Annotated in this window: 42 protein-coding genes, 2 tRNA genes and 1 pseudogene (1 of these 45 running past the window's edge); 27 read left to right on the top strand and 18 right to left on the bottom strand. The window is 62.7% G+C overall.

Annotated features, from left to right (window positions below):
* Both J5J06_18870 and J5J06_18865 read left to right on the top strand, forming a co-directional pair.
* On the top strand, positions 1-548 hold the 3' portion of the coding sequence (locus J5J06_18870) for a hypothetical protein (GenBank protein MCO6439158.1). Its footprint begins 19 nt before the window's first position; only the last 548 of its 567 coding nucleotides appear in the window; its start codon lies off the left edge, out of view; the stop codon is at positions 546-548.
* Positions 545-1,369, top strand: coding sequence for a hypothetical protein (locus J5J06_18865; protein ID MCO6439157.1), 825 nt, complete (start codon positions 545-547; stop codon positions 1,367-1,369). Before J5J06_18870 ends, J5J06_18865 begins: the two co-directional genes overlap by 4 nt.
* Here J5J06_18865 and J5J06_18860 read toward each other — a convergent pair.
* Complete coding sequence (locus tag J5J06_18860) at positions 1,359-2,312, bottom strand: TIGR01777 family oxidoreductase (protein ID MCO6439156.1); 954 nt, start codon at positions 2,310-2,312, stop codon at positions 1,359-1,361. The genes J5J06_18865 and J5J06_18860 overlap by 11 nt on opposite strands.
* 187 nt (positions 2,313-2,499) lie before the next feature.
* Between J5J06_18860 and J5J06_18855 the strand changes: the two genes are divergently transcribed.
* Together J5J06_18855 and J5J06_18850 are read left to right on the top strand one after the other, a co-directional pair.
* Complete coding sequence (locus tag J5J06_18855) at positions 2,500-3,315, top strand: PEP-CTERM sorting domain-containing protein (GenBank protein MCO6439155.1); 816 nt, start codon at positions 2,500-2,502, stop codon at positions 3,313-3,315.
* Between the two features lie 208 nt (positions 3,316-3,523).
* Positions 3,524-4,126, top strand: coding sequence for a CHRD domain-containing protein (locus J5J06_18850; GenBank protein MCO6439154.1), 603 nt, complete (start codon positions 3,524-3,526; stop codon positions 4,124-4,126).
* Positions 4,127-4,202: 76 nt separating this feature from the next.
* On the opposite strand, the gene J5J06_18845 is transcribed toward J5J06_18850, so the two are convergent.
* Positions 4,203-5,597 (bottom strand): hypothetical protein, encoded by a 1,395-nt coding sequence (locus J5J06_18845; GenBank protein MCO6439153.1) that lies wholly within the window; start codon positions 5,595-5,597, stop codon positions 4,203-4,205.
* Between the two features lie 241 nt (positions 5,598-5,838).
* On the opposite strand from J5J06_18845, the gene rnpA reads away from it, so the two are divergent.
* Positions 5,839-6,210 carry a ribonuclease P protein component gene (gene rnpA, locus J5J06_18840; GenBank protein ID MCO6439152.1) on the top strand — a complete coding sequence of 124 codons (372 nt, stop codon included), beginning with the start codon at positions 5,839-5,841 and terminating at the stop codon, positions 6,208-6,210.
* Positions 6,211-6,249: 39 nt separating this feature from the next.
* Here rnpA and J5J06_18835 read toward each other — a convergent pair whose 3' ends face one another.
* Positions 6,250-6,603, bottom strand: coding sequence for an HTH domain-containing protein (locus tag J5J06_18835; GenBank protein MCO6439151.1), 354 nt, complete (start codon positions 6,601-6,603; stop codon positions 6,250-6,252).
* 204 nt (positions 6,604-6,807) lie between these two features.
* Here J5J06_18835 and J5J06_18830 point away from each other — a divergent pair, with 204 nt between their 5' ends.
* The gene (locus tag J5J06_18830; protein ID MCO6439150.1) at positions 6,808-7,899 is read left to right on the top strand and encodes a pyridoxal phosphate-dependent aminotransferase; all 1,092 of its coding nucleotides are present in this window, start codon (positions 6,808-6,810) and stop codon (positions 7,897-7,899) included.
* 32 nt (positions 7,900-7,931) lie between these two features.
* Here J5J06_18830 and J5J06_18825 read toward each other — a convergent pair whose 3' ends face one another.
* From J5J06_18825 to J5J06_18815, 3 genes are all read right to left on the bottom strand, one after another.
* On the bottom strand, positions 7,932-8,969 hold the full coding sequence (locus tag J5J06_18825; protein MCO6439149.1) for an LD-carboxypeptidase: 1,038 nt from the start codon (positions 8,967-8,969) through the stop codon (positions 7,932-7,934).
* Between the two features lie 84 nt (positions 8,970-9,053).
* Positions 9,054-10,100 carry an EamA family transporter gene (locus J5J06_18820; protein ID MCO6439148.1) on the bottom strand — a complete coding sequence of 349 codons (1,047 nt, stop codon included), beginning with the start codon at positions 10,098-10,100 and terminating at the stop codon, positions 9,054-9,056.
* A complete protein-coding gene (locus J5J06_18815; GenBank protein ID MCO6439147.1) occupies positions 10,093-11,010 on the bottom strand; it encodes a methylated-DNA--[protein]-cysteine S-methyltransferase in 918 nt (305 codons plus the stop codon). Before J5J06_18815 ends, J5J06_18820 begins: the two co-directional genes overlap by 8 nt.
* A gap of 113 nt (positions 11,011-11,123) precedes the next feature.
* Here J5J06_18815 and ligA point away from each other — a divergent pair, with 113 nt between their 5' ends.
* From ligA to J5J06_18800, 3 genes are all read left to right on the top strand, one after another.
* Positions 11,124-13,196 carry an NAD-dependent DNA ligase LigA gene (gene ligA, locus J5J06_18810; GenBank protein ID MCO6439146.1) on the top strand — a complete coding sequence of 691 codons (2,073 nt, stop codon included), beginning with the start codon at positions 11,124-11,126 and terminating at the stop codon, positions 13,194-13,196.
* A gap of 111 nt (positions 13,197-13,307) precedes the next feature.
* Positions 13,308-14,489, top strand: a complete 1,182-nt coding sequence (locus J5J06_18805) for a hypothetical protein (protein MCO6439145.1) — start codon at positions 13,308-13,310, stop codon at positions 14,487-14,489.
* Between the two features lie 564 nt (positions 14,490-15,053).
* Complete coding sequence (locus J5J06_18800) at positions 15,054-15,677, top strand: transposase (protein ID MCO6439144.1); 624 nt, start codon at positions 15,054-15,056, stop codon at positions 15,675-15,677.
* 54 nt (positions 15,678-15,731) lie between these two features.
* Here J5J06_18800 and J5J06_18795 read toward each other — a convergent pair whose 3' ends face one another.
* Positions 15,732-16,799 (bottom strand): acyltransferase, encoded by a 1,068-nt coding sequence (locus tag J5J06_18795; protein ID MCO6439143.1) that lies wholly within the window; start codon positions 16,797-16,799, stop codon positions 15,732-15,734.
* 354 nt (positions 16,800-17,153) lie between these two features.
* On the opposite strand from J5J06_18795, the gene sucD reads away from it, so the two are divergent.
* The 4 genes from sucD (at position 17,154) to J5J06_18775 (ending at position 25,734) form a co-directional block, all read left to right on the top strand.
* The gene (sucD, locus tag J5J06_18790) at positions 17,154-18,041 is read left to right on the top strand and encodes a succinate--CoA ligase subunit alpha (protein ID MCO6439142.1); all 888 of its coding nucleotides are present in this window, start codon (positions 17,154-17,156) and stop codon (positions 18,039-18,041) included.
* Positions 18,042-18,294: 253 nt separating this feature from the next.
* Positions 18,295-18,708: an EVE domain-containing protein gene (locus J5J06_18785; protein ID MCO6439141.1), complete on the top strand. Its 414-nt coding sequence runs from the start codon at positions 18,295-18,297 to the stop codon at positions 18,706-18,708.
* Positions 18,709-19,798: 1,090 nt separating this feature from the next.
* Positions 19,799-25,078 carry an ATP-binding cassette domain-containing protein gene (locus tag J5J06_18780; protein ID MCO6439140.1) on the top strand — a complete coding sequence of 1,760 codons (5,280 nt, stop codon included), beginning with the start codon at positions 19,799-19,801 and terminating at the stop codon, positions 25,076-25,078.
* Positions 25,075-25,734 (top strand): hypothetical protein, encoded by a 660-nt coding sequence (locus J5J06_18775; GenBank protein ID MCO6439139.1) that lies wholly within the window; start codon positions 25,075-25,077, stop codon positions 25,732-25,734. The genes J5J06_18780 and J5J06_18775 overlap by 4 nt, the downstream gene beginning before the upstream one ends.
* A 27-nt stretch (positions 25,735-25,761) precedes the next feature.
* On the opposite strand, the gene J5J06_18770 is transcribed toward J5J06_18775, so the two are convergent.
* Both J5J06_18770 and trxB read right to left on the bottom strand, forming a co-directional pair.
* The gene (locus J5J06_18770; GenBank protein MCO6439138.1) at positions 25,762-26,535 is read right to left on the bottom strand and encodes a hypothetical protein; all 774 of its coding nucleotides are present in this window, start codon (positions 26,533-26,535) and stop codon (positions 25,762-25,764) included.
* A complete protein-coding gene (trxB, locus tag J5J06_18765) occupies positions 26,535-27,572 on the bottom strand; it encodes a thioredoxin-disulfide reductase (GenBank protein ID MCO6439137.1) in 1,038 nt (345 codons plus the stop codon). Before trxB ends, J5J06_18770 begins: the two co-directional genes overlap by 1 nt.
* Positions 27,573-27,802: 230 nt before the next feature.
* Between trxB and J5J06_18760 the strand changes: the two genes are divergently transcribed.
* The 6 genes from J5J06_18760 to J5J06_18735 all read left to right on the top strand — a co-directional run bounded on the left by J5J06_18760 (position 27,803) and on the right by J5J06_18735 (position 33,493).
* On the top strand, positions 27,803-28,843 hold the full coding sequence (locus tag J5J06_18760) for a DUF1570 domain-containing protein (GenBank protein ID MCO6439136.1): 1,041 nt from the start codon (positions 27,803-27,805) through the stop codon (positions 28,841-28,843).
* A 13-nt stretch (positions 28,844-28,856) separates the two neighbouring features.
* A complete protein-coding gene (locus tag J5J06_18755) occupies positions 28,857-30,149 on the top strand; it encodes an insulinase family protein (protein ID MCO6439135.1) in 1,293 nt (430 codons plus the stop codon).
* A gap of 5 nt (positions 30,150-30,154) precedes the next feature.
* Entirely contained in the window at positions 30,155-30,514 is a 360-nt protein-coding gene (locus J5J06_18750) for a 6-carboxytetrahydropterin synthase (GenBank protein MCO6439134.1), read from the top strand.
* Between the two features lie 233 nt (positions 30,515-30,747).
* Positions 30,748-31,251 carry a UvrB/UvrC motif-containing protein gene (locus J5J06_18745; GenBank protein MCO6439133.1) on the top strand — a complete coding sequence of 168 codons (504 nt, stop codon included), beginning with the start codon at positions 30,748-30,750 and terminating at the stop codon, positions 31,249-31,251.
* On the top strand, positions 31,248-32,297 hold the full coding sequence (locus tag J5J06_18740) for a protein arginine kinase (protein ID MCO6439132.1): 1,050 nt from the start codon (positions 31,248-31,250) through the stop codon (positions 32,295-32,297). The genes J5J06_18745 and J5J06_18740 overlap by 4 nt, the downstream gene beginning before the upstream one ends.
* 125 nt (positions 32,298-32,422) lie before the next feature.
* Positions 32,423-33,493, top strand: a complete 1,071-nt coding sequence (locus tag J5J06_18735) for an NADH:flavin oxidoreductase/NADH oxidase (GenBank protein ID MCO6439131.1) — start codon at positions 32,423-32,425, stop codon at positions 33,491-33,493.
* Between the two features lie 45 nt (positions 33,494-33,538).
* On the opposite strand, the gene J5J06_18730 is transcribed toward J5J06_18735, so the two are convergent.
* The 7 genes and pseudogenes from J5J06_18730 to J5J06_18700 form a co-directional block, all read right to left on the bottom strand.
* A complete protein-coding gene (locus tag J5J06_18730) occupies positions 33,539-34,174 on the bottom strand; it encodes a class I SAM-dependent methyltransferase (protein ID MCO6439130.1) in 636 nt (211 codons plus the stop codon).
* Positions 34,175-34,268: 94 nt separating this feature from the next.
* On the bottom strand, positions 34,269-34,706 hold the full coding sequence (locus tag J5J06_18725) for a zinc ribbon domain-containing protein (GenBank protein MCO6439129.1): 438 nt from the start codon (positions 34,704-34,706) through the stop codon (positions 34,269-34,271).
* Positions 34,707-35,039: 333 nt separating this feature from the next.
* Complete coding sequence (locus J5J06_18720; protein MCO6439128.1) at positions 35,040-35,420, bottom strand: VOC family protein; 381 nt, start codon at positions 35,418-35,420, stop codon at positions 35,040-35,042.
* Between the two features lie 73 nt (positions 35,421-35,493).
* Positions 35,494-35,856, bottom strand: a pseudogene (locus J5J06_18715) (four helix bundle protein).
* Positions 35,857-36,017: 161 nt separating this feature from the next.
* Positions 36,018-36,092 (bottom strand) — tRNA-Pro (locus J5J06_18710).
* A gap of 218 nt (positions 36,093-36,310) precedes the next feature.
* Positions 36,311-37,870, bottom strand: a complete 1,560-nt coding sequence (locus J5J06_18705) for a DUF4139 domain-containing protein (protein MCO6439127.1) — start codon at positions 37,868-37,870, stop codon at positions 36,311-36,313.
* Between the two features lie 371 nt (positions 37,871-38,241).
* The gene (locus tag J5J06_18700; GenBank protein MCO6439126.1) at positions 38,242-38,961 is read right to left on the bottom strand and encodes a cobalamin-dependent protein; all 720 of its coding nucleotides are present in this window, start codon (positions 38,959-38,961) and stop codon (positions 38,242-38,244) included.
* Positions 38,962-39,405: 444 nt separating this feature from the next.
* Here J5J06_18700 and rnr point away from each other — a divergent pair, with 444 nt between their 5' ends.
* From rnr to J5J06_18685, 3 genes are all read left to right on the top strand, one after another.
* Positions 39,406-41,721, top strand: a complete 2,316-nt coding sequence (gene rnr / locus J5J06_18695; protein MCO6439125.1) for a ribonuclease R — start codon at positions 39,406-39,408, stop codon at positions 41,719-41,721.
* Positions 41,722-41,818: 97 nt separating this feature from the next.
* On the top strand, positions 41,819-43,114 hold the full coding sequence (locus J5J06_18690; protein ID MCO6439124.1) for a DegT/DnrJ/EryC1/StrS family aminotransferase: 1,296 nt from the start codon (positions 41,819-41,821) through the stop codon (positions 43,112-43,114).
* Positions 43,115-43,173: 59 nt separating this feature from the next.
* On the top strand, positions 43,174-44,790 hold the full coding sequence (locus tag J5J06_18685) for a glycerol-3-phosphate dehydrogenase/oxidase (GenBank protein ID MCO6439123.1): 1,617 nt from the start codon (positions 43,174-43,176) through the stop codon (positions 44,788-44,790).
* A 71-nt stretch (positions 44,791-44,861) separates the two neighbouring features.
* Here the strand turns inward: J5J06_18685 and J5J06_18680 are convergent, their stop codons facing one another.
* Positions 44,862-46,139 carry an amidohydrolase family protein gene (locus J5J06_18680; GenBank protein MCO6439122.1) on the bottom strand — a complete coding sequence of 426 codons (1,278 nt, stop codon included), beginning with the start codon at positions 46,137-46,139 and terminating at the stop codon, positions 44,862-44,864.
* 155 nt (positions 46,140-46,294) lie between these two features.
* Here J5J06_18680 and J5J06_18675 point away from each other — a divergent pair, with 155 nt between their 5' ends.
* The 4 genes from J5J06_18675 (at position 46,295) to J5J06_18660 (ending at position 55,317) form a co-directional block, all read left to right on the top strand.
* On the top strand, positions 46,295-47,209 hold the full coding sequence (locus J5J06_18675; GenBank protein ID MCO6439121.1) for an electron transfer flavoprotein subunit beta/FixA family protein: 915 nt from the start codon (positions 46,295-46,297) through the stop codon (positions 47,207-47,209).
* Between the two features lie 47 nt (positions 47,210-47,256).
* Positions 47,257-48,285: an electron transfer flavoprotein subunit alpha/FixB family protein gene (locus J5J06_18670; protein MCO6439120.1), complete on the top strand. Its 1,029-nt coding sequence runs from the start codon at positions 47,257-47,259 to the stop codon at positions 48,283-48,285.
* Between the two features lie 6 nt (positions 48,286-48,291).
* A complete protein-coding gene (locus tag J5J06_18665) occupies positions 48,292-50,031 on the top strand; it encodes an acyl-CoA dehydrogenase family protein (protein ID MCO6439119.1) in 1,740 nt (579 codons plus the stop codon).
* Positions 50,032-50,733: 702 nt separating this feature from the next.
* On the top strand, positions 50,734-55,317 hold the full coding sequence (locus J5J06_18660) for a hypothetical protein (GenBank protein ID MCO6439118.1): 4,584 nt from the start codon (positions 50,734-50,736) through the stop codon (positions 55,315-55,317).
* A 757-nt stretch (positions 55,318-56,074) separates the two neighbouring features.
* Here J5J06_18660 and J5J06_18655 read toward each other — a convergent pair.
* A tRNA-Arg gene (locus tag J5J06_18655) sits at positions 56,075-56,148 on the bottom strand.
* A 475-nt stretch (positions 56,149-56,623) separates the two neighbouring features.
* Here J5J06_18655 and J5J06_18650 point away from each other — a divergent pair.
* Positions 56,624-56,896, top strand: a complete 273-nt coding sequence (locus J5J06_18650) for a hypothetical protein (GenBank protein ID MCO6439117.1) — start codon at positions 56,624-56,626, stop codon at positions 56,894-56,896.
* The last annotated feature ends 775 nt before the right edge of the window (positions 56,897-57,671 follow it).

The following is a 57,671-nucleotide window of genomic DNA, read 5'->3' as shown; positions in this document are numbered from 1 at the left end:
AGAGATCATGGTTTATACCCGCAGGCTTGTTGCTGCTGAGTGGTTGTCAGACGGGCATCAATCCGAATGCGGCGGAAGCGCTGCGCCGCGATCTGGGGAACACAACCGTAACCGTGTTTCCCGCCTACTGGCGCGGGCCGGAAACCTACGACGATGCATCGGCCGCGAAAATCGCCGAGTTTCTGAACGCCACCGACTTGGCCAAGGCGACAGCCTCGGATCGCCATGTGCCGATCACGGGCCCGTGGCGACATAACCAAGCGAGAATGCTCAGGACGTCGGCGAAGGAGTTCGGGGAATATGTACGGACGCATCCGATTGGCACAAGCTATGCGCTGTTGCCCGAGTACCTGGGAGGCAAAACAGAAGCGGTGGGCATTCATGCCTACATCGTCGACGCCAAGGGCGCAGTGGCGTTCCAGGTATTGCTAAACTCCCACTGGGCGGAATTCTCCAAAGCTCGGCCGGTGACGTCCGATGATTGTACAGCCGTGCTGATCGACGTGCTGAGAGAACGGTTGAAACCTGAAACAGGTTCCACGCCATGAAGTCGCAATCGCAACGAACCCTTTTGTTCGGCTTCGTCGGCTCGATCGCCGCTTGCGGACTGGTCGGGGTCTACTGCCTGCTCGAGGGAAACTTCGGGGCCCTCCAGGCCCGCATCATGGGCACGACCGCGTCCGTTGCCGCGGCGGCCATCCTCGGCATGGCCAGCGCCATCCCCTGGGAGCGCGATCGCTGGCATCCCGTCGGTCCACTCGGGGCGCTGTCCGTGTCGATCGCCCTGGGCCTTGTTCTCTTCGCCATATGGGCTTCCGACTGGATCGACAACAGGCGCTGGTTCGAAGATTTCCTGAGGGTCATGGGCACGGCCTGCGTGGCCGGCGTCGCCCTGCCTCACGTGGGGCTGCTCTCCCTGGCCCGGCTGCGGGGATCGTACGAGTGGGTTCGCCGCTGGACGGTCATCGCCAACGCCATCTTGTCTCTTCAAATCATCGAGAGCATTTGGGAACCGCCGCAAGGAGACCTGTGGCCACGGGCCATTGGCATCGTCGCCATCGTGGTGGCATGCGGGACGGTGGCCGTGCCGATCCTGCACCGCATTACGGGAATCCAGCGGCGCGAGGCTGTCCGCACCGTCGAGCTCTTCGTCGACCTGACCTGCCCGCGATGCACTTCCACCCAGCACCTTCCCGCCGGCCGGTCCAGGTGCGGTTCGTGCGGGCTGCGCTTCCTGATCGAGATCGAGGAGGAGACCTGCGAAAACTGCGGATACCCACTCTACCAGTTGACGTCGGCCAATTGCCCCGAGTGCGGAACGCCCATCATGGCGCCGAATACGACACCGGCATCGAGCTTCAACGCATAGCCCATTCCCGCCACCTGCGGCAAAGATCACACGCCGCTTCGGGCCAGGTGGGTTGATGAAAATCGAAGCCCAATTCGAGAAGTCGGCCGGGCACTACGCGGCGGCTCTTGAGGATCAGTTCCGTCTCGGTCCGCAGGAACACGGCCCCGACTTCCAGCATCCAGCGCGTCGCGGGCAGTCCGAGCCGAGTACCCCAGGCATTGCGAATCGCGCGCATGAACTCCGCATTGGCCAGCGGGTGCGGGGAGGCGATATTGACCACGCCGTCGACGTCATCCCGATCGATCAGCCAGTAAATCGCTCGGATGAAATCTTCGTAATGGACCCACGAGACGAACTGGCGGCCGTCGCCGGATTTCCCCCCGAGCCCCTTCCGGACCAGACCGAGGAGCGTGTCGAAAATGCCGCCACGGTCGGGGCTCATGACCATGGCCGACCGGAGCTTCACGCGGCGCGTGTGAGGGACGTCGGCCTCGTCGACCGTACGCTCCCATGCCTTGGCTACTTCGATGCTGAAATCCCACGACGGACTGGCACCGTGCTCGCCGCCGCCGATGATTCCGCTCGCTTCATCATTGGGGGCGTCGTATCGATGGGCGTAAATGGTGGCCGTGCTCGCCTGTAGCCAGACGCGCGGCGGGCGGGCGGCTTGGTGAATTGCCTCGCCGACGACGCGCGTGGAGTCGACGCGCGAACGGAGGATCTGATCTCGATTGGTCTTGTTGTAACGACAGTTGACGTTACGACCCGCAAGGTTGATGACCACGTCGGCCCCGTCCAGCACCTCGGCCCACGGACCGATGGTCCTGCCGTCCCAGTACACGAATCCGTCCCGCCCTCGTAGATCCCGGGCGAGCACGATCACTTCGTGACCGTCGGTGCGCAGCGCTCGAACGAGAATCGAGCCGACCTGCCCTGAACCTCCGGGAATGACGACTTTCATGATGCCTGCTAGCCGCTCCTGACCTTCGTTTGGTGCCACTGACGCCACCCGGACGCCCGCCACGAGGGGAAAGTCCTCGGTGACCTCGCGGAGTCGTTTGGCCGATGAATAACCATCGGCTGCGCCCGCCGAAGCAGGGTACGGTTGCACGAGCGGGCCCGGCCCCGATCCAGACCTGGAGCGTACCATGCCGCCCTTCGCGCGTCCCGCGGCTCGTCTATTCCCGGCGATTATTGGAACCGCCACCTGTATCGCCGCGTCACCGGCGCTGGCCGGTCCGCAGATGTTCATCTCCGATTCGACCAACACGCTATGGCGGTTGGCGCTCGACACCGGGCAGGCCGACCGTGTGGGCGAAACCGCCGGGCTGTTTTCGGACATTACCTTCACGCCCGACGGCCGGCTCTACGGCGTCACCTTCGATTACCTCTACGAGATCGATCCGGAGACGGGCTGGAGCACACTCATCGGACGGCATGGGTTCAGCAACCGCCCGACCAACTACGGAATCGACGCCCTTGCCGCGTTCGGCGACGGAACACTGTATGCCGCGGGCAACGACGTCCTCATCACCATTGATCCACTCACGGGACAGGGCACGCGCGTCGGATCCCTCGGCGGACACCGATCGGCCGGTGACCTGACCTTCGACGACACCGGACGCCTGCTCATGCCCACCGATCTGGGCCTGCTCGTCAGCGTCCACCTCGACGGCAGCGGCGCCGACGTCATCGGCTCGATTCCCTACCGTGACATATTCGCCATCGGCACGATCGACGACGGAACGGTCTACGGCATTCGTTCCAACAACCAGATCGTGACGATCGACCCCGACACCGGCGCCGCCCAACCGGGCCCCTTCATTCACGCCGACCAGCTCATCGGGCGAGCCTGGGGCGGATCGGTTCCCAACGTTCACTTCCCCGAACCGGCAACGGCAGCCCTCCTCCTTCTCGGCGCGGCCGTCCTAGTCTTCGCACGACAACACCGCACAGCGGCGTAAGCGTCGGCTCCCGCGGTAACGCGCACCGGATTCATTCGACCTGCCGCTTCTGCAATGACGAGTCCGACAGACACGGTACGCCGGCTGGCGCCCCGCCCATTTCCGCGATGCGTGCAATCGAACTTCCGTGGGCGACATATGTCACGGGGAACGATCACTGCGCGCAGACTCACGCGCGGTCGAATACGCAACAGGGAGGACACTCAAGGTGGGAAATCGACACAAACTCGGGGGTTTCGCTCTGGCTGTGGCATCGCTGTATGCCTTTCCGGTTCATGCCCAGATTACGCCGTTTAACTTCGTGCTTGAAGGAAGCCAGGAGGTGCCGACGCCGGTGGTCGCAAACTCCGGCGGCGCGGCCAGCTTGCTCTACGACGCCGCGACGAAGACCTTTGACCTCGACCTTTTCGTCGTGGGCATCGAGCTGAGCGACCTCCGTGGAGTGGGCGCGAACTCGACGCCGGTGCACATTCACCTCGCTCCGCCCGGCACGAACGGCGGCATCGTTGTTGACCTCGGATTCCTTGGCTCGTTCGTAGACGATCCGTTGGGAATTCGCCTCAAGCTGGATGACGCCCCACTCGGTGGCTTGCAGAGCGGCATCTCGTCCGACCCGGCTACGGTGGAGGCAGCGCTCTTTGCGGGAAATTTGTACGTGAACGTGCACACCAACGACTACCCGTCAGGGGAGATCCGCGGGCAGATCGTGCCCGAACCGGCTACGCTCGCGCTTCTGGCATTGGGGATGGGCTTGGTCCGCTGGTCAGGTCGGGGACGACCGCGGATCGGCGTCGGCGGGAATCACGGGTGACGTCCCGGGGATTCGACTCCTGCGCTTTGATCGGCCGCACCTGACGCGGCGGCGGGGGCACTGTTGTAACGCCGCGTCAGGGCGCGGTCGCCGTGCAGTTGCGCGCGGCGGCAGCATCGAGAACGGACTGCTCGGCCGCGCTTTCGGCGGTATCCGCGGCGCGCTCCGCCCGTTCTTTGGCGGCACGAGCGGCTTCCCGTAGCAGGCTCGCTTCTCGCCGGGAATCCTCCACGTCCTCGCGAGCGGCCAGGCTCTGTTCCCGCAGGCTCTTCAATTCGCTGACGATCCGTTCCGCTTCGCCGAGTGCGTGCTCGAAGTCCGCCTGCCGCCGGGCCATGTCCGCGGCGAGCGAGGCGACCTGGAGGGACTGCTCGCGAACTTCGTCGCTGATCAGCCGGGCGATCCGCTGCACACCGGCTTCCACCTGATCGACGGCGCCGAGGAGCCGCCCGGAATCGGGTGCGACAGCTTGCCGCGATTCGCCAGGCGTCGCTTCCGTAAATGTGGCTATTTCGTTGGTGTCGTCTGTCGCGACTTCGGCGGGTTCTTGCGACTGTCCATCAGGCTGAGACCGGGCGAACGCAGCATCGACGTTCGCGGCTTCCTCGACATGAGTTTCAAAATCGTCTGCGTGGGTTGTCGTCATCGGCCCGCCGGCATCCGCGGTTTGCGGCAGGGAGTCCTCATCAGCCCGCGGCGACGCCTCAACCATCGCGAATTGGGCGTCGTTATGCGTGTCGGAAAACTCGTTCGTTTCAATCAGACTCGGCGTGGATTCTGAAACGATCTCCGCGACGGGATCGGCTTCGGAGGTTTTCGGTTCATGATCGGCCATCTCCGCGTCTGCGGCTTCGGAGGATGAATCCTGTGGTCCGCCCGTGCAGGCTGAATCTTGTGGCTCGGAAGATGTGTCCTCCCCGCCGAACTCGCCCACCAGCGCGGCCATGTCCGCTGCGGCCTGATCCAGTGCGGACATGACGTTTCGCCCGCCACCAACGAGTGTATCCGCGCTCGGGCCGCCCGCCGTCGATCGGTCATTCGACGCCCCGTCGACCGCAGGGTCCCCGGGCGACGTCGATGCCGGCGAGGTGCCTTCATCCGGGCGGTCTTTCACCTCGTCCAGCACACCACTCTCTTCGATTTCACGAGCCACTTGATCGGCTTCCTTCCGCACGGCGGCCATGGGAATATCCTCTCGTATGTCGGGGAACGCGGCATCGATCTGCTCGATCATCCGTTCCACCAGTGGGTGTCGCGCATCGCGCAAAATGCCCTGGAGCTCGCGGCGATCGCCCTCGGAGAATCGCTTCGAGCGTACGGCGCATTCGGCACGGTCCCGGCGGGCGGCGGCATCGGCCACACGACGCAACAATTCCAGTTCGCTGCGCACCGCGCGCAGCTCATCCGGCGAGTTGGCCATGACGGCAACGACATTACCGGACCGCGGAATGGCGTAATTTCGCGGGAGCATCTGTGCAGGCTTCGCTCAGGCGGGCAGAATGGACCCTTTGCATGTCCGCGCCCGACTGCGCGGGGTACGCGCAATGGAAAACCACTCGTCCGCAGAAAGTTGTTCGGCTAGCGGGCGGTCCGGCTTGGGAATGGTGAATGGCGAATTCGAAATGGGGAATGCGATGCCGTCGCCTCAGCGGACCCCCGCACGTGCGGGGCGGGACAGTCCCGTCCGATAATGCCCGTCAAGCGGCTGTTCCATGAACCGAACCAATGATGAAACCTGGCCGAAGGAGCAGCGGCTGCGCAAGCGGGCCGAGTTCGACCGCGTCTACTCCGCCCGGAACAGCGCTCGGCAGGGCGAACTGCTGGTCTATGTCGTGGCGAACGACTTGCCCTTCAATCGCGTGGGATTGAGCGTTGGCCGGCGCGTGGGACCGGCCGTGCGGAGGAACGCGGTCAGGCGCCGATTGCGCGAAGCGTTCCGACGGAACAAGCAGGCTTTCGAGATGGGATGGGATATCGTGGTGGTGGCGCTTGCCGACACCCGGGCGACACCGGACGAGCTTGTGCCGCGACTCGTTAAGCTCGTGGTGCGGGCGTCGAAGAAGGCAACGGGCGACGGGGCGTGATGCGCGATCAACAATCTTGCGGTACGAAATCCTGCACAACTACACGCGAAGCATCTTCACCACGGACTTGTCCACAACGTACTTGCCGTCTTCCAGCGTGATGGACACGCCTGCATCCTCGAGATTGTTAAGGTAACGGAAGACCGTCCGCCGCGAGCAGCGCAGCTTCTTGCCCAGCTCCTCGATGGTCGTACCCTTCTCCATCAGGTTGATCATCTTGAGCTGGCGGCCGTAGATCGAACGCTCGCTCTCCAGCTCCTTGCAGAGACTCTCCGCCGCCTTGCGAACCGCGGCATTGCCGTCGTACTGCTTGGACTTGAGCGTACTGCGAAGCGCCACGTGAATGGCGAAGGTCTCGGTAAAATCGGAACGCGCGCTCAGTTGGCCGGCCATGATGTACTCCCCGCGAAACGATCGGCAGCAACCTTCGGGATTGCCGCGACGACAATCCCGCTTCCCGTCGGTGGGCATGGTGCCCGGCCGGGAAGAGCGTACGATAGCAACTTGTCCCCGCGATGACAAGGGGTGACACTGCCGAGCGGTGACGTGAACCGGTCACTGGACGATACGCCGGCGGGTTTCTCGCGGTAAAGATCCATGAACATTCACAATCTGAGCTATATGCGTTGGGCCAAGTGCCACCGGCGGGTACGATTCGAGCTCACCGGCAGCGGCGTGGCGTCCCTGAAGCGACATCACCTTGACACTGCGCCAAGCCTCACAGACTTCGAGGCTCGCGGGACTTACGGCGATCCGGACCTGATCGGGGCCATCGCCACGCGCTACGGCGTGGACAACGCACGGGTCATTCCCGTTCCAGGGGCCAGCACCGGCATCTTCCTGGCACTGGCCACCGCCACGCGCACGGGAGATTCGATTCTGGTCGAGGACCCGGCCTATGACCCCATCGTGCGGGCGGCCCGCGTGCTCGGATTGAACGTTCTTCCTCTCCCGCGACCCGCCACACGCGACTTTGCGCCGGACCCGTCCGATATCTGCGCCGGCCTGACGTCCGGCGCCCGAGCCGTCTTTCTGACCCAGTTGCACAATCCCTCGGGACAATGGCTGAACGAGGCCACGCTGCGCGCCATCAGCGCCGAATGCCGGCAGTACAATGCGACCTTGATCATCGACGAGGCCTACCTCGACGGGCGGGCGATCGTCCGCAACGAACACGTGCATACGACGGCGGCCATTGGCGAAAACATCCTGGCGATCAACACGCTGACCAAAGTCTACGGACTCAGCGGCTTGCGCATCGGCTGGGTTATCGCCGGAGCCGGCTACGTGGAGCGGGCGCAGGACGTGATGGATGTGCTCAGTGTCAACAACGCCGGCCCGTCCATGCGCCTGGCCGTGCGGGCGATGGGCGCGACGACGGATCTGGAGGAGATCTATCGAACTGTGCATCGAGCGGGGCAGGAGATCTTTCGAGGCTGGCTGGCACAAGAGCCTCGCGTCACCGGTTACGCGAACCAGGGCGCGGTCTTCGAGTGCATCCGCCTCCCGGCGGGTCTGACTTCGGACGCCTTCAACGATCTGCTCACTGAGCGTTTCGACACGCAGGTCGTGCCGGGGTCATTCTTCGGTCTGAGCGACCACGTGCGGATCAGCACGGTTGTGGAGCCTGAGATTCTCGAAGAAGGACTTCGCCGCCTCAGTGCCGCATTGACGGCACTCAACGTGTGAAGCAGGGCTGCGACGCACGACGGCGATCCCGGTCAATCCTCGACGGTACGCACGCTCGCACGGTCCGCCGCGATTCGGAGCGTGCCATCACCCAGAGGCATCAGTCGAAGCGGCGTGTTCAGCGGCAGCGGCGACATCGGCCAGGTGTGTCCAACAACATCGGTCGTGAGAACAGGCATGTCGCTGTTGCGCGGCAGGTGGAATTCCAGCAACTCCAGCACTGCGGGCCGCTGATCGACGTCGCCCTGGTGAAAATCGCCCAGCAGCAGGCCCGGGCAGTCCTCCCAGTATCCGGCAAGGGTCAAATGCGCCAGAAACCGATCCACACGTTCCAGCTTGTCATTGAAGTCCTCGAGCATGAGCCAGCGACGCCGAGGGCGAATGAACGCGTCCCATGGCGTGCCCACCATTGTGGATAGCACCGTGAGGTTGCCGCCCGCGATTCGAATCGACTCACTCGTTGACGGCAGTGCCCCCCGAAGCAGCTTTGCCTCGATCGAACGCGTCGTGCCCCTTCCTTCAATCATGCCCACGACATCGCGCAGGTAGTCCTCGAACTGCGGGCGGAGCTGCCCCTTCGCCCATCCGGACAGATCCGAGTATCCGCGTTGCGCCGCGTACCGGCGCAGCCCGTAGCCCAGAAACGCCGGGCCCATGTCATAGATGCCCCGCCCCTGGCGATAACCCGCCACGATGTTCACCAGCGGCGTCAGCTCGCTGAAGCCGAACAGGGCGACCGGTGCGGCGCGGCGCTCCAGCGCGGAGAAATCGATCCGTGGCGTCAGCCGCACCATCCACGCTCCGCCGCGCAGCCCCACCACGGCAGCCGCGTCGCCATCGGCCAGTGCCATATTGATGTCATGCACGCGGGCGTCGTCGTCCCGCCGACCCCCCAGCCGCTCGTCCTCGCCGGCTTCGAGAATCGCGTGGTCGGCCGTCACCCGGTAGCGATCGCCGATGACGTCCTGCACCAACTTCACGAGCTGTGCGGAGCTATCGAACCCGAGCGCCTCGGTGAATGTCCGGCACGCCCCGGCGGGGGCAATCAGATGAATGCGGCGCGAAGGCATCCTTGCATCGTAGCAGACATATCCACCGGCGGTGAGTGGCCACGCTCGAACGACTTGGGAAACCGATGTCGCGATTGTCGATGGTCAGGCGTCCGAAACAGACCGCGCGACCTGCCGCTCGTCGGCGGGTTCGGCGGGCGGGTCCGCGGAGGCCATCCGTTCCGCCTCCTCTCGCATCGGCTCCACCGGTGCGTCGGCCGGGCTGGCGATGCGACGGCGATATCCCCTGCCGAATGTAATGATGATGGCCACGCCCCCGAGCGTGATGATCATGGACACCACGGTGCGCGCCGTAATCGGCTCGCCGCGAAAGGCCCAACCGAGGAATGCGGCCACGAGCGGATTGACATAAGCGTACGTCGCCACGCGCGCGGGAGTGGAAACGCGCAGCAGCCAGATGTACGCCGTGAAGCCGATCAGTGAGCCCATCACGACCAGGTAGATGAACGCCAGAATCGACCTGCTCGAGAACTTGGAAGGATCAATCGTGGGCCATTCGCCAATCACGAGCCCGGCCACGAGTAGACAGGCACCCCCGGCCAGCATGTCCGATGCCGCAGCGACGAATGGAGATGTCGGGCGCGGTGCCGACCGGGAGTAGAGCGATCCCGCTGCCCAGCAGATCGTCGCCGTCAGCAGCAGCGAGACGCCGATGCGACTGACGGCCGCCTCGCCGGCCGATGCCGTCGGATTCACCAGCACGTACATCCCCGTGAAGCCCAGCACCAGCCCAATCACGTCGGCGCGCGTCGGGCGGGTTCCACTCGGCTGGGCCCAGTGCAACAACACCAGCCAGAACGGCACCAGAGCCACCATCAGCGCCGCGATGCTCGAAGGAACATACTGTTCGGAATAGACCACGCCACCGTTGCCGCCAAGCAACATGAGCCCGCCGGAAATGAGAGCGGTCCGCCAATGGATGACCTGCGGCATGGCAATGCCACGCAGCCGACACCAACCCATCAGCACCGCGCCGGAAAGGAAGAACCGGACGCCCGCCATCGTCAGCGGCGGCAGGGTCTCGATCGCGAACGCAATCGCCAGATAGGTCGAACCCCAGATGGTGTAAATCGCTGCGAAGGCCAGGACCACCCAGAGAAGTTGCGGCCCGGTTCCGGACGTGTCACGCATGGAGGGCCACCTTGCGGTCGGCCGCGCTGTTGCCAGTCATGAGACCTTCCCCTCGATCGGACTGGGCCATCTCCCAGGCCAGCATCGCCCGCTTCCGCGTCAGCCCTCCGCCGTAGCCGCCGATGGCTCCGCTGCTGCGGAGTACACGGTGGCAGGGAATGAGCCAGGAGATCGGATTCGCCCCCACCGCCTGCCCCACGGCGCGCATGGCCCTCGGCGAACCGACGGCCGCCGCGACGTCCTGGTAGGAGCATATTCTACCCAGGGGTATGCGCAGCAGCGCCTCCCACACTTTCACCTGGAAGTTGGTCCCGCGAACCAGAAGCCGCAACGGCTTCCCGCGCCCTCCGGCTCCGCCCGACGCACCGAATCCCGCAAATACGCGCTCCACGAGCGGCTTCGTCATGGCCTGGTTCGTTCGAAGTTGGGCTTCCGGCCAGTGGCGCTGGAGCTCCCGGTGGGACCGATCGTCGACGTCATCCGCGAACCCCAGCCAGCAGACGCCACGCTCCGTCACGCCGATGAGGCAGGTTCCGAACGGACATCGGTGCCGACCGATTTCGATGCGCAGTCCATCGCCGCCGGTCTTGAATTCTCCGGGCGTCACCGCTTCGAGGTTGACGAAAAGGTCGTGCAGGCGACCGGGGCCCGAGAGCCCCACGTCCAGGCTGGCGTCCAGTACCGAAGCCCCGCCATCCAACGCCGTCCGCGCTCCGGCCAGCGTCAGCGCCTGGAGAAACCGCTTGGGACTGATCCCGGCCCAGCGGGCGAAGACGCGCTGGAAGTGAAACTCGCTCAGCCCGGCAGCTTGGGCAATTTCACCCAACGTCGGCTGGCGACGCCAGTTGTGCTCGATGAACTCGATGGCCTGGCCAACCCGGACGTAGTCCGGCACGCGCTGGGATGTCATGGCGATGGTTTTCATGACGGCGGAGTGTATCCGTCGCGCCCGCTGCCGCCCACCCGATTCTTGCGGCACTTCCCCCTGTGTGACGCCCGACGCAACGGCCGCATAATACGGCCATGTCCAATAAGCCCACCAAACGAATCGAGGAACTCCGCACGCAGCTCCGCGAGCACGACTACCGCTACTACGTGCTCGCCAAGCCCACCATTCCCGACCGCGAATACGACCGGCTGATGGAGGAGCTTCAAAAGCTGGAGGACGAACACCCCGATCTGGTCACTCCGGACTCTCCCACCCAGCGCGTCGGCGGCGAGCCCATCGACCGCTTTCGCAACGTCACCCACGCCGTGCCCATGATGTCCGTGGACAACACCTACTCGGCCGAGCAGTTGCGCGAGTTCGACGCCCGCGTCGCCAAGGGGCTTGGCGGTGATCCCTACCGCTACCTTGTCGATCCCAAGATCGACGGCGTGGCCGTGTCGCTCACCTACGAGCGCGGACAACTCACCGTGGCCGCCACGCGAGGCGACGGCCGGGTCGGCGACGACATCACCCACAACGTCCGCACAATCGCTTCCGTGCCGCTGCGACTTCGTGGCGAGGACTTCCCCGAGGTGCTCGACGTTCGCGGGGAGATCGTCTGGCCGACAGAAGCGTTCGAGCGTTTCAACCGGGAGCGCGAGCAACGCGGCGAGGAGCCGTTCGCCAATCCGCGAAACGCCACGGCCGGTTCGCTCAAGCAGCTCGACCCGAAGAACATCGAGGGGCGCGGGCTGCTGTTCATCGCGCACGGTTTCGGCCGGGTGGAGCCCGCGACCGTGGACACGTCTTCGGAGCTGTTCGCACAGTTGAACGCGTGGGGCATACCCATCAGCGCCCACACGCACACCGTCGATTCCATGGACGAGGTCATTGAGCGACTCTCCGAATGGGACGAGCGCCGGCATTCACTTCCCTATGAGACCGACGGGCTGGTGATCAAGGTCGATGCCCTTGACCAGCGCGACGCGCTCGGTGCGACCAGCAAGTACCCGCGGTGGTGCATCGCCTACAAGTTCGAACCCGAGCAGGCCGAGAGCCGCATCCTTTCCGTGGATTTCCAGGTGGGGAAACAGGGAACCATCACGCCGCGGGCGGTGATGGAGCCCGTGCTCCTTTCCGGCACGACCGTCCGCCACGCCTCGCTGCACAACTTCGACCAGGTGGACCGGCTCGACGTGCGCATTGGCGATTCGGTGATCGTGCAGAAGGCCGGGGAGATCATTCCCCAAGTGATGAGCGTCGTGAAAGAAAAGCGGCCTCGCAATGCGAAGCGAATCGAGCGGCCCGCCCAGTGCCCGGAATGCGGCGGCGAAGTGGAGCGCGACGAAGGGGGCGTGTACGTCCGCTGCATCAACCCCACATGTCCGGCGCAACTCACCGAGCGGCTGATTCACTTCGCGGGGCGCAACCAGATGGACATCGAAGGCGCGGGGGAGAAGCTGGTCACGCTGCTCGTGCAGAAGGGGTTTCTTAAGGATTACGCGGATTTTTACCATTTGCACGAACGCCGTGATGAACTGCTGCAACTGGAGCGCATGGGCGAGAAGAGCCTGGACAACCTGCTGGAGGGTATCGAGGCGAGCAAGAAGCAGCCGTTGTCCCGACTGCTCGCGGCGCTGAACATTCGCCACGTGGGAGGCAGCACGGCCGAGGTGCTCGCGGAGCACTTCGCGGAAGAGGAAACCAGCGGCAAGTCGAACTCGACCATGGAGCGCCTTCGCGAAGTATGTGCGTCGGGACCAATGGAGGAGGCCGAGGCGCGTTTGGAGGAAATCGAGGGCGTCGGGCCTGAATTGGCGTACAGCATCGTGCATTTCTTCCGCAGTGAGGAAGGCCGGCGGGTGGTGGATCGGCTGATGGCGGTCGATCCGCCGCTCAACATGAACCAGCCGCGGAGGGAGACGTCCGGCAAGCAGCCCTTCGCGGGCATGACCATTGTCGTGACGGGAACATTGAAGACGCTCGGGCGGAAGGAAGCGCAGGACCTCATCAAATCCCTCGGCGGCAAGTCGGCCGGCAGCGTGAGCAAGAAGACCGACCTCGTCGTCGTGGGCGAATCCCCCGGCTCGAAACTGGACAAGGCCACGGAGTTGGGGATCAAGACGGTCGAGGAGGAGGAGTTTTTGAAGATGGCGGGGATCGAGTGATTGTCATGGTCGCTCTGGTGCAGGGCCGGCTGCGACCGTCCCGTCTCGGAATTCGATCGCGCTGGGCGAACGATGCTATCTGACGGAATTGAACACCAAGGTGAAAAGATTATGTTGAACATGCGTCACACATTTACTCTCATCACTCTCGCTACCCTTATTCCCGCGATATCCCTCGCCGCTCCCAAGGGCGTTCCCAAGACCACGCGCGTCATGGCCACGGGGCAGGCCGTCGGCGTCGATCTCGGCGCTGAGGACGAAGCCAGGATGGACGCCAAACGCAACGCCGTTCGCCAGGGCTGCGGCGAACTCATCACCGCCACGACGCTCATCCGCGACTACGAGACGGTCGAGGACCGCGTTCTCAGCAAGGCCGCGGGGTACATCGTCGACAACAAATCCCAGATCGTCTGCCAGGCCGATCCCCAGAACAACATCACCACCTGCGCCATTGACGCCATGGTGGCCTGGGCCTCCCTCGACAACGCCCTCAAGGGCATTCCCTGGCGGCAGCCCCGCATCGCCGTGGCGATGTTCGAAGAATACAACCCGGCCGACGGCTTGCCTCCGCAGTTCAGCACGCAATGGCAGGCGGTGATCGAAAAGGCGTTCATCGATCTCGGCTACCGCGTGGTGGATCAGGCGACGGTTCAGCAGAACCTGGAGAAGCTGGTGGCCGCGGCCAATCGGGAGGGCGATTCGGCGCAGGATGCCGACCTCATGCGCAGGCTCGACGCCGAAATCGTGGGCTTCTTTCAATTCACTTGCCCGCCGTGCACGCCCAAGCATCTGCCTCCTCCGCTGGACAACATCTGGACCTGTGACGCTTCGCTGACCGGCCGGGCGGTGCAGCTCGACACCGCCACGGTGCTCTTTGCCGACACGCTCACGGCCGACCCCACGGTCAAATCCTCCGGGCCGGTGCCCAATTCCAAGGAGGTGAAGAAGTTCCTCACCAAGGTGGGTGGACAGGCCGTGCGGGCCATCAAGACGAAGATCGATGACCAGGAGTACAACACGCGCTCCGTGGACTGCACCTTTCGCTGCGGCGACGGCATCGAGAGTTGCGTGGACGAGTTTCGCAAGATTCGCGGGGAGATCCGGCGGATTCGCGGGGTGGAAGACCTCACCATTCGCCAGGGCCTGCCGACGATGATCCTCGCCGAGATCGCCTACGCCTTTCCGGTAGACCGCCTGGCCCAGGCCCTGGTGGAATCCGACAGCGAGACCTACGTCTTCGCCACCGAACAAACCGCGGCGGAGACGCTGACCATTCGGGTGAGCAAGAGGTGACCGTTGGATCAGCGTGCGATTGGTAAGACCGAGGTGTGGATGATTCGAAGCGTCTCATGGCTGATGCTCCAGGCGTTGGAATGCGTCTCGCGGTTCGGGGTGCGGTCCGCGAACTCTCGCGAAGCGGGAAATTCGCGTCGCGGAACACGATGCTCTCTACAGGTAATAACGCGCATGGGCGCTCACTCGGCGCGGCGCACGGAGTGAGCGCCGCGCAATGGGGCGCCTGTCGTTTGGTTGAACGCTCAACTTAGAATGTCAGCAACAATGACCAATTGCGTGTGGTGCTTTTGGATGATTTTGGTGGGCGGAGGGATGGCTGGTGTAGCGAGAGGGGGCGCCAAAAGCATGGCGGCGCTCGCCAGCGGCTCGCTTGGCCATGGCACCCGACGAAGGGGCGTGGCCATGGCACGCGGTGAAGGGGAGCGCGGCCAAGTCGCCCGGCGCTGCGGTCGCCGCAACGTGTCCCATTGTGGGCTTAAACGCGTGAATAGGTGACAATGGGTGGCATGGCCAAGCCCGCAGGAGCGGGCGCCGCCATGTGGAATACAAACAAGGTCGGTCTTGTTGAACAGGAAGATCGAAAGCGGACGCGCTTCTTCGCTCGAATCCCCAACGTCTTGGGAGGGGAAGAGAAAGCGCTGCAAGCGATACGACAACCCGGGTGAAGCTCACGCACTCACGTTCAGTTGTTATCGACGTCAGCCTTTTCTTCGGAGCGACCGCGCTTGCCGGTGGTTTCTCGACGCACTCGAAGTGGCGAGAGGGGAATTGGGCTTTGAGGCATGGGCGTACGTCATTATGCCCGAGCACGTGCACCTGATCGTCTTTCCGGGAGAATCGGAAGCGAAGGTCTCCGAGATTCTCTTGGCAATCAAACGACCCGTCGCCCGGAAAGCCAACTGGTTCGTATCCAAATCGGCACCTCATATCGCGGTACGCATGAGAGATGAAGGGCCGAGCGGGCGTATTCAGTATCGCTTCTGGCAACGTGGCGGTGGGTACGACCGGAATCTCGTTCGCGATGCGACGGTCTACCGAACCATCGACTACATTCATGCCAATCCCGTGCGGCGCGGGCTCGTGGAATTCCCCGAGGACTGGAAGTGGTCCAGCGCCGCCCAATATGCCGGGTCGGCAGACGTTCCGTTTCTCGCGGACCTCTCTGGTGTGTCGCTCCGGTGTTGAGGCAAGGGCATGGCGGCGCTCGCCCGCGGCTCGCTTGGCCATGGCACCCGGCGACTACCGTGCAAACCGCTCTTTGAAGCGCCGAAACCAACTCTCATAATAGCAGAAGCTGAGCGATGCGACTCCGGCCGTCAGAATGACCGTGCCCGAAAAGAGGACGAGAGGGGTTTGAACATCCACGGCGTGGGTGACACGCTTCATGGCGTTGAAAGCCAGCATGTGCGCAAGGTACATCCCGTAGCTCACCACGCCGATGTGCTGGACCATTCGCCACCGATAGAAGCGGGACAGCATGTGATCCTCGCGAATTACGCATGTGAGTACCAACAGAGCCATCAACGCGAAGATCAGTGGCTCCGAATACCCCGGTCCGCAGAGTACCGTGATGAGCGCCAGCGCCACCATCGCACTGGCCCAGCGGTAACCGAGGATACGACCCACAATCTCGAAGCCGCGCCGGCTGTGCAGGAGGTGGGCGATGACGACGCCCATACAGATGGGGAGTGCGATGCTGCTGATGACGGTGTGTGCGAACGATCCGACGGGCAGCACCGCATTGGTCAGTCCCGAGTAAGCGGCAAGGATGAAGGCGATGACTACGAGCATGACATACAATGCGCGCCTTTCCCCGGCGTACTTTTCCAGCGGCGGCCACACGAGATAGAACTGCTCTTCAGTCGCGAGCGACCACGCGAAGAAGAAGATGACCCGTCCCTCGCCGGGCTCAACAAACCAGTTGGACGTGTAGGTGAGATAGTAGGGCAGGTGTCGGAAAAACGCGGCGCGGGCAACAGCATCCGTTTCCACGACGACCACTAGAAGAGTGTAGATGAGCAACACCGTATAATAGAGTGGGAAGATCCGTAGTGAACGCCGCAGGTAGAAATCTCGCAGCGAGATGCCTCCGTGCCGTTCGCGCTCGCGCAGGAGCAGGGTCGTGATCAGGAAGCCGCTAATCGCGAAGAACAACTGCACGCCAAGATGCCCCCTGCCGGCCAACGCCGAATCAGGGAAGTAGCTTGCACCGGTATGGTGCCAGATAACCGCAAGAATGCTGAGGCAACGAAGAGCGTCGAGCGAGCCGAAGTACTTCGTCTGCTTAAAGGTGTCGAAGTCTGGCATCGAGGCGGATTGCATGCGCTGGGGGTATATCGGCTGGGCACGCAATTGGCTTTCGGTACTGTTATCGGTCGAGCTGCACGAGACCGGCTCACAGATCGCACGCGTATCGATACCGATGATTCATGCTTGTGAGGACGGAGAGCAGTCCGGGCTCTGCTCGGCGAGGCCATTTGCGGGCTTCGTCGGGCGCAGCCCGCCGTACACGAGTGAGCCCACGCGCGATGCCATGCCACCCGCCGGATTGCTCTCGACAGCGCCTCTTCCCCGTGCCATACTCTGCGGCCGGTTGGGCGAAGGGCGGCGATCTCGCCCGGCCGAGAAGTTGACCCAGATTATCATGAAAGGCGACCTACGATGAGCATCCTGGTAAACCGGGAAACCAAGGTCATCTGTCAGGGCATCACCGGGCAGGCCGGGGCGTTCCACACGGCGCAGTGTCTGGCCTATGGGACGAAGATGGTCGGCGGGGTGACGCCGGGCAAGGGCGGGACGAAGTCCGAGCATGGGCTGCCGGTGTTCAACAACTGCCACGACGCGGTGCTGGCCACGGGGGCGGACGTGTCCATGATCTTCGTTCCGGCGGCGTTCGCGGCGGATGCGGCGATGGAGGCGGCCGACGCGGGTTGCTCGCTGGTGGTGCTCATTACGGAGGGCATCCCCACGCTGGACATGGTTCGCGCCCGGCACTTTCTGGACGAGAAGAAGGTGCTGCTGATCGGCCCGAACTGCCCGGGTATCATCACGCCGGGGGAATGCAAGATCGGGATCATGCCGGGGTACATCCACAAGCCGCGGGCGGAGGGGGACAAGGCCGTGGGGATTATCTCGCGCAGCGGCACGCTGACGTACGAGGCGGTGTGGCAGTGCACGACGCGGAACATCGCCCAGAGCACGTGCATCGGCATCGGCGGCGACCCGGTGAAGGGGCTGAATTTCATCGAGCTGCTGGACTTCTTCGAGAAGGACGAGCAGACGGACGCGATCATCATGATCGGGGAGATCGGGGGTAGCGACGAGGAGGAGGCCGCGCGGCATATCTCGCGGCATATCACCAAGCCGGTGACGGCGTTCATCGCGGGGCAGACGGCTCCGCCGGGCAAGCGGATGGGGCATGCCGGGGCGATCATCAGCGGGGGCGAGGGGACGGCGGCGTCGAAGGTTAAGGCGCTGAAGGACGCGGGGGTGGCCGTGGCGGATACGCCGGCGAAGATCGGGGAGACGCTGGCGGGGTTGATTGGGTAGCGTCGGTCCTTCCCTGAAGGGCGGGCCCGACGGAAGAAGCCACGAAGGCACGAAGCGACGGAGCCACGAAGGGGAAGTGACTCTGTGGCGCGTTGAAATCGCGCCCCCATTTCTGAAGAGATAGGCCACCCGGACGGGGCCTAATAATGCCGGGCCGTTTGATGGTTGAGGCATGCGAACCGCGTGTCTGAAGACACGCGAACCGCAGTGCCCTACGGGATCACAGCTCAGAAGATATATCGAGCGTGAATCGATGAATCGCTGGCTGGTGAAGTCTGATCCGGGGGAGTACGGGTTTGCCGATCTGGAGCGGGAGAGGCGAACGCGATGGGACGGGGTGCGGAACGCGCAGGCGCTGATCAACCTGCGGAAGATGCAGAAGGGCGACGCGGTTCTGATCTATCACACCGGGGACAAGAAGCAGATCGTGGGGCTGGCGGAGGTGGCGTCGAATCCGTACATCGACCCGGAGGCGGACGACGACCGGACGGTGGTGGTGGATTTGAAGGCGAAGGGTCGGGTGGCGCGGCCGGTGTCGCTGGGAGAGATCAAGAAGGACGAGCGATTCGCCGAGTTCGCACTGGTGAGGAATTCGAGGCTGTCGGTGATGCCGGTGAGCGAGAGGGAGTGGAAGGCGCTCGCGGAGATGGGGGAATTCTCCGCGTAGGCGCGACCGTCGCGAGGACAGCTAGAACGACCGTCCACAGTGCGGACAGGCGGGTTCCTTGAGATTGCGGAGTACACGCCGACAAGCACCACAACGCGTACGCCCATCAAGGTAATAGCCGCCCACCAGAATTCGATAAGCAATAACTCCGACTGCGATGCCCGGGACAGACAGCAACACGTTGGCGTGGAAATAATCGTGCCCTATATCCATGTGCGAATAGCTATGCAAGAAATTCGCGAAATCTATATCAAGAAACCAATACGGCCATGTGAGGAGGGAGTGCGCTATTGCCGCAAGTAACAACGAAGCGAGGCAACTGAAAGATAGCCTGAGTACCTGTTTCATATGAAGTGACCACATTCCGGGCATCGTGGGGTCGTCAGGCCGTGAAGCCGATACGCACACCGGCCACAGCGCGTCTCCGATGTTCGCGCGATGCGACAAGCCAGAAGATGAAAAACGAGGATGCCCAGGGCAACCGATGGACCTGCGACTGCAAGATGGGTCAGATGACTGGCCCAATCGTAGGTCCCCATGCCGAGCAGTTGCCACTCGCCATCCAAAGGTGAGGCAAAACCAAGAACGGGAAGGGCAGCAAGAATAGGATCATATATGCTGACGAACAAGAAGTCCTCAATGGGAAAAGAGAAGAGGCAAACCCACCTTGAGAACAAACCGACGATTATGGCGACAACAAGGGCGAGGTTTCGATGCCTTGCAAAGAAGCCATGATGAGCATTCCAAGAAGCCATCACGAAGCGCCTGAGTAGTCTTGCCCCGGCATTACTACTTGCTCACCTCCGGAAGTTCCATGGCCGACGGCAATGAGCTACTGCAGCGAAGGAATGCGCCGCAGCGTCGGCCTTCCATCGAACGGGCCGTGGCGTGATCGGACATTGTCACGTTTCCGCTTGGGGCATCAAGATCGACGGTACGCGACCGCCCACCAGTGACTAAAGTCACTGGCAACGAACGCGCGCCCTCCGGGCGAAGACCCTTTGTTGGTGCATCGAGAGGTAGCCCGCCTGGATTCCCAGATCGGTGCATCGAGATGCACCCCTCGAGCACTCTGACTACAATCCGGTCCGTGAGGAAGCGGAAGAAGAAAAAAAGGGAGAAGGCGGTCCGGGGACAACGGTCGGCGTCCACGGCTGGGGCAATCCCCGCGGCAGGGATGATCGCGGCGGAACGCGCAGCGGGCACGGGGGACGGGGACGGTCTGCGCTGGTTGAGCGTGGTCGGGGCGCGGCAGAACAACCTGCGGAACATCACGGCGTCGATTCCGCTGGGGCGATTCGTCTGCGTAACGGGGGTGTCGGGCAGCGGGAAGAGCTCGCTGGTGAACGACATTCTGCGCGAGGCGCTCTCCCGCGAACTGAACGGGGCCACGACGGCCCAGCCCGGTGCGCACGAGCGAATCGAGGGGGACGAGCATCTCGACAAGATCATCGACATTGACCAGACGCCGATCGGACGGACGCCGCGATCGAACCCGGCGACGTACATCAAGGTGTTTGACGAGATCCGGGCATTGTACGCGAAGCTGCCGGACTCGCGGGTGCGGGGGTACAAGCCGGGGCGGTTCAGCTTCAACGTGCCCAGCGGGGCGGACGGCGGCGGGCGGTGCGAGGCGTGCGAGGGGAACGGCTCGAACCGGCTGTCGATGGACTTCCTGGCCGACGTGTGGGTGACGTGCCCGGTGTGCGAGGGCAGACGCTTCAACCGCGAGACGCTCCAGATTCTGTTCAAGGGCAAGAACATCGCGGACGTGCTGGACATGGACGTGCAGGAGGCGCTCCAGCATTTCGCCAACGTGCCGAAGATCGAGGCCATGCTGCACACGCTGCACGACGTGGGGCTGGACTACGTGAAGCTGGGGCAGTCGTCGACGACGCTCTCGGGTGGGGAGGCGCAACGGATCAAGCTGGCGCGGGAACTGGTGAAGCGGTCCACGGGAAGAACGCTGTACGTGCTCGACGAGCCGACGACGGGGTTGCACTTCGAGGATATTCGCAAGCTGCTGGCCGTGCTGCACGGGTTTGTTGATGCGGGAAATACCGTTTTGGTGATCGAGCACAACCTCGATGTGATCAAGACGGCCGACTGGATTATCGATCTCGGTCCGGAGGGCGGCGCGGGCGGCGGGCGGATCGTGGCGGAAGGCACGCCGGAGCAGGTGGCGAAGTCGAAGAAGTCGCATACGGGTGCGGCGCTGCGGGAGATGTTTGAAGACATGAGTTCGCGCAGGCTGAAGCCTGCGGCTCAGAAGATGCGCGGTGGGCCAGACTCCGTTGAAGACTCGCGCGGGCTGAAGCCCGCCGCTCAGAAGATTCGCGGCGATGCAATCACTGTCGTCGGGGCGAAGCAGCACAATCTGAAAGACATCACCGTGGAGATTCCACGCGGGAAGACGACGGTGTGCTGCGGGCCGAGTGGGAGCGGGAAGACCAGTCTGGCGGTGGACACACTCTATGCCGAAGGTCAGCGGCGCTATGTCGAGTCGCTGAGCGCGTACGCACGGCAGTTCCTCGGGCGGATGCAGCCGCCGAAGGTGGAACACGTTCATGGGCTCTCCCCCGCGATCTGCATCGAGCAGAAAACCGCGACCAAGTCGCCGCGTTCGACGGTGGGAACGATCACCGAAATCTACGACTACCTGCGGATTCTCTGGGCGCGGATCGGTATTCCACACTGCCCACGGTGCGAGAAACCCGTGGGCACGCAGACGGCCGACGAGATCGTGGAGCGTGTGCTGGGCCTGGGCGAAGGGACGAAGGTGCTGCTGCTCGCCCCGGTGGAACCCACGGGGCAGGAGACGTACGAGGCGTTGCTGCGCCGCGAGCGGGCCAACGGATATGCGCGGGCGCGCATCGACGGCGCGATACACGAGCTCGATCAGTCCATCGAGATCGATCGCCGTCGAAAGCATCGCGTGGAGCTGGTTATCGATCGGGTCGTCGTGCGGAAGAAGCAGGCATCGCGGCTGGCGGACAGCGTGGAGCAGGCTCTGGCCGTGGGTCAGGGCGTGATGATCGCCGGCGTACTCGAGTCCGACGATCGCGCGGGAGGCGAATTGCGGTTTTCGCAGCATCGATCGTGCCAAACCTGTGGCACCAGCTTCGAGGAACTGACGCCCCACCACTTCTCTTTCAATAATGCACTGGGATGGTGTGAGTCGTGCGAGGGGCTGGGGGTGCAGCAGGGAGCCAGCGCCTCGACGATTGTCGTGCATCCGACGCAGTCCATCGCCGCGGGAGCGATTGGTGCGTGGGGCGCGCTCACGCCGGGGACGAAGCTGCACGCGCTGGTCGGCGCGCTGGCCGATCATGCGGGCTTCGACCTGCACACGCCGTGGAACCGGATGGCGGAGAATCACCGGCTGGCCGTGCTGCACGGCACGGGTGATGCGTGGGTCAGCGTGCAGCCGCCCACCGAAGAAGGAAACAAGAGACGACGAGGTTCCGGTCGCACGGATGGTTCCGCTGCGGGCAACGGGAGTGCCGTTCGCTTTCGCTGGCGCGGGTTCTTCCCTGCGATTGCCCGAGCGACGCAGATCAGTTGGCAATATCGCAAGCGGCTGGAAGATTTCGTTACCGAGGTTCCGTGCGAAGCGTGTCGTGGAAGTCGACTTCGTCCCGATGCCGCGGCCGTTCGACTGGCGGAGCGCACGCTTCTGAACGTCTGCTCGATGTCGCTGGGCGAGGCACTCCGCTGGATCGAAGGACTTCGCCTCTCGGCGCGCGAGCGGCACGTTGCCGGCGAGCTCCTGCATGAGATCACGTCGCGGCTGCGCTTCCTGGTAGACGTTGGGCTCGAATACCTGTCGCTGCACCGCTCGGCCGCAACGCTGTCGGGTGGTGAGTCGCAGCGGATCCAGCTCGCCGCACAGATCGGCACGGGGCTCACCGGCGTGCTGTACGTACTTGACGAACCGACCATCGGACTTCATCCCCGCGACAACGCCCGGCTGGTTCGTGCGTTGGGCAGGCTCCGCGACCTGGGCAACACGCTGGTGCTGGTGGAGCACGACCGCGAGGTGATCGACTCGGCGGATCACGTGCTGGACTTCGGTCCCGGCGCCGGGACGTTCGGAGGAGAGATCACCGCGAATGGTTCGCCGAGAAAGTTGCGTCGCGATCGCAAGTCGCTGACCGGGGCGTACCTGTCGGCGCGGGAGTCGATCGCGGTTCCATCGAATCGGCGGGTGGTTCCGGCCGAGCCGCGAACGGACGTGGTGGCATTGGATGAAGCGGATACGGCAACGGCCGAATCCAAGGGCACCACATCGCGCAAGCGGAAGACGGGGAAGGGGAAACGTACGGCGGCGGGTGATGAAGCGGTGCAGTGGATTACCGTGCGCGGTGCCCGCGAGAACAATCTTCAGGAAATCGATGTTCCCTTCCCATTGGGGCGGTTCACTTGTGTGACCGGCGTCTCCGGCAGCGGCAAGAGCACGCTCGTTTCGGACATTCTCTACAATGCAGCGGCGGCGCGGATCCACCGCGCCCGACTGGTCCCCGGCGGGCACGAGGGAATCAGCGGGCTCGAGCACATCGACAAGGTGATCAACGTCGATCAATCGCCGATCGGAAACAGCCCGTCGAGCAACCCCGCCACTTACACGGGCGTTTTCGACCTGATCCGCGAACTCTTCGCGAAGCTGCCGGTCAGCCGCATTCGCGGGTATACACCCAACCGCTTCAGCTTCAATCGTCCCGGCGGGCGCTGCGAAGCGTGCGAGGGCATGGGGCAGAAATGCATCGAGATGCACTTCCTGCCCGACGTGTGGGTGGAGTGCGAAGTGTGTCGCGGGAAGCGCTACACGACGGAGACGCTGGAGGCGCAATATCGCGGGCGGAGCATCGCCGACGTCCTGGATATGCGCGTCAACGAGGCGCTGGAACTGTTCGAGAGCGTGCCGCGCCTGCGGCGGATGCTGCAAACGCTCGATGACGTTGGACTCGGGTACGTGCAACTCGGGCAGGCGGCGCCGACGCTTTCCGGCGGCGAGGCGCAACGCGTGAAACTGGCGGGTGAACTCGGACGGCCTTCGACCGGGAAGACGTTGTACATTCTCGATGAGCCCACGACGGGATTGCATTTCGACGACTTGAAGAAGCTGCTCCGCGTGCTGCACCGACTGGTCGATCTGGGCAACACGGTCATCTGCATCGAGCACAATCTTGACGTGATCAAGACGGCCGACTGGGTGATTGATCTCGGTCCGGAAGCGGGCGACGCCGGCGGCACGATCGTGGTCGCGGGAGCGCCGGAGCGGATCGCGGCGACGAAGGCGTCGCACACGGGCAAGGCGCTGGCACCGGTTCTCGAAGCCGGTCCGGTTGCGGCGCGGGAGATTTTCGATGCAAACCAACTGGCGGCGGAGTCGATGGACTCCGCGAGACCGCTCAATCTCGGCGACGACGTGCGTATGCCCTGGGATCGCGACGGGCGGACGTGGCACACGGCCGATCACGTCGATCACAAGGGCGAGCCGGTGCAGTGGGATCCGGCGCTGCTGGTCTGGCTCGTGGAGACGATGGAGTCAGTGGAGGGATTTGCGCCGACGGACTGGAACCATCGCACCCGAGTTGAGATCAAGGCGCCGGGCAGCGTACCCTGGTTCGCACATCTTCGCACCAGCGGACGCGACCTGATTGACATCACGATCCGAGTTCCGAATGACACGTTTACGGCATCGGACGTCAGCAAGCTGGGAATCAAGACGCTCGACGAGCGCCGCGACCTGCCCATCTACGGACAGTGGGACCGGGCGCGACTGCGGCGGGGGATCATCGGCTGGCAGGACGTGCGATTGTTTCTACGTGATTTCCAGGACGTGAACAGAAAGACAGTCGGAGCATTCCTGCGCCGCGCGGCCGGGGCGTATCTCTCGCACGTGCGCAAGCTCCGCGAAGACCCCGACGCCGGTCAGCCGTGGAAGACGGAGGGCATCAACTGGCATTTGTCGCAGAAGTCGATCAACCCCAAGACGCGTGCCAAGTGGCCGCCGTCGCTGCTAATGGCCCTCGTGGGGTGTTTCAAGGCGCTCGAGCGGACCTTGGTCTTCGATTGGAACAGCAAGGTCTCGGGTTCGTTCGCGCTGCCCAATGAATCCAAGCCGATCGGCAAACTTGTGACCAACATGGCCCGGGGGATTCGCGTCGAGCTGCGAGCGCCGGCGAAAGTGCTGACGCCGGTGCGGATCATGTCGCTGGGGGAGGATGCGGAGGTCAAGCGGAGTCCGGACTACGATCGCGTGACGTTCTGGGTGCGCTCGCTCAACCAGATCGACACGAAACAGCTTCTGGACGTGTGGCGCGTGTGCACCGCTCCGCGCGAGGACGAAAGGCTGCGCTCGGCATGACCCAGTTACTGGTGCCCAATCGCTTTCTGTTCGACTTCGAGTTCCCGCTGCGCTACCGGGCGAAGCTGCCGCGTGTCGACGGCGACGTGTCCGGCTGGAGCGACGCGGAGCTTCTGCCGCACTTCGGCGAGCTGGACGGAAAGGCCGAATTCGCCGAGGTTTGGGCCTGCTGGAACGAGACGGGCATGGCCGTGGCGTGTCGCGTGGAGGGGAAGAAGAAGCCGCTGCGCTGCGATCCGGCGACGTTCTGGAGCGGGGACAATCTGCGCATCTGCACGGACATGCGCGATGCCCGCTCCAACCGGCGGGCGACGCGCTACTGCCAGCAGTTCTACTTCCTGCCCACAGGTGGCGGATCGCGGGGCAAGGACCCAGCCGCGGGGAGTCATCGTATTCAGCGCGCCCGGGAGGACGCTCCGCCGGTCGCCGAGGGTGTCATCAGCGTGGCAGCGAAGACATCGAAGACCGGCTACACACTGGAGGGATTCATCCCGGCCGAGGCCCTGAGCGGGTTCGACCCTGTCGAGCATCCGCGTATCGGGTTCTACTACATCCTCGAAGATGGTGACTTCGGCCAGCAGTTCCTGACGGTGGGCGACGATCTCAACTGGTATGTGGACCCGTCGACGTGGGCGACAGGGGTGTTGAGTAGGTAGGCACCTGGCCCTTCGGCTTTTACCCGCTTACGGCTTCGGTGGTTCCGACTCTTCGCTGCGGTCTTTCTCGAGACCTGCCGTTGCCTTCGCGATCTCCCTGAATTTCCGCCCCTTCCAAGCGTTTCCGTGTGGCCCCCACCAGCGACCGAGATACTCCGCCAGCCAATGCGTGTAGACCGAAGTCGATCTGGCGCTCAGACGATCGCAATGGGCCAGGAATTCAGGCGATAATTCCGCGTCCCAAGGCGTCTGGATCAGTCTGCCGTATTCGTCTTTGTGAGCCTTGAGCCATTCCCAGGTCTCACGATCACGTTCCGGCGGCGCCTGAACTTGGATCGCAATCGGCTCTGTGAGATATTCAATGTACGGGTTCAGCCGGTCGACCTGTTGTACGGCTCTCCCCTGAATCCAATAGGTTCCGGGTTCCTCCGTGTAAAAAGCGCCCTCGGAGGTATAGAGCATTACGAGTTCAAGTGTAGCGCTTTGTCCGGAAACGAATGTAGCAGGCCCGACCTCATAGATGACCCTCCGCAAGCCCGACCAATGCTCGAGCTTTTGCGGATCAGTACCGAATCGAAGATCGGCGACCGATATCATCCGCTGATCGACCGTGGGCGCGTTGTGGTAAATCAGCTTGATCGGGGCGCTGCTCGAATTCGTCACCGTAGCCGTGACGAAAACCGGCTCGCCAAGATAGTAGACCGATTTGTTGGGTTTGATCTCAATCGTCACGTCGCCCGCGAGAGAGGTCTGAACACCCAGGAAAAGGAGAACAGCCCAACTCGCTTGCGGCAGTGACATCAGTGTATCCCCTTCTCTCCCAGCCAGCGTTCGGCGTCGATGGCGGCCTTGCAGCCCATGCCGGCGGCGGTGACGGCCTGGCGGTAGACGCTGTCGGCCACGTCGCCGGCGGCGAACACGCCCTCGACGCTGGTCGTTGTCCGGTAGGTGTCCTTCAATTTGACGTATCCCTTGGCGTCGAGTTCCAACTGCCCCTCGAGAAACGCGGTGGCGGGGGTGTGTCCGATGGCCATGAAAAGCCCGCCAACGGGCAGGTCGGACTTATCGCCGGATTCGGTGTCTTGCAGACGGACGGCGCTGATCTTCTCGTCGCCGAGTACGTCGGCCACGGTCTTGTTCCACAGGACCTCGATCTTGGCGTTGTCCAGGGCACGCTGGGCCATGATCTTCGACGCGCGCAGTTTGTCGCGGCGGTGGATCATGTAGACCTTGGAGGCGAACTTGGTGAGGTAGGTCGCCTCCTCCACGGCCGAATCCCCCCCGCCGACCACGGCCAGCTCCTTGTTGCGGAAGATGGGCAAAGCGCCGTCGCACACCGCACAGGCGCTGACGCCCCCGCCGGATCGCGCCAGGCGCTGCTCGTTCTCCAGCCCGAGCCAGTTGGCGGTCGCCCCCGTGGCGATGATGAGGGCATGCGCCTGGTACTCGATGTCGTCCTCGCCGATGACGACGAACGGTCGCTTGGACAGGTCCACGCGCTGGCAGTCGTGGTAGGAGTAGCTGTGGCCGTCGTCGGGGTTGGAGACGTCGGGACTCAGGCCGTTGTCGGTGACGATGCGCGTGCCGAATCGGGCGGCCTGCTGCTCGAAGTAGGCCATCATCTTCGGGCCGGTGACGCCCTCGGGGAAACCGGGGTAGTTCTCGACCTCGGTGGTCATCATGAGCTGCCCGCCGGGGAGGACGGTGGAGGGCACGGTCTTGGGTCGCCCGGCGAAGACCAGAGGGTTGAGGTTAGCTCGCGCTGCGTAGATCGCCGCGGTCCACCCGGCCGGTCCCGATCCGATGATGATGACGTTCTCGACGTTCTTGACGGTCATTTTCGGTGTCCACTCCCCTGCTGCATGACGGTCGTTTCAGGCCGTTTTCTGAGCCCGGTGACAAACGGGACATGATAGTGGACACGGCGGAAGGCGTCCAAGAACGGGGGCGGCTGCGACGTTTGACCACATGGCGGGTGTAGGCGTACTCTCCGCCCAGTAATGAGGAGAGTCCGGGATGACAATCGTCGCCCAATGAACCCATCCGCTGCCGAGCCGAGGCCCTGTTGATGCATCCGCTCACGTTCGAATTCGCCCCATCCGGCGCCAAAGGGAAAGCGGACATTGCCGCGCTGGCGATGATCTCGCTTGTGCTGGCCGGCGCGATTGGAGGGTGCGCAAGTCCGGGGGCGGGAATCCGCGGGGACCTTGCCGTTTATGCGTGGAGTGGCGAAGGGCTTGAAGGTCGCCGATTGACGTCAGGAAACGTCGAGATCACCAGCACCTTGCGCGACGAGGACTTCGAGCGCGGTTTGGCGGAGGTGGCCGAGGCGGCGCACGCGGCGTTCGTCCGATTCCTTCCGCCTCGATCGGCCACGGCACCTCCGCTGCGGTTCATGGTCTTCTCGGACCGGGAGCAATGGGCGCGATTCATGGCGGAGCGCTTTCCGCATCAGGCGGCCGTCCACGCGCGCATCCGCACCGGCGGCGTGACCGTCGGGGATGCGTCCTACCTGTTCTTTCGGAATCGCAGCACGACGCTGGCGACACTGGTTCACGAAGGCTGGCATCAGTACGTCGCGACGCGATTCGACGTCGCCCTGCCCGCGTGGCTGGAGGAGGGATTGGCGTGTACGTTCGAGTCGATTGACGTGACCGGAGCCGAGCCGCGAATCCTGCCCGAAGACAACGCGTGGCGGGCGGGGACGCTTCGCGAGATTCTGAGTCGCGATCAGGTCCTTCCATTGACCGATCTGCTCCGGCTTGACGCGGCTACGGCGCTGCTGGACGCGGACGCGTCGGCCGTTCAGCGTTACTACGCGCAGGTCTGGGCGCTGGTGGTGTTTCTGCAAGATGGGCCGGACGCGGCGCTGCGGGCGCGGTTCCACGCCTTGATCGACGACATTGCGAGCGGCGAATTCTCTGCGAAGCTCTCGGCCGCGCGGGTCACGGACGCGGGACTGACGGAACGGCCTTATGGAGAACAGGTACTTCGTGTGTACTTCGGCGCTCCGCCAGAGAACTTGGACGCCGCGTATCGCGCCTATCTGATCCAACTCGCACACCTGCAGCGCGTGCCGTCTCCTACGGCACGCGAAGAGCCCCGATGACCCTGAGCCCGCGATGAATCCGGAAGACTACCGCTATCACGTGGAGAAGCTCCCCAACGGCCTGCGGCTGGCGTGGCTCAATGTGCCGCATGCCCGGACGGTTCACTTGACGGCCATCGTCCGCGGCGGCTGCCTCTACGAGACAAAGGAGAACAACGGCGTCAGCCACCTGCTCGAGCACCTGCACATGGCGACATCGAAAAAGTACCCGACGCGGAAGGCGATGACGGAGGCGATCGGGCGGATGGGCCATGCCAATGCGATGACAACGCCGGAGAACATTCATTTTGAACTCGGCACGGTACATGAGCGACTCGAGATTGCGACGGAGCTGATAGCTGAAATTCTCATACGCCGGCAGTTCGCATGCGATGACATTGAACTCGAGAAGGCGCTGATCGTTGATGAGATTCGATCGGCAGGCCACGAATGGTCCGGAGACCCGATGACAAGGTTCCTCTTTGAGACGAGCGGCTCATTGGCCTCGAGCGGAGGAACGCGTCGTTCCTTGGAGAGATTGGACAGCCAGAGGATCACTGATTTTGATACCGCGGCGTTCCGCCCGGAAAACATTGTCGTGGGCGCGGCCGGAAAACTTGATGCCGTATCGGTCCAGCGCGTCACAAGCGTGCTTTCGAAGTGGAATGTCGATGGTATAGAACGATTGGCTCCCAACAGTCAGACATTGCGCCGTCTGCCTGCCGTAGGGAGCATCCCAAGCATAGCGGGTTCCAACGGAGTCTTCATTGGGTTCGTCATAAGCGACGCCCCCCGCGGGGCCGATTGGGTCTCGATGGGTTATCTCGACACAGGATTGTTCTCGCCTCCCTCGAGACTGTTTGAAGAATTGCGATATGGGAAAGCGAATGTCTACAACGTAGGCTGTAATCTCACGAGAATCGTCGCGGGAAACCTGCTCTTTGTTCAAGCTGATGCTCGACCCAGAGAACGTCGCGTCGTTGCAGACGAGGTCTTGGGGACCCTGAGGCAAATCAAGGAGAACGGGATTGACGGACATTGGTTCGAAGCGATGCGTGACCAAGCCCAATACTGGCTATTCTCGGTGATAAACGACGCCGGCTGGCTCTCCGGCCGAATTGCACAGGCTGAATTCTACTTCTCCGACGGGCGTGGCGAGGACCTTGTCGAGGAAGTCGACGCCGTTCTCAACCTCACCCGCGACCAATTCCAGGATTTCGCCCGGCGGCTTTTTCGCCCCGAGAATTGCTTCATTCTACTTGGGTCAAAGAGCTGGCGGTGTGCTCCCCGGCATTTCCGTGGTATGATCGAGAAATACCTGGGCTGATTGCCATGTACACGGTCATCATCGAATCCACCTTCTGTGCCATCCACCGCGTGCGTATGCCCGACGGCACGCTCGAGCCGCCTCACGGGCACGACTTCCGCGTTCGCGCCTATCTCTCCGGCGAGATGCTCGACGAGAACGACATGGTCGTGGACTTCCACGCGGCGCAGGTCGCCATGCACGAGATCCTCGCCCCGCTCCAGCACACGGACCTCAACGAACATCCCGCGTTTGCCTCGGGCTACCCCACGGCCGAGCGGATTGCCCGCCACGTCTTCGACGCCCTCGTGGCGGCGGGGTTCCGCGGTGTAACACGCGTGGAACTGACCGAGGCGCCGGGCTGCGTGGCGGTTTACGAGGCCTAAGGCCCTGCCGCAATTCAGACCGGGATCAGGAAAGCAGACATTCGGTCTGCCGTCACCATTCGAAACGTGCGTCCCTGCTGAAGTTCCGCAACGTGAACAGGTTACAAAGCACCTGCGGCCGGCGAATCGCGGCGATTCCGCGGCTTCAGCGAATCGCTTCGAATTGACGATGATTATGCGGAAATCTAGAATCGGCTAGGCAGGCGATGATCGCGCCTGCGGGGTAATGCATCATGCAGCAGCTCTGTCAACGCTGTAAGCAGGCCAAGGCCACGGTGCTCATCACCGACGTGCCGGAGAAGAAGGTCCGGCATCTCTGTGAGCAGTGCGCCCAGCAGGAGGGCGTCATCGTCAAGCAGTCGCCGCAGACGACGAGCCAGATTCTCCAGGAGTTCATCAAGCACAAGACGGGCCTCGGGGCGGCCGACGACCGCACGTGTCCCAATTGCGGGATCACCTTTCGCGAATTTCGCATGAAGGGACTGCTGGGCTGCCCGCATGATTACGACATCTTCCGGGCGCAGCTCATGCCGCTCATCGAGCGGGCGCATCAGGGCGGAACGCATCACGTCGGCAAGGTGCCGCCCACGGCGGACGAATCGACCCACCGGCTCGCGGGCGTCCTCCGGCTTCGCCGCGAACTCCAGGACGCGATTGAGGCGGAGGATTACGAGAACGCCGCGCGGCTTCGGGACAAGATCCAGGCCCTGGAAACTTCCGACCCTTCACAGCAATGACACTCGACGACCTCATCAACGCCAGGGGGGCGTGGCTGCGGGGCGAAGGCCCGGAAACGGACATTGTCATCTCTTCGCGCATCCGGCTGGCGCGGAACCTGGCCGACTTCAGCTTCCTCGGCACGGCCGACTCCGGCGAGCGCACGGAGGTGTACCGTGTCATCACCGACGAATTGAGCAGTCTCGCCGGCGAGCGCGACTCGCTGCTGGTCGACGTGAACCAGGCCGATGAGATCGACCGCCAATTCCTCATAGAGCGGCACCTCATCAGCCGGCACCAGGCGGCGGCGGAAGGCAGCCGCGGCGTCAGCATCTCCGACGGTGAAACCAGGGCGGTCATGATCAACGAAGAGGACCACCTGCGGATCCAGGGTCTGCGCAGCGGGCTGCAACTCGACAGCATCTGGGAGGAGCTCAATTCGCTGGACGACGCCCTGGGCCAGCGCGTGCCATTCGCATTCGATAAGCAGCTTGGTTACCTCACGGCCTGTCCCACCAATGTCGGTACGGGCATCCGCGTTTCGGTCATGGTCCACCTGCCCGCGTTGCGTTGGACGAAGGACATCGAGCGTGTGGAGCAGGCCGCCAAAGACATGCGGCTGGCGGTGCGGGGTCTATATGGAGAAGGCACCGAAGCCGTGGGAGACCTCTTCCAGATTTCCAACCAGGTCACATTGGGGCAGACGGAGGAAGAAATCATCAAGGCTTTCGCCGAGTCGATTATTCCGCGCATTTGCCAGTATGAGCGGGCGGCACGCGAGGCGATCGTCCGCCACGGCCCCGCACAACTGGACGACCGCATCTGGAGGGCTTACGGCATCCTGAAGAACGCCCGCTATATTTCCAGCAACGAGACCCAAAGCCTGCTCTCACCGCTGCGCATGGGGATCCACCTGGGACGTTTCACGGAATTCGATATCAAGACCTTAAATGAACTGTTCCTGAATACGCAGACCGCACACCTCCAGAAGCTGCACGGCCGCTCCCTGGGTGACGACGAGCGCGCCATCGCTCGCGCCAACTACATCCGCGAACACATCGTGTAATACCCTGTTACCGCCGGTTCCGCCGAACGTACCGCGAAGCGAAGCCTCCTGCTATTCTAAGCGAGCGGGACACAGGGAGCCCGGACAGGACACCGGTTGCCTGATGAATGAAGGGGTCGAAACCAATGCCGAACCTGCTTGATCCGCTCACACTGCGCGGTGTGACCATGCGTAACCGCATCGGTGTTTCGCCGATGTGCCAGTACAGCTCGGAGAATGGCAGAGCCACCGACTGGCATCTCGTGCACCTCGGATCGCGCGCGATAGGCGGAGCCGGACTGATCATCTGCGAAGCGACGGCCGTGGAACCGCGAGGACGCATTTCTCCGGGTGACGCCGGCCTGTGGTCCGACGAGCAGATTGAGCCGCTGGCGCGAATCAACCGCTTCATCCTCGAACACGGCGCGATCCCCGCCATTCAGCTCGCACACGCGGGTCGAAAGGCGAGCACGGCCGTACCGTGGGAGGGCGACGGCGTGCTGACAGAATCTCAAGGCGGCTGGGAATGTGTCGGGCCGAGCCCCATCCCGTTCTACGACGGCGATCCCCGACCGCGGGAGCTTACGATCGACGAAATCAGGAAGATCCAATCGGCGTTCGTCTCGGCAACGGAAAGAGCGCTTCTCGCGGATTACCGCCTGCTCGAAATTCACGGCGCCCACGGCTACCTGATCCACAGCTTCCATTCGCCGCTGTCCAACGTTCGCACTGACGAATACGGCGGCAGCCTCGAGAATCGAATCCGGTTTACGATGGAGACCGTGCGTCTTGTTCGACGAGCCTGGCCGGAGGATCGGCCTCTCGCCGTGCGACTCTCCTGTACGGACTGGTTTGAGGGCGGGTGGACACTGGAAGAATCCGTCGAGCTGGCCAGGAGGCTCAAGGCGGAAGGCGTTGACCTGATCGACTGCAGCTCCGGCGCGGGAACGCCCAAGGCCCGCATCCCGGCGGGAGCGAGCTACCAGGTGCCGTTCGCCGAGGCCATTCGCCGCCAGGCAGAGATTCCGACTGCGGCCGTCGGCCTGATCACCGACCCCATGCAGGCCGATGAGGTAATACGCAACGGCCGCGCCGACATCGTTCTGCTCGCCCGCGAGATGCTTCGCGATCCGTACTGGCCGTGGCATGCCGCCCACACGCTGCGCAAGGCGGACAAAGTACCCATGCCGGTTCAATATGCGCGGGCATGTAGGTAATTCGAGCGGGCAATACCGTTCACACCGCGTCCGATTGCAAATAGGTCATTCAGCGGCCGGGTAGGTGAATGTCTGCACCATCATCTGCTTTCCGCCGGTCGTCGCAATTGAATGCGCGTCCGTCTCGCGGTAACCCAATTGCTCGGCCATTTGCTTCAGCGCTTCCGGTGGCACGAGCCGCATGATCGAATCGAGCGCCTCCAGGCTCTTGAAAGGCGAGGGCGTGACCTCGGGAATGTCGTCGTTGGGTAGTTGCAGGACGGTCACAAGCACGCCCCCCGGCCGGAGCATGACGCGGATCCGGTCCAGCACCTCGCGCGGCTCCACATATTCGAACAGCAGTCCGGCGAAGACGAGTTCCACTGGCGCAATCGGCCATGCGTCGACCTGAACGTTAAGGGCGTACAGCTCCAGTCCGGGCAGGCGAGCCCCAAAGCGACTCTGTGTGTGTGCAATATAGTCGGGATTGATGTCGACGCCCACGATGCGCCGTGTGACATTCGGATCGATGTACTCGAAGCCGTTACCGCCGGCGCAGCCCAGCACCGCAACGGATGCCGGCGCGAACCGGCGTAGCACGGATTCGAATACTCCACTCAATAGTGTGGACTGGCCGACCTCGGGCAGGGCCATGTGGCCTTCGTAATCGGCCAAAGGAATGGACAGCCAGGGGTTGTTCACGGCAGAACGGGTTCAAGGGTGTCATCTAACACAACAATGAGGCCGCCTCGGTCGCATTGGCTGGTGAGCAGAGCGTATCGGCGCCACCTCGATCTTACAGGCGCCTCCCACACTCCTGACAGAACTTCGAGTCCTCTTCATTCAACTTTGCACAATCCGGGCATTTGATCATGACGACCTTCTGCGGCCCGAGATCGATTCGCACCTCCTCTAAACCGTCCTTCACCATGCCGCCAGCCATGCGGCTGTAGGGTTCCAAGTCTTCTCGCGCCTTTTGCGGATCCAGAACGAGACCGGAGCCGGCCAGGCCAGCAGCGCCGACGGCGCGGACAACCGCCCCCACGAATACCAAGCCCATGCCGCCAAATGCCCTGATGAACATGGATCCTCCGCGCGCGCCGAAGCCTGAGGAGTCACCCAAATGCATGGCAGCGGAGACAAACGTGGACAAGAAGAGCAGTATCCCGAGGACCATCAGACCGATCCCGGTGTAGTAGACGTTTCGCCGCGCTTTGGAGATTTGCCGAGCCATCGCAGTCACCACTCTGTGCGATTCGCATGTCGAATGAGATGGGCCATCGGGGTCACGCCGTTTCAGTGGAATGCTACCTTCCGGACATCGCACCTGTCCAGGCCGTTGGTTGCACCCGGGATCATCCTGGCAGTTCTCTTCAGGTCGGCGTTCAACCACACATGTCGGTCGGATTCCAAGAATCCCTGCCAAGCGGCCCGGAAATGGTAGCCACGCGGGGAGCCGTTTCTCAGTGTTCAACATGCGCCGGCGAATGCGACCATCTTCGGAGATACGACGAGTTCCCGGGATCGCAACCCGCCCGAATTCGGCCGCTGGCTCGGCATGAAGCGCCTATCCTTGCCCGGGTGAGCGCGGCTCCCACAGCTCGAAACGGTTACCCTCCGGGTCGGTCGCCCAGCCGAACCGGCCGAATTCGTAGTCCTCGACTTTGTCGTCCACCTGAACCCCGGCGGCTCGAAGTTGGGCCAACATGGCATCGAGGTTTCGTACGCGATAATTGACCATGAAAGGCGCCGGACCCGGACCGAAGTAAGATGTGTCAGCAGGGAACGCAGACCAGACGGCCTGCTCCCCGGCCGCGGTGGAAGCGAATGCCCCGTAGGTCTGCTGCGGTTCGACAGGCACGCCCAGGTGTTCACGATACCAGGCGGCGAGCGCCTTCGGATCGCGGGCTTTGAAGAATACGCCGCCGATTCCGAGCACCTGCTCCATTTGGTTCCCTTTCCGTACGCCTCGCCTGTTCTGCCATTCTTCCGCCTCTGGGAAGGAGTGAAGTCCGGAGCATTCAGGTCTCGCGCTTGTCCAGCCCGTTGATCAGGCCCGAGATCATCTTGGCGATGGTCTCAAGTCGCTCTCGCAGGCCGAGGGCTGCTCGCTCCAGGACAAGTCCCCGGCGGCGCGCGATCTCCCGCAAAGGAATGCACTCCTGTGCCGATCCACGCGCGATCGTGAAGATGTTTCGCCGGTCGGGCTTGGTGAAGCGCCCGTTTCCTTCGGCGAGGTTTGCTGCGATCGAAAGCGCGGCACCATTCAACTAATCGACGAGGGAGCCGTAACCGCGGGGGAAGCCTTCGGTCAGGGCTGCAATCTCATCGGCAAAGTCCACGGCCTTCTGGTAGACGTCGAGCTTCTCAAACATGAACGCCATTGGACGTTCAATCGCTTCCGCGCGAGCAGGTGATCTGTTGAACAGGAGACCGCAAGTGAGCGATCCAAAGCACCGGAACCCGGGTCGCGTCCCGGAGAGTTTCTTCCCTCTCCTGTTCTGATGTTCTTGCGCTCACCTGCTCTATTGCCGCTTCGCGGCAATCGGGGCGACAGGATTTGAACCTGCGACCTCAGCGTCCCGAACGCTGCGCTCTAGCCAGGCTGAGCTACGCCCCGAAGAGGAACCACCCAGCCTAATCGGGCCCTTCCCGCCCGTCAACTCACAGGCGGGAACGACCGGGCCCGGTCCCGTTCCATCCGGGCCCTGCTCGCGATTCTCGGACGCGGACATCCCCCGCCCGCTTCCGACGCGACATCCCCCTACCGGAAACAAAATGCCCCGCCGCAGCGTCTATTGCCGCGACGGGGCGTTCGGAGCCCGCTTCTGTCTCATGCTACCACGTGTACTTGACCGTGTACGTGATCACCGCCTCGCCGTCCTTCTCCACCGTGACCGGGAAGTGAATCGTCCGCGAGTCGATCTTCTCGTAGTCGTGCGACTTCTCCGTAATCTGCCAGGTCATCCATCGGTAGAGGTTCTCCTTCACGATCACCTTCACCGGCGTGTCCTTGTGATTGCGGATCTTGATTTCAATCGATTCCGTCATGGTGTTGCGACGCGTGTCCAGCTCGAAGTTGGTCTGGCGACGCTCGCCGACAACATCGAAAGCGCTGCCCAACTTGATGAGCACCGGCTCATCCTTGGGGGTGTGGTCGATGGTGTCCTCGCCGATGAATTCCAAAGAGTCGTCGGCCGGGTCGCGCTGGCTCACGCGAATCCGCCCCGAGGGCAGCGGCATGCCCATGCCCGCCTTCTCCTCGTTCTTGAAGCGGAGGTAGATGTCGACCTTTTTGTTGGACTCCACGCCGAAGTTGCGGTCCGTCATGGGGCTGCCGTAGTAGGGGTAGAATCCCCCGAGGCCGTAGTACACCAGGACCTTCTCGGCAGGCACATTTCGCGCCGTGGGAAAGAGCTCGATCTGCTTGGTGGAACTGTCCGGAAGTGTGGCCGGCCGGCCCAGCGTGTAAAGGTGATACTCGAAGAATGACTTCTCCTCGAACCCGGCGGCTTCTTCCATGTCCATCGCGGCCATCCGCCGCATCTTCGCCGCCATGGGGTAGGCCGTGCCTTGCGGCTGGGCACGATGCACATCGCCGGCAATCAGCTTCAGCCTGGCATCGCCGTATGTTGCTCCGGATTGATTGATGATGCTCACCCAGGCACCGACATCGAGCAACCCACTGTTGGCGTCCTTGCCCGGTGTGAAGACCAGGTTGTAGTCGGCCCACCACGTGATGGCCTTCGTCTCGTAGCTTACGCGCATGCGCTGCTGACCGGTTTTTTCGGCTACGACATCCCACACCAAAGTGGGGCGCGTGATCAGGCCACCGGGGAGATCGGGGAACTGCACGTTGGAGTAGCCGTTGATTACCTTGACCTGCCCGTCCTTGTCCTGGAGGACAAGCCCGCCCGACGTGCTCAGGAGCTTGCCCGTGAAGGTGCTGATCCGATCTCCCTGCGCCTGCTCAACGACGATCTCCTTGTCCAGGAAGCGCTCCATCAGCTTGGCCGTGCTTACCAAGTCGAACTCGAAATTCTGATCGAGGACATTCGTCCCCGTCGGGTCGGTCAACGACTCGAAGCGCACCGTGGTGGGATCGATCTGCGATGCGACATCGACGAACCGCACCGTGCTTCGCCGCTGGGGCAGTTCGATGTCCCGCTCCTGGCGGACGATGGCGAAACCGGGAATGGACTGGGAATAATTCACCCGGCTGTACTCCGGACGCATGCCCGGCTGATAGAGTTCGGGCGGGACGGCGCCCGGACGGGCAGTGCTGTAGATCGTCAGGGCGGTGCCCTGCTCAGCCGCGCTGGTCGCTGCGCCGCAGATCGAAAGACCCAACGTAGCGCAAAGCAGAGGCAGTACTCGAATACGGGGAACCATGGCCATCTCCTTTTCGTTGAACGTAAGTGTGTCTCATAGCTTGCAGCGCGCAGCGCAAGCGGGCAAGTCCGATCGATCCTCGTCGCCAAGCGTGATGAACCCCAAGGACGAGCTTCCGCTGCACCCGTCATTGGCATTGGACACATCGGTCGGTGGAAAGTTCCAATGTGTCTTCCATCTGAAACGCGGGCGTGACGCGGCGCCGATTGGGGCGAAACCAATGGGGTTGCTGAACTCGCCGCGTCCGAGATTCCACGCCAATGAAGCGTTCAACGACCAAAAAAACGGACCGCACCTTTCGGCACGGTCCGATTTGGGGGGGTGGTCTCGCGATTTGCTCCGTCGGAGCGGGTCGCGATCGGTTTCTTGTCTTGTCTTTATGCCGACTCCGCCAGCGCCGCCTTGCGTCTCCGTCGCCGTTTCTTCACGCCATTCATAGGCATGGGCGTCGGCGTGCGGGGCTCAGCCCCTTCGGCCAGGGGCAGGGCATCCAGCGCCGTTCGCGCAAAGAGGTCGGCGTTGACTTCCTTCCAGAGACCGTCCGCCCGGTTGAAGACGCCGCCGGCTACCATGACATTCATGGTGGGGTTGACCCCGATGTTGCGAATCAGGTCAATCAGGTGTCGCACACCCGGAACACCGTTGGGCTGCGTCCCGAAGACCAGGAGGAGGTCCGGGCGAAGCTGCCCGGCCAAGTGGAGAATTTCGTCGTTGGGCACGCCGCCGCCGAGGAAATAGACTTCCCAGCCGCGGGATTCGAACAGGTCCGCGGTCATCTGTGCCCCGAGCTCCTCCGGCTCACCGTCGGCACAGGCGATCAGCACGCACTTGCCGATGGGCTCGCTGCGATCCAGTGCGACCTGCAACTGATCCGCGATACAGCGGTTGATCCGCGTGGCCATGTGCTCCGCCGCAGTGTTGATGCGGTCGCCGCGGTAGAGTTTTTCCACCCGTTCCATCGCGGGCCAGAGCAGCTCGCGATATACGGGGATGGCCCCGTTCGCCCTGTCGAGCGCTCGCTTGACCAGCGTCCGACAACCCTCTCGTTTCCCCGCCAGCAGGGCGACCATGTAATCATCCAAAAACGAAGACGGCATTTCATCAAACTCCCCGTGCGCGGACCGGGCCCGGCAGAACCCTTGGGTCCCCCTGCTGGGCCTCCTGCCCCACGCCGGAGCGCTTCCGCGCATCGCTTTCAGATTTAAGGGCGAGTCTCCGCTCCGCTGCCCGATTCCTCTTCCACCGCAGTTCTTGCGCCTTCGAACTTCGCAAGGCGTCTAATAAATAGGCAGATTAGATAAAATAGGCAGCTTTAGTATCGTCTGAGGTGCGAAAAAATCTTGAGGCTATCAGCCCCAATTTGTCATTCGGCAATTCCTGCCGATTGCCCGGCAAAACTGGTCCGATATCAATTCGCAAATCTCCTCATTCTGGTCGAACGGCAGTACTTCCCATAACGTCATCACTGGAAACTCTGCGCGGAGCGCAGTCACGGACTCGCGATCCCCACTCTCTCCTTTGTACAAGTCGGATCTGACGCTATGCCATCCAGACAGTTTACCGAGCGGATTCTCAATTTCGTGCAGGCCGAAGGCTATGAACCCCGGAAGCTCTCCGAGCTGGCCGAGGCCATGGGCATCGCCGAGGACGAGGCCGGCGATTTCCACTCCGCCTGCCGGGCGCTCATGCGCTCCGGCCGGATCGTCCTGGGAACCCGGAACGCGGTGCTACTCGGCGAGCCGCCGGGCCGAATTGTCGGCCGGTTCCGTGGCAACCCGCGCGGCTTCGGCTTCGTTGTTCCCGATACGCCCAATGCGTACGGCGATCTCTTTGTCCCCCCCAATGCCACCGGTGGGGCGATCACCGGCGATACCGTATCCGCGCGCGTCTTCAAGCGCGGCAAGCGTGAAGGGCGGATGGTCTATGAGGGCCAGATCACTTCCATCGTCAAGCGCGGACAGAACCGCTTCGTCGGAGAATTGTCCCAGAACATGGGCAAGTGGTTCGTGGTGCCCGAGGGGAACGCTCTGCACGCACCGATTCAGGTGGGTGATCCGGGTGCCAAGGGAGCGCGTACCGGGGACCAGGTGGTGGTCGAGTTGACGGAGTACCCCTCGGCCTGGTCACAGGCGCGGGGGGTGATCGTTCGCGTGCTGGGCCCGCGCGGCGAGCCCGGCGTGGAGACAACCAGCATCATCGAGCAGTACCAGCTCCCCGGTGAGTTTCCGGAGGACGTGCTCAAGGAAGCCCGGCAGCGCGTGACCAGTTATGACGAAAGCAATGTCAAGCGCAACCATGCGGATCGAGAGGACCTCTCCGGCGAGACCATCATCACCATCGACCCTGAGGACGCCCGCGACTTCGACGACGCCATCTCTCTCAAGCGACACGACAATGGCACTTTTGAACTCGGCGTGCACATCGCCGACGTGGCCGCGTTCGTGCCGGAGGACGGCCCGCTCGACCTCGAAGCCCGCGAGCGCTCCAACAGCGTCTACCTGCCGGACCTGGTCATTCCCATGCTGCCGGAGGTGCTCTCCAACGGCGTTTGCTCGCTCCAGGAGCGTCGCCCGCGACTGACCAAGAGCGCTTTCATATCTTACGACGCCAAGGGCAAGGTGCGCGGGGCGCGATTCGCGAACTCGATCATCCGCTCGGTGAAGCGTCTCACCTACGAGCAGGCCGGCCGTGTGCTCGAAGGCAAGCCGGGGCGTCTGAGTGCCAAGGTCGTGACGCTCATCAGGGACATGGAAGCGCTGGCGCGTATTCTCCAGGCGCGACGCCGGCGGCAAGGCATGCTCGAGATTGACATGCCCGAAGCCGAGATTGTCTACGATGAGAATCGTAACGCGGTCGACGTTCGCGCGGCCGATACCGGTTATTCCCACAAGATCATCGAGATGTTCATGGTCGAGGCCAACGAGGCCGTGGCCCGCAAGCTCCGCGAGATTGGCGTACCCTGCCTGCGGCGGATCCACGAAGAGCCGGAGGACCTCACCGGCGGCAACCTCCAGCGATTGCTGCGCGTGCTCGGACACGAGCTGACCGACGACGCCGACCGCTTCGCCCTGCAAGCGCTCATCGACTCGGTTCGCGGCAAGGACGAGGCCTTCGCCGTGAACCTGGCCACGCTCCGCTCCATGCCCCAGGCGGAGTACTCGCCCGAACTCGCCGGACACTACGCGCTGGCCAGCGAGAATTACTGCCACTTCACGTCGCCGATCCGCCGCTATCCCGACCTGACCGTGCATCGCCTGTTGGATGCTCATCTTCGTGGCGGTCTGCGCACGAAGGCGGAGAAGTCGGCCGCGCCTTCGGAAGAAGAGCTCAAGCGGCTTGGACGGCAATGCAGCGAGAACGAGCGGCGCGCCGAAGCCGCCGAGCGCGAGCTCATTCTCGTGCTCACGCTCAAGATGCTGGAGAAGAAAATCGGCGAGTCGTTCGGCGGCGTGGTGACCGGCGTGGCCAACATTGGCGTGTTCGTGCAGCTCGACCACTACTTCGTCGACGGCCTACTCCGCTTTGACGCCCTGCCCGACGACTGGTGGGAAGTCGATGCGCCCAGTGGCGCGGTGATCGGCGAGCGGACCGGCCGGCAGATCACTGTCGGCGACCGCCTCAAGGTGACCGTCGACCGCGTTCATGTTCCCACGAGGCGACTCGATCTGGCATTGGCGGAGGAGCTGCCGGCGCCGAAGGGCGGGAAGCGAACGAAGAAGATCGGAAAGTCAGGCGCGCGCCGGGATCGCAGCGGAGGATCGAAGCGCGGTCGGGCTGGACGCAGCGAAAAGCCCGGCAGGCGGGCAAAGAAAAAATCGAATGGCAAGGATTCGCGAAGCAGGAAGCGAAAGAAATAGACCGGGCGTCTTCGAGGCCCGTTTCAAACCATCGGGCTGCCGGTCGCTGGGATAGCCTGGATCAACCATGAGGGATTCGACTTAATGGAGACATACGATGTCGGGGACTCATGCAACCGATTTGCCCGCGATTCTTGGGGGGAATCCCGCCGTTACGATCGATGACGCCGACGCGAATCGCTGGCCCATCATCGCGCATGAGGAGATTGCCGCAGTTACGGAGGTGCTCCGCTCCGGAGAATTGTCACTTCATCGCGTCACGCGAGAATTAGAGGACGATTACAGGCAATCCTTCGGCGTACGCCATGCGATTGCGTATTGCAACGCCACGTCGGCGATCTTCGCCGCACTGCATGCCTTCGGCCTGCATCCCGGTGACGAGGTAATTGTGCCCTCGGCAACCTACTGGGCGTCTGTAATGCCCGCGCTCTGGTGTGGCGCCGTTCCCGTTTTCTGCGAAAGCGAGCCTCGCCAGCTCGGGCTCGATCCGGAGGACGTGGCGCGAAAGATCACCGATCGCACGAAGGCGATGATCGTGGTCCATCTTTGGGGTATGCCCTCGCGCATGGAAGCCCTCACTCCCATTGCTCAAGAACATAAGCTCAAAGTGCTGGAGGACGCCTCGCACGCCCAAGGTGCTCGCTGGCGTGGAAGGCCGGTGGGGACGCTGGGTGATGCAGCGGTCTTCAGCCTACAGACGAACAAATTGGCCCCGGCGGGCGAAGGTGGGATTCTCCTTACGAGCGATGACGCAATCCACGAACATGCGATCTGCCTGGGGCACTTTGAGAGGATTCTGGAACTCCAGACACCCGCTCGACGATTCGCGGGAACCGGATTCGGATTCAAACACCGAATGGCGCCGTTGAGCGCGGCCGTGGCACGTGTTCAACTGCGCCATCTCGCGGAGCGCAACGCCCAACGCAACGCCAATATCAGGTATCTTTCCGAACTTCTCGAACCACTGGGAATCAACGCGTTTCTGCCGCCCGATCACGTGGAACGTGTCTATTTTCTTTTTATGGTGCAAAACGAACCGAACCGAACCGGGCTCCCAACGGACGTTCTGGTCAGGGCCCTACAGGCTGAGGGTTGCAAGGTGGGGTGTCCTCGCTATCCGCTCCTGCACGAGCAGCCCGTCTTCACTGAAGGGCTTTATGCCGGGCTCGCCAGAATCCGGGAACAACCGCAAGCCGCCATGCGCCAGTACTCGGCTGATGATCTGCCGAGGACAACGGCGGGCAACCGAACCCTCCTGCAACTGCCCAGCTTCCCTTCGGCGGAGCGGGATCTTCTGGATCAATACGCATATGCCTTCCGAAAAGTGATGGGCCGCGCAAGCGAAATCGCAGAGGCGATCCGCCGCCAGACCGCGCGCGAAGCGGCCCGTTGAGCAGGCTGGCTCGATGAACCATGTTGACGCCGCTCCCGGATTGCCCAACATCGTGACTCATGCCCACGCCCGAATCGTATGCAGTCGACTGCCTGGTGATCGGCGGTGGAATCGCCGGGGCGGGCGTCGCCCGAGATGCCACCATTCGGGGATTGAGAACGCTGCTCATTGAGCAACACGACTTCGCCTCCGGCACTAGCCACGTTACATCCAAGCTCATCCACGGAGGGCTGCGCTACCTGGACCAGGGCAAGTTGCGACTCGCCGTCGAATCCGTCGTGGAGCGAGACCGCCTGCTTCATCGCCTGGCACCAGGGCTCGTCGTTCCCCAACGATTCATCATCCCTTTTGAAGGACGGCGGCTTCTGAAATGGCTCCTCACCGCTGCCGGAATTCAGACCTACGGGCTCATCGAATTGTGTCGAAGCGGACGACTATCCCGCCCCATACTCGGCGGTACAATCCGAGCCGCCCATCCCGAGCTTCTGGCACACCCTTTTGGAGTTCGTTTCTGGGACGCACGGACGAACGACGCTCGTCTGGTCATGGCTGTGCTTCGCTCAGCCCAGGCCCGCGGCGCAATGACGTGGAACTACGTGACGGCAACCGGGGCCCGGCGGGTCGCTGACGGCTGGAAGCTGGAACTTCTTGTGAATGATCGGACAGTCACGGTGCATGCCCATGCTATCGTCAATGCGACTGGTCCATGGAGCGCGCTTACCGCTTCTTTCCTGGGAATTTACGAGGTTTCTCCAGATTGGATCAAAGGCAGCCACCTGGTTGTTCGCAGGTCGGGCGGATTTCCGGATGATGTCGTCGTCATTCGGAGCATCCGCGACGGACGATACTTGTGGATCGTTCCATGGGAAACTCGTCTCGTCGTGGGCACGACCGAACGGCGCTTCGAGGGCGACCTTCAACTGGTTCGACCGGAAGCCGATGAGCTGGACGACCTCTGGGGGAGTCTTCTACACTATTTCCCATCCACGCGGTTCACGCGCTCAGATATTTGCGGCAGTTACGCGGGAGTCCGACCGATCGCGCCGCAACATCGCAGCAACGCCAATGAGATGAGTCGTCGCCATCGAATCCTTGTAAATCGCGAGGAACGCGTTGTCACGATCATGGGCGGGAAACTGACGACCTTTCGGCTCGCCGCCGAAGAGGCTGTTGACTGCGTCGAGACAATTCTGGATCGTCCGCCCTTGTCTCGCGAGCGGCGGCGTGCACTTCGCTATATGCCGCTTTGGCCAGGGCTTAACAGCAAGGAACAATCGACCCGAATCACCGAGCTACTCGCGGCCGGAATCGGCGGTATGCGACCGGATATCGCGGAACATCTCATTACCCATTATGGAACGGCCGTTCTTGAATTGCGGCGGCCAGCTCGCGGATCAACAGTTTGTGCTCCTCTTGAGGGTCTTCCCTACACGATCGAAGAGCTTGAGTACATTTGCCGGACAGAGCGCGTCCACCATCTAACCGACCTACTGAAGAGAAGGACATCGCTCTTGTTCCTCGCCGAACAAGGGGGACTTGAAGCCGTCCAACCACACCAATCGCGCTTGGCCGAAGCACTTGGATGGTCACGGCAGAAGTTTGAACGAGAAGTCGAGCACGCGCTAGCTGAACTCAGAGAATTCCAATCCTGCCGCGCGCCTTGTCACGACGCCTGACCGTCCGGCGTGGAAGTCATGGCGCCGTCGGTTGGCTGGCGGAAAAGGTGCCGCCGAACCCACGACGATGGTTAGATTTTCGACCGCTCGGGACCCACGCGTCGGCCGGCGATGAACACGTGCTCGATCTGGTCCGGGCGGATCGTGTAGAGCAGTGCGGACGCCTGCTGGTGGGCGGGCAGTTGGGCGATCCACGGCTCGGGGCGCACGACGAGGCAATCGGCGTCAAAGCCCGCTTCGATGGTCCCGGTGTGGTCGTCCAGGCGGAGCGCTTCGGCGGCGCCGCGGGTGAGCAGCCACCAGGCTTCTTCCGGTGCGGGAGCCGGACTCGCTCCGCGAGGGATGGCATGCACCTTGAGCGCCTTGGCGGTCTGGAGGCAAGACACCGCCACGTGGGGCATGAAGGGGTCGTGCCCGGCGGCGATGCTGCTGCCCAGAGCGATGGGCACGCCCGCCCGACGATGGGCGACGTAGTCCATCAGGCCGCTCTCCAGGAATAGATTGGCCGTGGGACAGTGCACCACGGCCGTGCCCGCCTCCGCCACACGATGCCGCAAGGCGTCTGTCATGCAGACGCCGTGACCGAGCAGCGTTCGCGGCGTCAGCAATCCCAGCGAAGCGAACAGCTCGACGTCGTCCAGCCATTCGGGGAATCGCTCCCGAACGGCTTCCTCCTCCGCCGGCGACTCGGCCACGTGCGTCATGATGTAACAATTGGACATGGCGGCGAGCTCGGCGGACCCGCGGAGCAGGCGCTCGCTGCAACACGTTGCCATGCGCGGACTGAACGCGTATCGGATGAGGCCGCCGTTGGCCCCGTTCCATTTCGCGGCCAAGGCTCGGGAGTCGTCGAGGGCGCGATCCGCGGGCACGAGAAGTTCCGCCGGTACATTCACGTCATTGAGCATCAGTCCGCATACGGCGCGGAAGCCGCGCCGATTGAAGACCTCAAAGATCTTTTCCATTGCGGGTCGATGTGGACTCGCAAAAATGGCGGCGGTCGTCGTACCGCAGGCGACCAGTCCGGAGACGAATTCCTCGGCCAGACTCTCGGCCAGATCGGCATCGCGCAATCGTGCCTCGGCGGGGTAGACGACCTGATCGAGCCAGTCGAAGAGGCTGAGGCCGTCGAGTCCGCGGCGATCCCACTGGGGCAGGTGCAGGTGGGCGTCGATGAAGCCGGGCAGAATCCAGGCACCGTCGTCGCCGACGGCGTCCCCCCCCGGCGACGCCCCACGGTTGACTTCGGCGATCTTCCCGCCCTCCGCGAAACGCACGACGGTCTTTGGCGTGATACGGCATTCGGAGGGCGTACGGGGCTCGAGCAGCGTTCCGAAAAGCGTGGTCATTTCCATTTCCCCAGCCTGCGTGGACGGCCTTTGAGTCGATCGGTGAGGCCGATTCTAGGCGGCGACGCCGGACCCAACAAGTGATTGACGGGTCCCCGGAGGAGGGCTACCTTGGCCGTACTCTTCTGTGAACGAGCAGCGGAAGGGGGAGTCCCTTGACATACCACAGCATCGTTTGCGTCAAACAGGTTCCGGACACGGCCAACATCACCGTCGACGCGATGAAAGCCGACGGAACCGTTAACCGTTCAGCCCTGCCGACGGTGTTCAATCCCGAAGACCTGCACGCCCTGGAAGCGGCGCTCGACGTTCGCGAACGCTTCGGGGGGACGGTCTCCGTCGTGACGATGGGCCCGCTCGCCGCGGCCGAAGTCCTCCGCGAGTGTCTCTATCGAGGGGCGGATCGAGCCATTCTGATTAATGACCGCCGGGCGGCAGGCAGCGATACGCTGGCTACAAGCTACATCCTCAGCCGGGCCGTTGCACGGCTGGGCCGGTTCGATTTCGTCTTTTGCGGTCGACAGGCCATCGACGGCGACACGGCCCAGGTGGGTCCGCAACTCGCTGAGAAACTGGGCATTCCACAGGTAACGTACTTCGAACGGGTTGTTGAACTCGACAGCGGCCGGGCTCGACTGCGAAGGAACGTGGGGAACGGATGGGAAGTTCTGGAATCCCGGCTTCCGTTGCTGGTCACGGTGCTGGATTCCGCCAATCGCGCCCGCCCCCCAGCCGCGCGCCGGATGATGCGCTTCAAGCACGCGCGAACAGGGGGCGAGGTCGCCAGGGAAGTGGAATTGGCGATGCCCAAGGGGTCTGCGGACGCTCGCGAAAGCGAGGCCGCACGGCGTCTTGAGCAGTTGAAGTCTCGCGGATTGCTGATCGGTCAATGGGATCTTGATGACGTGCAGGCTGACCTGCAATGGTGCGGTGTGACCGGCTCGCCGACCAAAGTTCACCGGGTGCAGTCGATCGTGCTGACCAAGGAAGGCTTTAAGGAAGTGCCCGCAACGGAAGAAGGCGTTCGCGAAATGATCCACGAGCTGATCGTGGATCACACGCTGTCATAACTACTGGCATGCTGACCGGCCCGCGGTAGCGCGGCGAGGGTTCGTTGATGATTCCCGTCAATCGCAAGGGCGAAGTGTGGGTGTTCGCGGAGCAGGAGGACGAGCGTCTCAGCGACGTTACCCTGGAGCTGTGTGGCAAGGCGCGGGAACTGGCCGACCGTTTGGGCACGCGGATGGCCGCGGTTCTGCCTGGCTGGAACGTGCGCGAACTCTCCTACCGGCTGATCGCCCACGGCGCCGATCGCGTGTACCACGTCCACCACACCGAGCTCGAGCACTACCGAACGCTGCCCTACGCCCGCGTGGTAATCGAGTTGGCCGCGCGCCATGTTCCGCAAATCCTCCTTTTTGGAGCGACGCCGCTGGGGCGTGACCTGGCACCGCGCGTGGCTTCGGCCCTGAAGGCTGGTCTGACGGCGGACTGCACCGATCTGGATCTCGGCGATTACGTCGACCCGCGGACTAAGGAGACGCACAAGAACCTGCTGCTCCAGATACGTCCCGCGTTCGGCGGCAATATCATCGCAACGATCATCAATTTCGACCGCTGGCCGCAGATGGCGACCGTCCGCGAGGGCGTGATGCGGCTCCAAGATCCGGATGCCGAGCGGACAGGGGAGATCATTGACGAGGAAGTCGCGTTCTCCGATAGCGACCTCGCCGTGCGCATCGTGGAGCGCCACCGGGAGCCGCGCAAGGTCAACTTGAAGGCAGCCCGAACCATCGTCGCCGGCGGCGCGGGCGTGGGCAGCAAGCAGAGTTTTCAGCTCATACACGACCTGGCGGGGGTCATGGGCGGCGCCGTGGGAGCTTCGCGCGCGGCCGTGGACGGAGGATTCGTTCCCAAGGATCACCAGGTCGGGCAAACGGGCACGACTGTGCGCCCGGCGCTGTACGTGGCATGTGGTATCAGCGGTGCGGTACAGCATCGGGCCGGGATGGAGGAATCGGCCAAGATCATCGCCATCAACTGGGACAAGGACGCGCCGATTTTCTCGGTCGCTCATTACGGCATCGTGGGCGATTTGCGGAAAGTGATTCCGGTGATGATCCGGGCCATCAAGGAGCGGGCGTAGACGATCATGGCCAATTTCTTCGACGACAACGAGGACATCCGCTTCCTGTTCGAACATCTCGATCTGCGCGCCCTCGCAACGGTACAGGAAGACGGCTTCCCTACCGGCCCGGACGTGCACGAGGAATCGCCACGGGATGCGGAGGACGCCGTCGATAACTATCGCCGCATTCTCTCCATCGTCGGCGACGTGGCGGCCAACACCATCGCTCCGTTCGCGGAGTCGGTGGATCACGAGGGCAACCGGCTCAATGAGGACGGCACCGTTACGCTCAGCCGTGGCATGCAGGAGAGCCTTCGGGCACTGGGCCAGGCCGACCTGATGGGCTTCACGCTGCCGCGCCGGTACGGCGGATTGAACTGCCCCAACCTCGTCTACACCATGGCCATCGAGATGATCAGCCGGGCCGATGCCTCGCTGATGAACATCTTCGGCTTGCAGGGTATCGCTGAAACTATCAACGCGTTCGCGGATTCGTCCATCAAGGATGAATACCTGCCTCGCTTTTCCAGCGGAGAGCTTACCGGGGCCATGGCCCTGACCGAGCCCGATGCCGGCAGCGATCTCCAGGCCGTGGGCTTGCGTGCCTGGCAGGACACCGACGGGCAATGGCGCCTCAACGGCGTCAAGCGTTTCATCACCAACGGCTGCGGTGACGTACTTCTGACACTAGCGCGGAGCGAGCCGGAACTCAAGGATGGCCGGGGTCTGAGCCTTTTCCTCGCGGAGCGCGGCCCGCGGCTGAAGGTCCGCCGCCTGGAGAAGAAACTCGGCCTTCACGGATCGCCCACCTGTGAACTGGTCTACGAGGACGTGCCCGCCAAGCTGATCGGGGAACGCCAGCTCGGGCTGATCCGTTACGTGCTCAGCCTGATGAACGGTGCGCGGATCGGCGTCGCGGCGCAGGCCCTGGGCATCGCCGAGGCCGCGTATCGCGTGGCGCGCAAATACGCACACACGCGAAAGCAGTTCGGCGTGTCCATCGAGCGACTGCCTGCCGTGGCGGATATGCTCGTGGACATGCGCATCTCCCTGGAAGCCGCTCGAGCCTTGGTCTATGAGGCCAGTCGCTACTGCGACTTCGAGATGAACAACCAGCGCGTTCTGGAGACAAATCCGCCGACCGATGCCGACGAGCTCAAGCGCCGCAAGAGCGAAGCCCGCGTGTGGAAGCGGCTCAACGGCATGCTCACGCCCATGGCGAAATACTACGCTTCGGAGATGTCCGTGCGCGTTGCCAACGACGCCCTCCAGGTTCTTGGCGGCTCCGGATACATGATGGACTATCCCGTCGAGCGTCACCTGCGCGACGCGCGAATCACCAACATCTATGAGGGCACGAGCCAGCTTCAGATTGTCGCGGCGGTCCGTGGCGTATGCGGCGGAGCTTTTGAGCGCTTCGCCGAGGAACTGGAATCGCGCGAGTACCTCGACAAGGATCTGCACGAGTTCAAGGCGGGGCTCGTCGAAGGACGTGCCCGCGTCATGGAGGGCATCACCTTCGTCAAGGAGCAGGGCACGGACTACATGGACCTCTACGGCCGCAAGCTCGTGGATGCCGCCGCCACTGTCCTCATCGGGCACTTCTTCCTTCGCCAGGCGGAGCGTAACGAGCGCAAGCGGCTCGTCGCGGCGCGGTACATTCGCTGTGGCCTCCAGTCTCTTCAAGCCGACATGAACATGCTCCTTTCGGGCGACAGGTCGGCAATGCAGGAATTCGAGACCATCGCGGGCGAAATCGATTGATTCGAATTCTCAAGTACGACAAACCGAGTGCCCGTTGACTCCGGCCATTGGGGAGATTTACGAATACGCGCCGGGCAGGACTCAACCCTGCGACCATCGGATCACGAATCCAGCCGACCGGCCATAGGCCATTGAATAGAAAGGCGTTATCACCGCTTGGGGGCGCCAGAAGCGGGGTACGTGTGGTTTAAACCCCTTCCTGCACGCATGATAGAAAAAGTATCGCTTGGACTGGCGCCGCGGCCTCGCCAAAGTGACTCGATGCTGACGGGAGCCGGGCTGCTTATTCCCAACACGGCATGGTCCAGCCTTGCCCTATGCTCGCCGACATTGGATCTCAACATATTTATTATCGTGCCAAGACTGTTAAGCATCCACAATGTATCAATGGGGCGCCCTTCGACGCTTTGAGCCGTCGGACCCGGCCGGACTTCGTGCTGCCAGGGGCCCCGGAGAGGCAGAGCAAGGCAGCCGATGCTGCACGCCGAGTTCGTTTGGTTTATAATCGAATCAAATGGCTACGCAGGGAGTGCCGCGGTCGCGAGTTTTGCGGACCCCTTCGGCGGACATCTTCCCGTGTTTTCGGGAACGTGCTCTCGACGAGGCGGTCCCGGAGTCCCAGGGCACCCTTCGCACCCCGCCTCCCGGCACAAGAACTCCCGTCGAACATCCTGAACCATCTTGCGACTTGAGAGCCAGACCATGAATAGACCAACGTGCATCGCATGCGTTCTCACGGTGACGGCAATACTGCTTGCGGCCGGGTTTGCCGGCAGTTGCGGAGGGCCGTCCAACGACGGAGGCAACGGTAATGCAAGTAACGACAACGGAAATCCCCCGATAAATGGGGGAGGTTTGGCGGCCCGTGTCTACGGACGCGTGTTCGACGCTTCCACCAACAGCGCGCTGCCCGGCGTACGCGTCACGGTAAGCGACATGTCCGTTAGTGGAGATAGCGACGCCGAGGGACGGTTCGTGGTCGAAGTGCCGGGGGGCGGCGACGTCGCACTGACCGCCCGCAGAGACGGCTACACCTACGCCCAGCGTCGGGCAACGGTTGAAGAGGGCGGCCTGGCGGCAGTCGCCGATATGTTCCTGACTCCTGTCGACCCGAACGCAATCCTCATTGGTCCGGAAGGCGGCAGCGGAATGAACTCCGACGGATCCATCGAACTCACGGTGCCGGCTGGTGCGCTCGGTGCTACCGCCGAATTGCGGGCTACGTGGTACGACGAGGGGCGTCACTTGCCAAACGATCTGCCTGGACTGTCGCACTTCACGTACGCCTGCGATCTCACGCCGGATGGCCAGACATTTGATGCTCCCGTCACGGTTCGTATGCGCAACACGCGCGGCTTCGCTCCCGGTACGCCCATCCCCGTTGGCGTATACAACCCAACGACCCTGGCCTGGGAGCACGAATCGATGGGTACAGTGACGGCGGATGGGGAATGGGTCGAGTACCAGGTGGTTCACTTCTCGCCACGGGACTGCAACCTGGGGCGAACATCGCCGACGGGGAGCGGCGAACCGGGAGACGCGGAAGATACGACATCCGACCAGCGAGCCGAACGGAACAACCAACCCTGCGGAAGTGTTCCAACTGGGTCGAGGGTCGATGTCGGCGACGGACACTTGATCGTGGAGCACCTCACACCGTCGTATACGACGCTGGGAAGGCGGCGTACGGTTGCCCTGCAGTACAACTCGCCCGTACCCGCGGGAGGGGTGGTGCTCGAGCTCACCTACGATATCAGTCTGACCCGGACTCTGCTGCCCGAGCGCCAGCGGCTGATCGCCGAGATCGGCGGCAACCGCGTGGAGCGCACTTACGAACCGGTCGACGGCCCGGCAACGTTCGCGTTTCGCTGGGACGGCCGGGACCCCATGGGGCAGTTGCTCCCGACGGGCACATACCCGTACACGCTGACCCTGGTGAACGAATACGAGACGACATTTGCGACGGTCAACGAGTTCGGCGGTGCAGCGCAGGGAGACACCGGAGTTACGGCGGATGAGTATCTGGGAATGGAAAGTTCCTTTACCGGGTCCGTAGTGCTGCCGGAGCCGGACGACACGTTGATCAACAATCCCTACGGGTACGGTTGGGGTATCGTTGGGCTGCATAGGTTAACCGTGAGCGGGAATCAGGCAGTGATCGTCGGCGGCGACGGAAGCCGTTTCGGGTACACGGAACAGGGCGTTGGGGGATATGCCGCCGGCCGGGGGGATTCCGCAACGCTTGTCCGAAACCCTGATGGCTCGCACACGTGGTCTCACCCGGACGGGATGGTGGTGTCGTTTGACGCCGACGGTCACCAAACGCGCCTTGCCGATCGCAACGGCAATGCGACGACGTTTGCCTACTCCGCGGGCCGAATTACGACGATTACCGATCCGGTCGGCCGGGCCACGACGTTGACCTACGACGAAGTGAACAGGCTACGCGCAATCACCGACCCGGCAGGCCGGCAGACGCAATTCACCGTCAATGCCGTCGGCGATCTGGAACGCATTGAGAACCCGGACGGAACGGCGCGGCGTTTCTCCTACGACGGTCTGCATCGCATGACGGCGCAAACCGACGCCGGGGACCACGTTACTTCCTACACATTCGACGCCAGTGGCGCAGTAACACGCGTTGATCGACCGGACGGCACTTCCACGCAGCACGTAGCCGCGACCGAGGGGCAAGCGTCCTACACCGACCCGGCGGGAGAGGAATACGCGTTCGCGGTGAATTCCTTCGGAACACGTACGGCGATTACTGACCCCATGGGGCGTACGCTGCTCATGGGGCGCGATCGCAATGACCAGATCACGACCGTTCAAACCGCGAGCGGCAAGCGGTCGGATTATGCCTACGATTCGAGCGGCAATCTAACCAGCGCCAGCGGCTTCGGGCGCTCGCCCGTCTGGCCCGACACACTCGGCATAACCTACAACGATTTGAATCTGCCGACGCGGATCGAAGACAGCATGGCCGGGGCGTGGACCGCGGACTACGACGATCGCGGCAACCTGACGCAGGCGACATTGCCCGGCGGGCGCCGTTATTCATGCACGTACAACGACCGCGGCCAGCGAACAGGCGTCACGATCGGGGATGAATCCACGACAATGACCTATGATGCCAATGGCAATCTGGAAACCGTTACCGATGGTGAGGGAGGTGTATGGCGTTACGGCTACGACAGCTACGGTAACATCAGCGATGTCACGGATGCCGACGGACGACACTGGTCCATCAGCTACAACGTCATGAATCTTGTCGACCAGGTCACCAACGGCCTCAGTGAGACAATCCGTTTCTCCTACGCGCCGGCGCGGGGAAGCCTCGACATCGACTTGGGCGGCGCCGTGGCGGTCATGACCGCAATCACGGATGGCCGCGGCAATACAACAACATTCGACTACGATGCGATGTACCGACCTGCGGCAATCACTGATGCACTGGGTAACGCGACTACTTACGCGTACGATGCCAACGGGCGCCTGACCAGTCGCACCGAGCCAACCGGCGCCTCGGTCAGCTTTGCCTACAACAGCACGGGCCAACTGACGCAGCGAACACAATCGGCGGGTGAATCGGCCACGTATACGTATGACCCGGAAACGGGACTGTGCACGAGTATGGAGACGCCGAGCTGTCGACTGGAATTCACGTACAATTGGTTCGATCTGGTCACAGACGTCACGACTATTTTTCCATCGTCGGGTCTGACGGCTACCGTTTCCTACGAGTATCGCACGAGCAACTACAGTGAGACATTGATTACGCTTGCCAAGGGCGAGGCTGTCTCTGATTTCGGATACGAATGGAGCCCGAGCGGCGGGTGGTGGCCAACATCCTTGTATGGCGGGGCGTACTTCTGGCTTCAACCCGAATATGACACCGCCGGCAGACCTGCAAGTTGGTACGAGTCTTACAGCGGCACCGAATCAACATTTTCCCATGATGGCGCAGGCCGCATGACATCATCCGCCCTGGTCGGATCCGGCGGAAGCGAGTCGGCGAGTTGGACGTACAGCCCAGCGGGCTATCGCACGCGTATGGAGGATCGCGACGGTGTTCATACGTACGCGTATGATGATGCCGGCCGGCTGATTGAAGCCACACACCCCACGCCGGACAACCCGGCGGAGCAATATTCCTACGATGGCGCGGGTAATCGATTCGTGGCGGGACTCGAGGCCGAGTATGCCTATGATGCGGCCAACAGACTGAATCGGGATCCCACGTTTGATTACACGTACGATGCATCGGGAAATCTCGCGCGGCGCACAAATCGCGGTACGAGTGAGACGACCTCCTACACGTATGACGCGGAGAACCGGCTGGTTTCCGCGGAGCTGCCGGACGGGACGGTGGTAAGCTTCGCGTACGATCCGCTCGGCCGGCGAATTGAGAAGCGCGTCGGCGCAGACGTCACGTACTACGTCTACGAGGGAGACGAGGTGCTTGCTGAGTTCAATGCAGCGGGAGGACTGCGCCGGCAATTCGTGCTCGGACAGGGCATCGACATGCTCGAAGGCCTCAAGGAAGGCGGCTTCGCTTCCTATGAGAACGATTTCTACCTGCGTGATCCTCTCGGAACTATCCTCGGCGTGACGGACGCTTACGGTGAAAGCCAGACGACCTATCGCTACCAGGCATTTGGCGAGCCGGTTCTGATGGACGGAGCCCTGGGAGACTGGCGCCTGTTTGCGGGTCGCGAATACGACGTGGATACCGGCTTGTATCACTACCGCCGGCGATACTACGACCCAGGTACCGGACGCTTCCTGCAACGTGATCCCCTGCCGGTGGCGTGGGCGCTCTCGCCGTATGCTTATACCGGCAACAACCCCGTCAACGCACGCGATCCGTTCGGGCTCGACCCAGCTTCCGAGGCCGGCGCCTTCGGATCTTTCGCCGACCAGTGGGTGGTTCAACCGGGCATCAACATCGCGATTAGCGAAGGACTCGGACACATCGGTGGGCTGATCGATGCGGCGCCCTTCCCGTACAGCCCCGCTGCCGGGGTCTTTACCGTCGCGGGCGTTGCGTGGGGGCAGTACTACGGCACGGACGGCCTGCCGTCGTGGAGTGATGTCATATCCGTATATGGGGCCAGCAACCCGGCCGAGGCCGGCATCACCTGGTACGGCTCGCAGTGGTGGAATCCGGCGCGCTCATATCTGGACGATTTTCTAACGCTGGGCGGACTGCTCCCGAGGCGGGAAGCGCGACTGGGTCCGGTCTGTGGCTTACGGGAAGGTCTGAGAAGCTTCTTTGGCTACTAGACCGAACCGAAAGCGCGCCCGTTAACGACGTCAACCGCTTGTGTTCCGAACTCGCAAGGATCAACGCTGGCATTGTGAAACGGGGACCCACACGGAATCCGCCCGACGGTTAGGTCCTTCTGGAACTGCACCGCGTCCGATCCCCAGGGAATCTTCGTGGGACTCCAACAGGCGCGTCGATCGCCCCGTGGGCCTGCCACTTCCAGCCAAGGCGATGGGTGTTCGTGGCGAACAGGAGGCTTGCGACGGCCCTCACCCACGCAGCCAGCGAGCTGCTACTTGTCGCCGAAATACCGGCTGGCGGGCGTCGGCTGCAACCTGGCGCGCAGCACATACGAAACCACGGGTGTGGGCGGAAGCAGCGTCAATATTGATATGGCCATCTCTCGTCCGCCCGTTGCTCGCGGTGTTATCCGAGGAACTGGATACGTGTGCTTGATCGGCGCTTTCGATGGGCGCGAAGTCAACCGCTTGCTCCCCGTTCCTAACCGCGCAAAGTTCGGTGCTCCCACTCCAGTCGGCTAACGGAAAACGAACTTCATGCTCCACTCGAACATGAAGACCACCGCGGCGTCTTAGGTCACGGCGAGCTAACTGCACGTGGACCGCGCTCGCTGGACAATCGAGGCCATAGCGGTCCGATTGGCGGCCAAGACTGACGCCACAATAACGCCGGCGCCTCGCTACCGGACGCCAAGGTAGGGGGACTTGAGATGCCAATGCCGCTGGACGCCTCATGGAAAGCGCTTTACGAAAACGCGCCGGGCAGGACTCGAACCTGCGACCATCGGATTAGAAATCCGATGCTCTATCCACCTGAGCTACCGGCGCAAACTTATCAAAATAAACGATTTACGCTAATGCCATCCCTCGTTTTCGTGGCAACCTACAGCTCTGTCTACAACTGCGGCTTCCGCCATAATCTCAACCGAGCAGCGAGTGGGCAATGGGCCCATGCTAAAGGCACAATCGCTTCAAGCGCGCAGGTCGATTCGTCTGACCTTGCCCCCGACGGGTCAATGGTGCAAGCGAAATCGCGGCAAACTCTACTTTTTTTGGTACCGATGAACAGGCCGCTCTCGATCGGTACCTGCTGGACGCCTCGAGCCTGCACACGGGCGGCCCACCCAAGAATAGTGTCGATACAGCAAGACTGACGAACATGCTCGTCACCGGAACGAGAATAATCCCGATTTGGCGAACCTGGCAAGCCATGGTTCTTTTCGAATTGGGCGTCCTTCCGTGGAATTCAATCCAAGGAGGAAAACGGCGGAGACAGGAGGTTGTTGCTGAGCCCAGGCGGGCAATGAGCCAGCCGACATTTGAAGAGCAATTGTTGGAGGGTATTGACCGGAAAGCCGCGCAGCCAGAATCGGTCCATCCCCAGAATCTCGTCGAGCAGCATTCGATGCCTCTTCCGCACTGGCATGATCAGGCCCGGCGAAGCCGGAAGGCCCGGGAGTGGGAGAGCGACGGCCTTGGCGTGGTCCGGCACGACGGAGAAGTGCACGCCCGTGCGTTGCCTCCGAAGAGAAACGCGGTCAATAGCGCGACCGCGCCGGAGCAGTCGACGTTTTGAACCAGCTGGCCAAGTCCGAGTCGATCATCGTTCAATCGCAGTCGAATGCCACGTTCGGCGGGAAGTAGAAAATCGCGCAAGCAAGGCATACTGGGTGCAAGAGCGGCAAGCATGACTCACAACCGGAAGCGATTTTCGCATGGCAACAACCAGAGACTTGGGTAGTACATTGCTGTGCCGTCGAGGACCTTCTGCCCCTCGCGGCCATGCTGAATCATCGAGAATCCAGAAAGTAGCGCGCCATGATCACGCTACGTTCTACACGGAAGCTCATCACACATTTTAATATCCCCCTTCCGCCCAGAGCTCTGGAAAAGGAATACGTGTCGCCACAGGCTGAGTGGTATGCGACCTTGACTCAGTTGGACGGCTTGCCCGTTGCCCTCTGTATGAACGCTTCGACGTGTTATGTAAGTTTAATTCCCCTCAGTAGCGATAAGGGGTTACGAGAACTCCATGGCCGCTTGATGATGGGCATCTTGCGCACAATGCGCGACTTAGGCAATCAAGAGGATTTTCATCGAGGTTCGAGCAGAGCTGGATGGGCGCATAAGGGTGCCAAGGGCAAGTTGTCGTGACGCACTTGGAACAATAAATCATCTTGCAGTCCACGTCTTCGAGATGACGAGGGCCGCTCGAGCGGAAGAATTAGCCCGGATATTTCATGAGTTGACGTTGATTCGCGCATAAGGAAGGCCTTCGAACCTGGTATGATAGGGTTTGCTCCAACGCAATCATGCCGAGGCACGGAGGCCGTTCGTGACAGAGTGTAACC

It is taken from the genome of Phycisphaerae bacterium, assembly GCA_024102815.1.
In the GTDB taxonomy this organism is placed as follows: domain Bacteria; phylum Planctomycetota; class Phycisphaerae; order UBA1845; family UBA1845; genus JAGFJJ01.
The sequence above is the reverse complement of the archived record's forward strand: the minus strand, read 5'-3'. Positions and strand labels throughout refer to the sequence as shown.

Excerpts from the sequence above, each read along its gene's own strand:
- J5J06_18785 (MCO6439141.1), top strand. The coding sequence starts at position 18,295 with ATGAATCGCTGGCTGGTGAAGTCTGATCCGGGGGAGTACGGGTTTGCC.
- J5J06_18795 (MCO6439143.1), bottom strand. The coding sequence starts at position 16,799 with ATGCCAGACTTCGACACCTTTAAGCAGACGAAGTACTTCGGCTCGCTC.
- J5J06_18750 (MCO6439134.1), top strand. The coding sequence starts at position 30,155 with ATGTACACGGTCATCATCGAATCCACCTTCTGTGCCATCCACCGCGTG.
- J5J06_18680 (MCO6439122.1), bottom strand. The coding sequence starts at position 46,139 with ATGACCACGCTTTTCGGAACGCTGCTCGAGCCCCGTACGCCCTCCGAA.
- ligA (MCO6439146.1), top strand. The coding sequence starts at position 11,124 with ATGTCCAATAAGCCCACCAAACGAATCGAGGAACTCCGCACGCAGCTC.
- trxB (MCO6439137.1), bottom strand. The coding sequence starts at position 27,572 with ATGACCGTCAAGAACGTCGAGAACGTCATCATCATCGGATCGGGACCG.
- J5J06_18690 (MCO6439124.1), top strand. The coding sequence starts at position 41,819 with ATGTCGGGGACTCATGCAACCGATTTGCCCGCGATTCTTGGGGGGAAT.
- J5J06_18670 (MCO6439120.1), top strand. The coding sequence starts at position 47,257 with ATGATTCCCGTCAATCGCAAGGGCGAAGTGTGGGTGTTCGCGGAGCAG.
- J5J06_18815 (MCO6439147.1), bottom strand. The coding sequence starts at position 11,010 with ATGACATCCCAGCGCGTGCCGGACTACGTCCGGGTTGGCCAGGCCATC.
- J5J06_18825 (MCO6439149.1), bottom strand. The coding sequence starts at position 8,969 with ATGCCTTCGCGCCGCATTCATCTGATTGCCCCCGCCGGGGCGTGCCGG.
- J5J06_18720 (MCO6439128.1), bottom strand. The coding sequence starts at position 35,420 with ATGGAGCAGGTGCTCGGAATCGGCGGCGTATTCTTCAAAGCCCGCGAT.
- J5J06_18830 (MCO6439150.1), top strand. The coding sequence starts at position 6,808 with ATGAACATTCACAATCTGAGCTATATGCGTTGGGCCAAGTGCCACCGG.
- J5J06_18760 (MCO6439136.1), top strand. The coding sequence starts at position 27,803 with ATGCATCCGCTCACGTTCGAATTCGCCCCATCCGGCGCCAAAGGGAAA.
- J5J06_18855 (MCO6439155.1), top strand. The coding sequence starts at position 2,500 with ATGCCGCCCTTCGCGCGTCCCGCGGCTCGTCTATTCCCGGCGATTATT.
- J5J06_18745 (MCO6439133.1), top strand. The coding sequence starts at position 30,748 with ATGCAGCAGCTCTGTCAACGCTGTAAGCAGGCCAAGGCCACGGTGCTC.
- J5J06_18650 (MCO6439117.1), top strand. The coding sequence starts at position 56,624 with ATGAGCCAGCCGACATTTGAAGAGCAATTGTTGGAGGGTATTGACCGG.
- J5J06_18755 (MCO6439135.1), top strand. The coding sequence starts at position 28,857 with ATGAATCCGGAAGACTACCGCTATCACGTGGAGAAGCTCCCCAACGGC.
- rnpA (MCO6439152.1), top strand. The coding sequence starts at position 5,839 with ATGAACCGAACCAATGATGAAACCTGGCCGAAGGAGCAGCGGCTGCGC.
- sucD (MCO6439142.1), top strand. The coding sequence starts at position 17,154 with ATGAGCATCCTGGTAAACCGGGAAACCAAGGTCATCTGTCAGGGCATC.
- J5J06_18805 (MCO6439145.1), top strand. The coding sequence starts at position 13,308 with ATGTTGAACATGCGTCACACATTTACTCTCATCACTCTCGCTACCCTT.
- rnr (MCO6439125.1), top strand. The coding sequence starts at position 39,406 with ATGCCATCCAGACAGTTTACCGAGCGGATTCTCAATTTCGTGCAGGCC.
- J5J06_18775 (MCO6439139.1), top strand. The coding sequence starts at position 25,075 with ATGACCCAGTTACTGGTGCCCAATCGCTTTCTGTTCGACTTCGAGTTC.
- J5J06_18770 (MCO6439138.1), bottom strand. The coding sequence starts at position 26,535 with ATGTCACTGCCGCAAGCGAGTTGGGCTGTTCTCCTTTTCCTGGGTGTT.
- J5J06_18860 (MCO6439156.1), bottom strand. The coding sequence starts at position 2,312 with ATGAAAGTCGTCATTCCCGGAGGTTCAGGGCAGGTCGGCTCGATTCTC.
- J5J06_18685 (MCO6439123.1), top strand. The coding sequence starts at position 43,174 with ATGCCCACGCCCGAATCGTATGCAGTCGACTGCCTGGTGATCGGCGGT.
- J5J06_18835 (MCO6439151.1), bottom strand. The coding sequence starts at position 6,603 with ATGGCCGGCCAACTGAGCGCGCGTTCCGATTTTACCGAGACCTTCGCC.
- J5J06_18725 (MCO6439129.1), bottom strand. The coding sequence starts at position 34,706 with ATGGCTCGGCAAATCTCCAAAGCGCGGCGAAACGTCTACTACACCGGG.
- J5J06_18865 (MCO6439157.1), top strand. The coding sequence starts at position 545 with ATGAAGTCGCAATCGCAACGAACCCTTTTGTTCGGCTTCGTCGGCTCG.
- J5J06_18845 (MCO6439153.1), bottom strand. The coding sequence starts at position 5,597 with ATGCTCCCGCGAAATTACGCCATTCCGCGGTCCGGTAATGTCGTTGCC.
- J5J06_18665 (MCO6439119.1), top strand. The coding sequence starts at position 48,292 with ATGGCCAATTTCTTCGACGACAACGAGGACATCCGCTTCCTGTTCGAA.
- J5J06_18735 (MCO6439131.1), top strand. The coding sequence starts at position 32,423 with ATGCCGAACCTGCTTGATCCGCTCACACTGCGCGGTGTGACCATGCGT.
- J5J06_18700 (MCO6439126.1), bottom strand. The coding sequence starts at position 38,961 with ATGCCGTCTTCGTTTTTGGATGATTACATGGTCGCCCTGCTGGCGGGG.
- J5J06_18820 (MCO6439148.1), bottom strand. The coding sequence starts at position 10,100 with ATGCGTGACACGTCCGGAACCGGGCCGCAACTTCTCTGGGTGGTCCTG.
- J5J06_18705 (MCO6439127.1), bottom strand. The coding sequence starts at position 37,870 with ATGGCCATGGTTCCCCGTATTCGAGTACTGCCTCTGCTTTGCGCTACG.
- J5J06_18740 (MCO6439132.1), top strand. The coding sequence starts at position 31,248 with ATGACACTCGACGACCTCATCAACGCCAGGGGGGCGTGGCTGCGGGGC.
- J5J06_18660 (MCO6439118.1), top strand. The coding sequence starts at position 50,734 with ATGAATAGACCAACGTGCATCGCATGCGTTCTCACGGTGACGGCAATA.